Origin of the sequence: Rhizobium sp. ERR 942, from assembly GCF_007828395.1 — a bacterium.
GTDB lineage: Bacteria > Pseudomonadota > Alphaproteobacteria > Rhizobiales > Rhizobiaceae > Rhizobium > Rhizobium dioscoreae.
In genome coordinates, this window is record NZ_VIUA01000013.1 from 1 (window position 1) to 55,288 (window position 55,288).

Here is a 55,288-nt window from a genome sequence, read left to right on the forward strand (position 1 = left end):
CTTACGCTGGTGACGCGGGGTGGAGCAGCCCGGTAGCTCGTCAGGCTCATAACCTGAAGGCCGCAGGTTCAAATCCTGCCCCCGCAACCAATATTTACAAAGACTATCAATACTTTGTCGGCCTCCCATGTGATCGACGGGGGCCCTTATGGCGAGCCACGAAATCCTCGGAGGAAAGGTCAACGTCTACCGGCGCGGGGGGCTGACGTGGCATTGCTCGGCCTCCGTAAAGGGCCGCCAGTATCGCACCAGCACCAAGGAAACGGGGCTTTAGCAGGCGAAGGCATTTGCCGAAGACTGGTATCTCGGCCTGCGCGGCAAGTCAGCGGCGGGCATCCTGAAATCGGAGACCACCTTCGCCGAGGCTGCCAAGAAGTTTGAGCAGGAATATGGTGTGATCACCGAAGGCCAGCGAAGCCCCAAATGGATCGAGGGCCACGGTATCCGCCTGCGGCTGCACCTCGTCCCGTTCTTCGGCAAGATGGGGCTTTCCGAGATCAATGCCGGGACCGTTCAAGACTACCGCGTGCACCGGATCTCGGGATCGGTGACTGGCAAGCCTCCGGCTCGCAGCACGCTTCACGACGAAGTCGGCACGTTGCGCCAGGTCCTGAAAACGGCGATCCGCCACAAGTGGCTCACCCATCTTCCTGATCTGTCGCCGCCTTACAAGACACAGGGCAAAATTACGCACCGGCCTTGGTTCAGCCCGGTCGAATACAAGCAGCTTTACGAGGCTACGCGCCAGAATGCCAGGAGCCGAAGAACCCGCACTTCCGTTGGGAAGCCGAGCAGTTGCATGAGTTCGTCCTGTTCATGGGTAACACGGACTTGCGCCCGGATGAGGCCAAGCAGCTCCAGCATCGCGACGTGACCATTGTCGAAGATCCCGATAGCCGTGAACGCATTCTTGAAATCGAGGTGCGCGGCAAGCGCGGGATCGGTTGGTGCAAATCTATGCCGGGTGCGGTGAAGCCCTATGAGCGCTTGCGCGACCGGCTAAAGCCGGTTCGCGGGAAGGATAAAGAGGGCGGCGAGATCGTCGTTAAGGCTCCGCAACCGACCGATCTGCTGTTCCCCGGCAATTATCTCAAGATGTTCAATAATCTTCTTGAAGCGCAGAACCTTAAGTTGGACCGGGACGGCAAGCCGCGAACAGCTTACAGCCTACGTCATACCTATATCTGCCTGCGTCTCATGGAAGGTGCTGATGTTTATGCGATTGCCAAAAATTGCCGCACCAGCGTCGAAATGATTGAAAAATTCTACGCGGCCCACATCAAGACCTCGCTTGATACCGCGTTCATCAATTCCCGAAGCCCAAGCGTGGCAGTCGCGGACGGAAGGTGCCTAGGACGGCGGGACCGCCGTCCTACCACGAATGCCGGGTCCGCAAGGTTTGGTAAAGACACCCGAACGGGTGTCGTCACAAATCGCTTGCCGATTTGTCAGCCCGCTTGGCGGGCCTTAAAGAGAGAAAAGTCCCTATCCGGTCACCGGGTCAGAAATCCCATGATCGGAATCTATTATCAATTGAAAGCCTTCTCACATTAGCAGAACCTTGACGAACCGCATTGGTTCACCAATAATTATAGTGAACCAAGGAAAGTTAGGTGCCATGACAGCGTTCACCGTTCGCGTCTCAGATGAGACCGCCAGCAAGCTTGACCAGATCGCGGAAAAGCTCGACCGCTCCCGCTCGTATATGGCCGCTCAGGCGATTGAGGACTATGTCGCTCGCGAGGAGTGGCAGCTCGCAGAGATTGAGGCCGGGTTGGCCGAAGCCAACCGGGGCGAATTTGCCAGTGATGATGATGTGGCGAAGGTTGTCGGCAAGTACGTCAAGTCAGCCCGTCAATCATGAGTCGGAAACGCATCCGCTGGACGCTGCGAGCGTTGCGGCGGCTTGATCAGATTGGCGAGTATATCCAGAAAGACGATCCGGGCGCTGCTGCGCGTGTTGTCGCGCGCATTGTGTCGGCTGTTGATATGCTGGCGGAGTTTCCGGCGACGGGGCGTGCCGGTCGTATCAAGGGCACGCGTGAAGTGGTGCTAGCGGATATTCCCTATATCATTCCCTACCGGGTCGGCCAGGACATCGAGATTCTGACCGTCATGCACGCTCATCAACGGTGGCCTCTGGAGCTGTAGCCGCCTTTCGGATTGCGGAAACTTCTGTTTGAAATGAAGCGCGCCCGCTCAAACGCTCACAACCGTGCCAGCTTCAGATTATGTTCGAGCGCAAGCCGTAGCGCTGCTTCTCCTGCTGGTGTCGATTGAGTCTCGTTCCCGTTTGAGATATGGCCATATTCGCCCATGAGGTCCAGTACGAGGATGCTTGTGTAAAGGCGGAAAAGCGCATCGTCGGCCTGTCCGGCATGTCGAAGCCAGGCAGACACGTACTTTGATCCCACCACAGAGTAAACGGCTCGCTACCGAAGCGATTCAGGACACCCTTGATGACCGGAATTCCAAGATTGGTCGCTCGTCCCAAACCTGTACTTCGATAAAGCGCCCAGTTGGGCCCGGCATCCCGTGTTCCTTCACGATGGTTTTATCCTCTTCAAAAGTGAATACGCGCCCATGGCATGGACGTCGGTCGGCGGTAAGATCTTCCCGGATTACATAAGGAAGGCTTGCCATACTATCCGGATAGGTGAAGGTGAGCACCTCAGCCGGAAAAGCGACAAGTGGCATGACAAGCGCGTTTGGCCGTGTGAGATCGAGGCCGTCGTCGAAATTGCCAAGGAAGCAGTAGACCGGCCGTTCGCGTCGAGTATTACCTAAGAGACGGCGGCGTTCCCGGATAAGCCATTCTTCGGTTTCGCAGCGCCGTGCAAGATATGTCGGCTTGATCTTTCGCACGCCGGCTTGCCGAATGCGGTCCAAAACCGCCTCCGCCTCATCCGGCGCCAAGTCGCAAATGTTCGAAAGGGACTACCCGGATCATAGGTGTGGGTAATTACACTTGGAAATAGAGCCTCTTTCATCACTACACTTTACCCAATCGTTGGAAAAAGTCGAAATCAGAAAGACAGGTGCAAGAATCCTCCTGCACCCCTGCCTGACCGGCGATGTCTGGGGGAAGCAACGGCAAGGGGCCACGCGGCAAGCGCGCAAACGCAGTGCGCAGCCTCGGGAACCGCCCCTTGCCTTTGGGGGGGGAGCGAAGCGCCAAATCAGTCAATAATGTCGATGATCTCATAGCTCTTCACGAAGGCGCCGACACCATCGTTCAGCAGTGCAAAGATGCTGTCCCGTGAGATGGGCAGCGTTTCGATCTTCTCCAGTTGCATCGGCCACCAGTCATCCGCGTAATCGCTCATAACGTCGCGGCGCAGCTCGTGAAGCGCCTCGCGCGCTTCCTCTTCATCGTGAAAGAAGATATCCGGAATGCCAGTGTGCTTCCATCGATCTTCGTCACTATTGGCACGCGAATAGGTGTAGAAGGTGAATGACTTGTCTTGAGACATGCGTCGTCTCCTCGTGTTTTCCGAGGCCTTACGTGGCCATCGCGGCGGATATCATCGGCATTCCGGCCCTCTCGCTACTCGCAAAGTATGAGTTCGCGGTCAATTGTAGGATTCTACAATGTTCCTCGATGAAAACGGATCGTGCCGAGGTTCGCTTCCGTTCTTACACGACGCCATAAGGGCTCTGGTTTGGATTGTCTTTGTGCCCAAATACTGACGCTGCCAGTCACTCCGCATGCAATGCGATATCAAAGATTGGTCACGCGGAGCTTTCCTGTGGTAGCTTGATCCTGTGCCGGTATGGCGAAATTGGTAGACGCGGTGGACTTAAAATCCGCTGCGTTATGAGTGTGGGTTCGAGTCCCGCTACCGGCACCAGCTAGAGACCGGGAACGCCATATTTCCAGATGCTGTAAGCTTCACGGCTATCCCGCTGGACTTGTTTTTCCGTTTTTGCCTCGCATTCCCTACAAAGGTTGCGATTGGCGATCCGGGCGTGATGCAATTCCCTGTCGTGGTCTTGTCGGTTGTCGGCCTGTTCCGCCTTGCGCATGTGCCGCTTGATAGCATCGACGTGCCCTTGCAAGCTCATATTCGCTCTCCGGTCGCGTCAATTGATGGCCAACGGTATCTTTTGAAACCCTTGAAGTTGCCGGATTGGTCATACTCCACCTGAAAATGCCCTCGCATTTTGTCGGGGCTGATGGATGTGGAGCAAAGTCATGTTTTGGACTAGCTATCCCGGCCGCTTCCTTGAGCAAGCCTGTAATGGCGGTGATGTTCTCGTTCGTCTTGCTGTCAACGTCGGTGCTAAGGCTGGTTAGGTTCCAGCCATCGGTGAGGGTAGGGGTGGCTTTGATCGCGCCCATGCCCGCTGAGATCGTGATCGCGTATTCCTCGGTCTTGTCGGGCAAATAGAATGCCTTCACGTCGCAGATTACGGTCTTGTCGGTCTTGGTTTCAACAAGGGCCAGATACGGTGCGGGCCGTCAGTAGCGGATACCAGATTGGTCGCGCGACGTAACGCGCTTGACCTGTAATCCGCCACAAGAAGTTACCAGTAAGGGAATATGCATCAGGAATATCAATGCACGCATAACGAATCCCTTGAAATGGTGGGAAGGTGAATAACGCGGCGGCACTAAGTATTTAAAGCTATGAAATGCTGTAGGAATGTAACATTCCGCATCCAGCGATTGAATTCAAGTCGAGAAAAAGAATCTATTCTCAGATTTTACACGCCGCGTTCCAAGAGCAGCAGAAGAACAGACGGTGAAGAGAATGACTGATATTAAAGCGGCTGTTCGGCACCTATTTCCATCCTGATCGACCGTCGAAAAGCTTTCTCGGCCAACTGGCGCAGCCTTTCCGCAAGGAAGGCATCCGCCAAATCCTTGGGCGCACGACAAAAAAGCGGCTGATGCGGCAAAGCGCAATGCTGCCGTAACCCATGAGCCGTACCCCTGTCCGCGATCTCCCTTTAGCTGCAAAGGACGTTCCTATGATTGCCATTCGCATGAAGCGGCTCCCTCACGGGATTGCTGCGCTTGCAGTCCTGCTGATCCTGTCGGCCTGTGCCTCGCAGATCATGAAGAGCTATGTCGGCGCGCCGATCAGCAGCGTGATGCTGGATTACGGTCCGCCGGATAATGTCTATGATCTGGGGCCGGGTGCGCGTGCCTATCAGTGGCGCAAGGAGAAGACGCAGGTGGTGCCAGGCCAATCCAGCGGCGAAATCCGGGATACGCGCCGCGGCAAGCGTTATGAAGTCACCGAAACGCCGGGCTATGTCGAGCATACGGAATGTTTCTACACCTTCTATACCCGAGGCCCCGGTTCCGATTGGTATGTGACGAGTTTTCGCCAACCTTCGCTCGAATGCGAATAAACCCCTCTGGCTGCCTTGTGGAAGTCGGATGATTCCGCTGCTCGCAAGGGGTCAACTCAATCCCGGCCTGGTTTGTCAATTTTGCCCCATCGCCAACGCCATGGGGCATCGCTTTTCCACCAGGCAACGGAAATCAGCAATGCAGTCGGGAAGATGACTGCCGCGGCATAGCCGATTGGATGACTATCCGCATGAGGTCCACCGACGAAGATAATGGCCATCAGCACCAGCGCATAGATAACAAGCGCGATCCAACCCTGCCAACGGCAAGGCAGGCCGGCTCCGTAGCCGTATGCTTTGACATGGAACCAGGGGGCTCGGTTTCTCATACTGCCGATCCTTCGGCGGAGCGGTCATCGTTCCGCTGTGCTTCTTCACCAGCATTGTTGGTCAACTTTCGAGCAACGGCAAGGCCGCCGATCATGCGAGACGCAGTGACTATGGCTGGTTCGATTGCGTGCGAACGAAGCGGCTGATTTTCATGAATAAGAGCGGCGAAGGGACCGATTCGGGGTTTGATCAACCATCCTCCGCCGCTCTCCGTCGGGCACGTCCTGGCTTGAAAAGGCGTGCCGACCTCTGCAAATCGGCGATCAGAAGCGATAGTTCAGGCCGGCCTTGATGACATGGTCACGCAGATCGGTCTTCGACTTACCGCTCGATGTCGTCGTGGAGACGTCGTTGGTCATGACGTAGTTGTATTCGATCTTGGCCGACAGCCCGCCGCCGAAGCCCTGTTCGATGCCACCGCCGACGAGATAGCCCTGCTTCCAGCCGCCGGAGGTGGAAACGCCCCTGCCGCCTTCGAACTTCGTCATCGTCAGACCCGCCGTGCCATAGACGAGCGTGCGATCGAAGGTTAGGCCGGCCTTCGCCTTGGCAGCACCCCGGAAGCGCTCTTCCACCCTGCCGTTTGGTACGCGTATCTCGTTGTTTCCGAGGTATGAGCCCTCCAGCTCGGCGCCGACGATGCCTGGTCCTACCTGGAAATTGTAGCCGGCTTGCACGCCACCGGTCAGGCCCTTGCCGCTGGCGAAAGGGTTGAATTTCGGCGAGGCGATACCGCCATGGGCGCCGAAATAGGCGCCGCTCCACTGGAAAGCCGGCGGCCGGTCATAGCCGGCATCCGGGGCCTGATAGGTAGTGAGATCGGCTGCGGAAGCGTTGGACGCGGCCGTCATGGCCAGAGCCGCGAACAGAATAGATTTTGCGCTGAGCGACATTGCTAACTCCATACGAAACCCGTGCACCATCCCTGGGCGCTCGCAAGGTCTCTGTTTGCGTTGGAGAACCGGACATCGGTTCCTGTTGTTCTCCGGTGCTGTCCGTCTTGGGAGCGGATCAACGTCAGGAGATGCTGGTCATTTTGCCGGTGAGAATTGCGGGTACATTGCAGGATTCAAAAATATTGAAAAATTATTGAATATTTTTATAGGGTTGAGCAGGGTTTCTTAATTATTCCTTAAGATGGAATGCTGTCCGGCCCTGAGGGCTACCGTCGCGAAATGTCGGGCGAAATGGGGCAGATCGGCATGATATGCGCCATGCCGCCTCCTTCCATGCTGCTGATGATAGGAATCCCCATCGCACCATCTCCGAGATCGCGGGCGCCATCCTCGGCGACCATTATCTGTATTCGAAAGGTCTACTCGCAACGCTGGCCGGTGGCGCGATCGAAGAGATGCAGCGCGCTGGCATCGAAGGCGAGCTTGAGCGTCTGCCCTTCGGCAATCGCGGTGCGCGGCGGCAGGCAGGCCATCAGCCGCTGCGAACCGGTTTGCGCCGTCACGATGAGCTCGGGGCCTGTGAGTTCCGCGACCTCGCAGATGGCCTCAAGCTTGCCGCTTTCCTCGAGGCGCAGCGTTTCCGGCCGGATACCGATCACCAGCTGCTGTCCTTGGCTGATCCCAGCTTTCGTCGCCGGCATCGGCAGCGTGATCGATGTTCCGTCGATGCGCAGCAAACCGTGATCGGCAGTCGCGTTCAAAAGGTTCATCGGCGGCGCGCCGACGAAGGTCGCGACATAGAGTGTTGCCGGATGATTGTAGATTTCGTCCGGCGTGCCGAGCTGTTCGATCCGTCCGTCCCGCATCACGGCGATGCGGGTTGCGAGTGTCATCGCTTCGATCTGGTCGTGCGTCACGTAGACGACGGTGGTCTTCAGCATCTGGTGCAGGCGCTTCAGCTCGGTGCGCATCTCCATGCGCAGCTTGGCGTCGAGGTTGGAGAGCGGCTCGTCGAAGAGGAAGACTTCCGGCTTGCGCACCAGGGCACGGCCGATCGCCACACGCTGGCGCTGGCCGCCGGAAAGCTGGCTTGGCTTGCGCTCCAGCAGCGCCTCGATCTGCAAGAGCTTCGCCGCCTCGCGCACTGCCTTGTCGCGTTCCGCCGCAGGCACCTTGCGCATCTCCAGCCCGAAGCCGATGTTGCGATGGACCGAGAGGTTCGGATAGAGCGCATAGGACTGGAACACCATGGCGATGTCGCGGTCCTTCGGATGCACACCGAGCACGGAACGTTCGCCAATGCGGATATCGCCGCTGGTCGCCTCGGCGAGCCCGGCGATGATGTTCAGCAGCGTGGACTTGCCGCAGCCAGACGAGCCGAGCAGCACCAGGAATTCGCCGCTTTCAAGCGAAATATCGATGCCTTTCAGCGTCTCCACTTCGCCGTAGCTCTTGCGGATGTTCTGGATTTCGAGCGCGCTCATTGAACGGCCTCCTCGGATGCTTGAGCCGGGCCGTAGCTGCGCGGCAATGTGGAAATGGCGCGGGACGCGACCGCGGTCCCGGCCGAAAGGCAGGCCGCAAGCGGCTCGCCGCGGGCAAGGGCGGCCAGGAAGCCGGCATTGAAGACATCGCCGGCGCCGATCGTGTCGACGACGGTGACCTTTGGTGCTGCGGCCGAAGCCAGCACGCCGTCGGCATCGACGGCGATCGCGCCGTCCGGACCGCGCTTGACGACGAAGATCGCGCCTTCTGGCATCAGTGCATGGAGCGCGCGCGCAGCCTCCGCGGGATCATCTATGCCGGCTAAGGTCGTCGTTTCAACTTCGTTCATCAGCGCGATTCCGCAGCGGGAGAGCCAACGCCGCGTGGCATTGCAATTCTCCTTGGTCCAGCCGTCGAGCGGCCAACCGGTATCGAGCGCGACTGTGATTCCATGCTTGTCGGCCCAGTTGAACAGCGCGTCATAGTCGCGTGTAAGATCTTCGGTCAGAAAGGCGCCGCAGAGCAGTGCATAGCCGCCGGCAAGCTTCTCGCCATTGAGAACCGTAAACACGTCATCGAGATTGAACCTTGGCAGGTGGCCGCGCGTGGTGAAGAAGGTGCGCTCGCCATCGGGATGGGTAATGCCGACCGAGAGCGTCGTGCTCTCCGGTCGTACGGGCCACTTGCTGCTGCGCGCGCCGAAGGCTTCGCTGAGCCAGCGGCCGAACTGATCGTTGCCGACATTAGCCGCGATCTCGTAATCAACGCCGAGACCCTCCCAGGCAAGGGCGCTATTGCCAGCCTGGCCGCCGACGCGCAGCTCGTCGTGATCGACAATGATCTCGGTGCCGGCTTTCGGCCACGGCGCTGCCGGCCCGAGGATCAGGTCGATATTGACGTTGCCGATGACTGCAAGCGGCTTCATTCATTCGCTCCGGGTGATCTTGGTGGAGCGCACCGGCGTGCCGGCATTCTCCACCCGCTCGTCGGCAAAGGCGATCATCAGCGACTGGGCGACAGGCAGCATCTGGAAGATCGCCGCAAGACCGGTTTCCGGCTTGAAGCGCAGGGTGACGCAACCGGGAACCGGTTCTTCCCCGGAGCCATCGAAGACGATCACGGGCGCACCGGTTGCCACCGCGGAAACAGCCATGGCCGTTACGAGACCAGCCGTCGCATCATTGCCACGGAAGAGAACGACGCCGATCGAAGGCCCGAGCATTTCCATCGGGCCATGGCGCAGCTGGCCGCCTTCGAGCGAGAAGCACGGGCGGCGCGAAAGTTCGGTAAGTCCGAGCGCCAGAGCCTCGGCAATACCCTGTAGACGCCGACCGGAGGTTACAACCGTCGCCACATTGGCGAGAGCCGCAAGCGCCGGCTTGATATCGAGCGTTTCGGGCGCGCGAAGCACGGAAAACGCAGGCGCCGGATCCTGACCGAGGGCGGCGAATACAGCCAGATGCAGCGCGAAGGTGACCGTGAGGCTGCGTGTAGCGGCAAAGGCAAGCTCCGTGCCACCGGCGCCGACAAGAGAAGGCGCGGTCTTGGCGAGGAAGGAGCTACTTTCCAGTGTCAGGCCGAAAGTCTCGGCGGTGCCGCCCGTCTCGTTGAACCAGCGCAGCACTTCGGCGCTTTCGCCGGATTGCGATGTCATGAAGATCGTACGGCCCTCCAGCGATAGCGGCTGGCCGAGCTGTTCAGAAAGCGGCAGGGCGATCGCATCGATGCCGGCGGCGCGATAGAGCGGCTCGACGGCGCGATTGACCGCGTGGGAACCGCCCATGCCGAGCAGCAGCAGCCTGCCGGTGCGTTTCAGCGAGGCGGCGGCCTTGGCGGCCATGTCGGCGGCAGCCTCGAAGGAGGCAAGCGCATCGGCATGCTGGCGGGCCATTTCTCGGTCGATGGCGGCAAGGCCTTCGGGGCGGGTTTTCTCTTGGGTCATGGTCATCCCTTGACGCCGCCATTGGTGAGGCCCGAGATCAGGGCGCGTTGCATGACAAGGCCGATCAGCACCGGGGGCAGGGCGGCGAGCACGCCGGCAGTCGCGATCAGTCCGTAATCCGAGACACGACCGCCGGCGAGATCCGCGATGGCGACGGTGAGGGTCTTGGCGCGCTGGTCTGACGTGAAGAGCAGCGCATAGAAGAATTCATCCCAGGCAAGCAGGAAGGCAAAAAGCGCCGAAGTCGCCATCACGGGCATGGCAAGCGGCAACGTGATGATTCGCAGCGTCTGGAACAGCCCAGCGCCGTCGATCATTGCCGCAGCCTCGATCTCCTTCGGAATGGAATCGAAGCCGGATTTCATCAGCCAGGTCGTGAATGGCGCGAGGATCGTCAGATAGACGAGCGCCAAGCCGAAAACGTTGTTGAGCATGCCGAGATGGGCAAGCCCCATATAGAGCGGCACGGCAAGCGCCACCGGCGGCAGCATATAGGTGGCGATGACCATAGAAAGCGACCATCCGACAGATGGCGTGCGCGATACGGCCCAGCCGGCAGGAATGGCGAGCGCAATGGCTGCGATGGTCGCCATGCCGGCCACCTCGATGCTGTTGCGCAGCGATGAGGTGAAGGCGGCGCCCTCACTGTTTTCCAGCGTCGACAGCAGCAGCTTATAGCGCGAGAAGTCCGCCGTCTGCGGCCACCAGCGCAGCGGCTTGGCGGCGAGATCGGCAGCCGGCGAAATGCTCATGATGAAGAGCCAGGCGATTGGCGCCAGGATCACGACGGCGAGCAGGATGGCGCAGACATAGATGAAGCAGGTGAAGAGCGGGCTCTGGCGTTCCATCAGGCGGCACTCCCTGCGGTTTTGCGGACAAGGGCGGCATAGGCGGCGGCAAGCAGCGTGACCAGCAGCGTGACGATGAGGGCAAGCGATGCGCCCGACCCCGCTCGCTGGAAGGAAAAGGCTTCCTGATAGACGAGGATCGATAGAGTGCGCGTGCTGTTTGCCGGCCCACCGCGTGTCATCACCCAGATGATATCGAAGACCTTGAAAGCCTCAATGGTGCGCAGCACCAGCGCCACCATCAGCGGTCCCACAAGATAGGGAAGGATGACGAAGCGGAAGCGCTTGAAGGGGCCGGCGCCATCGACCAGCGACGCGGCGGTGATATCGCGCGGTACCGCCTGCAGGGCGGCAAGTGCAATGAGCGCCACCAGTGGGAAATTCTTCCAGCAGTCGGCGACGATGAGTGCTGTCAGCGCCGTGCCCGGTTCGCCGAGCCAGGAGCGGTAGGCGTCGATGAGGCCAAGCTGGGTGAGGGCTGCGTTGAGCGCGCCATATTCGGGATTGTAGATCAGCCGCCACAACGTCGCGTTCACGACGGTCGGCAACGCCCAGGGCAGGATCATTAGTGCACGCAGCACGCCGCGACCCCTAAAATTCTGATTCAACAGCAGGGCAGCCAGCACGCCGAGCACCATTTCGGCGGCAACGGAGACGATCGCGAACCACGCCGTGGTAATCAGGGTGCGCTGAAAATTGGAGTTCGCCAACATCTTCGCGTAATTGTCGATACCGACGAAATTGCCGCCGGTTCCCACAAGCTTCGCATCGGTGAAAGAAAGGCCGACCGTGTCGACGAGGGGCCAGCCGATGACGGCGATCATCACCACAAGCAGTGGCAGCATCAAAAGCCAGGCGCGAGTTGTCATGGAGGTGCCGGACATGGCAGGCCCCTTCTTTCATTCTTCATGGAGGAAATTAGAGGCGGGCGGCGATTGGCGCCGCCCGATGAGATTATCAGAGACCGCTATTGTCGGCAGCAGACTTCAGTGCGTCTTCCGGAGAAGACTGGCCGAGCAGCGATTCCTGGATCGCCTGCTGAAGTGCGGTTGACAGTTCCTGATATTTCGGCGTCGTCGGACGCGGATACATGGCAGCGAGGCCGACCTTTGCGGCCGCGATCAGTTCTTCCTGACCCTTGGTGACGGCCGGATCACTGTAGGACGATGCCCAGATCGGCAGGCTAAGCTTCGCATACTGGTTCTGCGTTGCCTGCGAGGTCATGAAGGAGATGTATTTCCAGGCCTCGTCCGGATGCTTGCTGGCAGTAGTGATGCCGAGACCCATCGAGCCGTTCACCGCCGAAGCCTCGCTCTTGCCGGCAACGCCCGGTGCCGGCACGACGCCGACCTTGCCTGCGACCTTGCTGTCCTTCGGGTCGTTCGCCATGTTGTACATGTAGGTCCAGTTCAGCGCGAAGGCGGCGTCGCCGTTTTCGAAGACCTTGCGAACGTCTTCTTCAAGGAATTCCTTGGAGTTCGGGTTGGTCAGGCCGGACTTGTAGCTGGTGACCATGTATTTCAGTGCGTCGAGGCCGCCACCGGTCTGGAAGTCCGGCTTGCCATCCTTGATGAAATCGCCCTTATAGGCGCTGACGAGCGTGGCGTAGTCGCAGATTGCGGCTTCGGCCTGTGACCAGCTCCAGGCAATCGGCGTTGCCAACAAGCCCTTGTCCTTGATGATCTTGGCCTGCTCGTTCAGTTCGTCCCAGGTCTTCGGTGGCGTCTTGATGCCGGCCTTTTCCAGGATTTCCTTGTTATAGAACAGGTACTTGGTATCGAGGATCCACGGCATGCCGTAGTACTTGCCGTCATACTGCACCGTCGTCCATGCACCCGGCAGCACGTTCTTCTTCGTCTCGTCCGAAATGCGCGATGAAACGTCGACCAGAACCTTGTTGGTCGCGTATTCGGCCGGCCAGATCACGTCGAAGAGCACGACGTCGTAGCCGCCGCCAGATCCCTGCGCCAGCACCGTCTTGTCGTGCAGGCCTTCATAAGGGACGAATTCGAGGTTGACCTTGATGTCCGGATTGGCCTTGGAGAAGGCATCCGTCATCGCGCGCACATCGGCTTCGCTATAGGCAGCCTGCGCCATGAAGAGGGCATTGATCGTCGTTTCGGCAAGGGCGTGCGAGGCGAAGGATACGCCGATCAGCGCTGCGCCCAGCAATGTCTTGTTCAATGATTTCAACATTCCATCCTCCAGTTTTTGACAGTCACGCGATTTTTCCAAAGGCGGCTGACGTCGCCATCGGTTGTCGAGCAGGCAATTGGCCGGGCTGGCTGCCGAACATTGATCGGAGCGTCGCTTAAGTTCCCTGGTGAAACTCTGTGGTTTCTTTTAAGTCAATTGTCTTGACTAATTTGTTCTTCAATATTCTATTGCTGTCAAGAGGGCAAAAGCGGATGCACGATATTCGCCCGATCAGGGCTACCAGCGGAACGAACCACGAGGGGACCAGCGCCCATAACCGGCGGGTGATCATCGACGCCTTGCGGCTCAATGGTGCGCTCTCCCGCGCAGATCTCGCGCGCGCCACCCGCCTGACGAAACAGACCGTCTCCAACATCATGGAGGAGCTGGAAAACGACGGTCTCGTCACATCAAGGGAAACGGTGCGCCGCGGCCGCGGTCAGCCCTCGACGCCCTACGGTCTTGTACCGGAAGGCGCCTGCGCCATCGGCCTGCAGATCGACCGTCACATCACCCGCGCCATCGCCGTCGATCTCGTCGGCAATGTGCTGATACGCAAGGAAGCGAACCTGCCGGGAGGTGGACCGGCGACAGGTACGCCCATCGTCTTGCAGCTCGTGGAGGACGTGCGCAGCGAATTGAAGCAGCGAGCGGCTCAGGCGGAGAAGCGCCTCGTCGGCCTCGGTGTCGCGATGCCAGGCCCGTTTGGTATCGAGCAGGAGGATGCCGACAATCCCTGGATGATGGGCGCCTGGCAGCGCTTTCCGCTGCTGGAAACGTTGTCGGTCGGAACCGGCCTTAACGTTACCCTGCAGAATGACGCCGCGGCCTGCGCGACCGCCGAGCGCATGGTCGGCGCTGCACATGGCCTCGACCATGCCGTCTGCCTCTATGTAGGCTATGGTATCGGTGCCGGGCTCATCCTCGGTGGTGAGCTCTATAGCGGTGCGCATGGCAATGCCGGCGAAATCGGCATGGCGCTGCTGACATCAGGCGGGAAACAGACCCAGCTGGAGCATCGCGCATCATTGGCTTCACTCTACGATCACCTCGGCCTCGATCCGATGGCGCCGGATATCTATTCGCTGATAGACAAACGGGCCGCTGCCGACGATCCAGATATTCTCGCCTGGATCGAAAGGGCGGCGATCGACCTGCGCTGGAGCGTGCAGCTCATCGAAACCATCTTCGATCCGCAGACGGTGATTTTGTGCGGTGGCGCGCCCCCGGCGCTCGCAACTAGGCTGATGGCCGCGATGCAGCCGCTCCTGCCCTCCAATGCCGATCGTCCCGATCGATTGCTGCCGCGCCTCCAGCTCGGCATGACCGATCCTTGGGCCGTGGCGCGCGGTGCGGCGGCAGAGCCGATCGGCCATGCCTTCGATCCGCGCTTCCAGGCGATCCTGAAATCCTAATATTTAGAGATGTCTCGGGCTGGCGCCGAGGCGCGCAAGCACCTTGTTGGGAATGCCATAGCGCTGGATGACGTCACGGCCGTTGCGCAGGCCGCAGATCTCGCGATGGATGAACATGGCCCAGACGGCTTGCGCCGCGATATCCACCAGCCGCTCGTGTTCGACGCCCTCCTTGCCCTTGGCCTCGCCCTCCTGCAAGGCTGCAAGCGCCGCTTCCACCTTCATGCCGTGATGCCCGAGCGTACTGGCGCGTTCCGACATCATCTCATATTCGAGAATGCCGAGGCCGGTCTCGTTTGTCTGCGATGGATTGAAATTGCGCGGCGGGCGAACTGTCATATCGGGTTCCGCAAGCTGGCGATCTGTCTCTTCGCCGATTCTACACAATTCCAGCCCATTCCCCAAGCATGCGCATGGAGGTTGCGTCATCTTGCGGCTGAGCACATGAATCCGGAAATGCCGGGATTTTCCTGCCCGCCGTCCGTTTTCGGGTGGTTGGCGACGGTCATTTGAGGTCCTATGGGGGCATAAGCGCTCCATCAGAGGCAATCTCGCCCGATGCCATGAGCGCAATTCAAAGAAAGGATATCGGCATGACCAAAGCCTCGAAAAATGCGGAAAAGCAGTATGTCTATCGGATCATGGACTCGCCCGTCGGCGCGTTGAAGCTCGTCGGCAGCGATGATGGACTTGCCGCGATCCTTTGGGACAATGATCGCCCAGGCCGTGTGCCCTTGCTCATCGTGACTGAGGATGACAGCCATCCGGTGCTCGTGGAAACCGAGCGGCAGCTCCGTGAATATTTCGCCGGCGAACGACAGGTTTTCGATCTGCCACTCGATTTTGCCGGAACTGAGTTTCAGCAGAAGGTATGGCAGGCGCTGCTCGCCATCCCCTTCGGCGAGACGCGCAGCTATCGCCAGATCGCGACCGAGATCGGCTCGGCCAAGGCGATCCGCGCCGTCGGTGCCGCCAATGGCCGCAACCCGATCTCGATCATCGCGCCCTGCCACCGCGTGGTGGGATCGGCTGGTGATTTGCGCGGGTTCGCCGGCGGTCTCGAACGCAAGGCCTATCTGCTGCGGCTCGAAGGGGCTGATGAGAAGACATTCGATTTTGCCGCTTGATCTCGCGGCGATTGTATGGCGCATTACCTGCCGTAAATCCCTTCTCCCTCGGGGAGAAGATGGCCCGAAGGGTCGGATCAGGGGGCTAATCGCCTCGACTCATTAGCCTTTATGCTCCGGGCGAATCCCCCTCATCCGCCTACCGGCACCTTTCCCCTCGGGGAGAAGGAGGTGCGCGGCAGTGGGCTCTTCCCATATGAAAACAGCCCATCCGGCATTTCGGATGGGCTGCTTTCATTTCGTATATCCAAGCTCAGCGGCCGACCGTGAACGTCATCAGCCGGCCGCCCCGTTTCAGCCCTCGAGCCACTTCACCTGCTCTGGCGTCAGCTTGATGTCGAGCGCCGAGAGGCTGTCTTCCAGCTCGGCGATCGTGCGCGGTCCGATCAGCGGTATCACAGGGAAGGGCTGTGCGACGACATAGGCAAGCGCGATATGGATCGGGTTGCGGCCGAGCTTCTGCGCCAGTTCGATCGCCCGATCGCGGCGGCCGAAATTGCGGTCGGAATACCAGACGCGGACCAATTCCTCGTCGTCGCGCTTGTCGCGGCCGGCGCGGTCGGTAAAGAAGCCGCGGCCCTGGCTCGACCAGGCGAAGTTCGGGATCTGCTTGGCATTGAGCCAGGCCTTCCACTCATCGTCCGAGGCGGCGATGCAGCCGGCCCAGATCGGGTCGAGCATTTCCGCCAGCGAGAAGTTGTTGGAAAGGGCAGCCGGTGCCGTCTTGCCGTTCTTCTCGGCATAGGCGATCGCCTCGTCGAAGCGGGCGCGCGTCCAGTTCGAGCCGCCGAAGATGCCGCGAATACGGCCGGCTTTCACCTCGGCATCCATGGCATCGACGAACTCGCCGACCGGAACGTCGGTATTGTCGCGGTGCATGAAGTAGATATCGACATAGTCGGTCTTTAGGCGGTTGAGGGACTGGTCGAGCTGCTTGGCGATCACATCCGGATAGCAGAGTGGTGAATGCGCACCCTTGCCGATCAGCACGATCTCCTCGCGCGGCACGCTGCGGCTGGTGTGCCAGTCGCCGAAGATGCTCTCCGTCTTGCCGCCACCATAGACATAGGCAGTGTCGAAGGCATTGCCGCCGGCTTCATAGAAGGCGTCGAGCGTCAGCGAGGCGGCTGCGAAATTTGGGAAGAATTCGAAGCCGAGCGTAACAAGCGATGCCGGCTTGGATATGCCGGGAATGCTGCGCTTCGGAATGCTGTTGCCCTTGGTGACGGTCCCGCCGGCGATGTTCTTCGTGCGCTTCGCTGCCTTCTCGATACTATATTCAAGGCCGATCGATGCGCGCCATTGGTCGAGCACCTTGAGGTTTCCGATCGAATCGGCCCAGCTGATGCCGGGATAGGCGAATTCTTTGTTTCCGGCGCCGATGGCATCGCCGGCCGCATCGACTTCGAAGGAATAGAGCCAGCGATCTTCCTTGACTTCGATCGTCTGGGTCTCGCCGCCCTTGATGACTTCGATCTTGCCGACACCGCCCTTGTGACCGGAGGCAAACCAGAAGTCCTTGACCTCGATACGGCCTTCGGAGCCGATGATGCGCAGCGTGTTGTCCTGATTGGCCATGATGGAGCAGGACACTTCGGCAATGATGTCGTTCGGGAACTTCAGGACGGCGGAGGCCCATTCGTCAACGCCGGTCTGACCGAGATGGCCGACGCCCGATACCTTTTCCGGATCGAGGAACGGCTTGCCGTCGACCGCGCCGGCAATCAGGCGGGCCATAGAGACCGGATAGCCGCCGACATCGAGAATGCCGCCGCCGGCAGTCTCATTGGCAAACAGCCGGTGTTCCGGATTGACCTTACCCATGTTGAAACCGAAGGAGGTGCGGATGATGCGCAACTCGCCAATCACGCCGCTCTTGACGAGCTCGATCAGTTTCGCCGTCTGCGGATGGACGCGATACATGAAGGCTTCGCCGGCGAAGACACCGGCCTTCTTGGCCTCGTAATAGATAGCTTCGGCATCGAAGGCAGAAAGCGCGATCGGCTTTTCGACGAGCACATGCTTGCCGGCACGGATCGCCTTGATCGCCCATTCGGCGTGGCCGGTATGCGGCGTGGCGATGTAGACGGCGTCGATTTCCTTGTCGGCGAGCAGGGCTTCATAACCATTGACGATGCGCGCGCCCGGGAAACCGTCGCCGAGACCCGGCTTGTCCGGGTTGCGGCTGGCGATGGCCACCAGCTTGCCGCTGCGGGAATGGGCGATACCATCGGCAAAAGTCTGTGCGATCCTGCCGGGGCCGATGATGCCCCAGCGGATTGGTGTCTCAGTAGTCATGGAACGATCCTTTCTAAATCTGCATGCTGTCTTGGGAGGATTGGCAGCGCCTATCGCAATCGGTTGCCGGCGCTGTCGAACAGGAATGTCTTTGTCGCCGAGAGCGCCACGGTGAGCTTGTCGCGGTTGCCCGTGTTGCGGGATTCCTCGCGCTCGATGACGATCTGCTCGCCGCCTTCGATATTGGCGTAGATGTAGCTGGTATTGCCAAGATGCTCTGCGACATCGACATCGACGGTCATGTCCACATCGCCGCGTCCGGCCTCGAGAAAATGTTCCGGGCGGACGCCGAGCGTCACCGGCTGGCCGACTTCCACCTTTGCCGAGGAGGCGGGCAACGTCAGGCGGATGTTGCGCTGGCCCTTGAGCACGACGGCGATGCGGCCCTGCTGATTGTCAGCCACTTCGGCCTGCAGGAAGTTCATTTTCGGCGAGCCGACGAAGCCTGCGACGAACTGGTTGGCCGGGTCGTCGTAAAGGTCCAGCGGCGCGCCTACCTGCTCGATATTGCCGCCGCGTAGCACGACGATCTTGTCGGCAAGCGTCATGGCTTCCGTCTGGTCGTGGGTGACGTAGATCATCGTCGTGCCGAGCTTCTTATGGAGGCGCGATATTTCGACGCGCATCTGCACGCGCAGCTCGGCATCGAGGTTGGACAGCGGCTCGTCGAACAGGAAGATCTGCGGCTCGCGCACGATGGCGCGGCCGATGGCGACGCGCTGGCGCTGGCCGCCGGAAAGCTGCTTCGGCCGGCGTTGCATGAGTTCCGTAATCTGCAGGATCTCGGCGGCCTGCTTGACGCGGCGGTCGGTATCGGCCTTCGGATTGCCGTTCATGCGCAGCCCGAAATTGAGGTTCTGCTCGACGGTCAGATGCGGGTAGAGGGCATAGGACTGGAAAACCATGGCGATACCGCGATCGGCCGGTTCCACGTCATTGACGATACGGCCACCGATCTTGAGCTCGCCGCCGGAAATATCCTCCAGCCCAGCGATCATGCGCAACAGCGTGGACTTGCCGCATCCGGACGGCCCGACGAAGACGACGAATTCGCCGTCCTTCACCTCGAGATTGGCGCCGTGGATGATTTCCAGCGAACCATAGCGTTTGACGATATTGGTGAGAGAAAGTTCAGCCATACGGATCTCCCGGAATTATTTGATTGCGCCGGCGGCAATGCCGGCGATGAAGTGGCGTTGCAGGAGAACGAAGATGATGAGAATCGGTGCCGTCAGCATTACGGCACCGGCCATGATGCCGCCCCAGGAGACCCTTGTGAGGCCGATCAGCGTTCCGAGCGCGACAGGCGCTGTCATCATCCCCGGCCGGGAGTTGATGAGCAGCGGCCAGAGATAGTTGTTCCAGGAAGCCAGGAACAGGATGATGGCGAGTGCTGCCATCGTCGGCCTTGCGAGCGGCAGGGCGATGCGCAGGAAGATCTGCCATTCCTTGACGCCCTCAACGCGGGCGGCATCAAAGAGTTCGCCCGGCATCATCGAGAAAGCCTGACGCATGAAGAGAACGCCGAGTGAGTTGAAGAGCGGCGGCACGATCAGCGCAACCCATGTGTTCGCCAGCCCGAAATCGCGCGCCACCATGATGAATTGCGGAATGATGACGACGGAGTAGGGCAGCGTGATGGTGCCGAGGATGATGCCGATGACGCCCGAACGGCCGGCGAACTGATAGCGCGCTAGCGCCCATCCGGCCATCGATGTCAGCAGCACCGACAGGAAGGTGTAGATGACCGCAACGACGATGGAGATCGTCATCGCGCCGACGAAGTTGGTGTCGGCCTGCAGGTTCCGGAAGTTGTCCATGAAACCCGTCGACGGTGTCAGGATGATACCGGGACTGAAAATGCCGTAATCGGGCATGGTGGAGAAGACGAACATCATCCAGAGCGGAAACAGCCAGATGATGGCGAGCGGCGCCAGCAGGCCATGCAAGGCGATCGAGCGGATCAGAGTGGATCTGGATTTTGATTTCATTTCGGTTCGCGCCCCACCCAGAGATTGAGAAGAGAGATGACGACCGCAAGCGCCGCCATCGTATAGGCGATCGCCGAGGCATAGCCGAAGTTGGTCGACTGGAAAGCCTGGCGATAGAGCAGCAGACCGAGCGTTTCCGTCCCGCCGCCGGGGCCGCCTCTGTTGGTGATCAGATATGGTTCGGTGAAGAGCTGCATGGTGCCGATGACGGACAGGACCACGCAGAATAGGATGATCGGCTTCAGGAGTGGCAGTGTGATATGGATGAACTGCTTGAAGCGGCTGACGCGGTCGAGGGTTGCGGCCTCATAAACATCCTCCGGGATCGATTGCAGCCCGGACAGAATGATGATGGCGTTGTAACCCGCCCAGCGCCAGGTGACGGCGATAACGATGAGCACCATGGCGGCGTGGGAATCGGCGAACCACGACACCGGCGCGATGCCCACACTGCCGAGCAGCTTGTTGATGATGCCGAAATCGACGTTGAACATCAGGCGGAAGACCGCGGCATAGGCGACCTCGCCAACGACGACGGGCGCGAAGAAAGCGAAGCGGAAAATGCCACGGGCCTTCAACAGCGGTGAGTTCAGCAGCACCGCCATGACCGTGGCGAGTGTGATCATGACCGGCACCTGGACGATCAGGATAATCAACGTGTTTTCAAGCGCGTTGTAGAATGCCGGATCACCGAACAGCCGCCCCCAATTGAGCGACAGATTGAAGGTCCACGGATTAACACGGGTATTCTGGAACGAGATCAGAAACGAATCGATGATCGGCCAGACCCAGAAAGCGGCGAATACCAGAAGATAGGGTGCAAGGAACGCATAGGCGCTCCGGTTTCGCAACCGCATGAAAGCCTTCTCCTTTATGCGCAGAAAAATGATGCGTAACATCACATCCCCGCCGCCCTCTAGAGCGTGACGCCGAAAAGTGTAGGCGATTTTCGGACGACGCCGCGCTCTGCTTCTTTGATTCTAGAGCGGCGGGGATGCCGGGCGCGGCTTGGGAGGCACGCCCGGTGGTGTCAATCATTTCGCGAGCGGCAGGCCCGTCGCCGAGGCGATCTGCTGGGCCGCGTCGTCGAGCGCAGCCTTGCCGTTTGGATATCCGCCGGCAAGATATTTCGTCTGAACGGCTTTGATGATCTCATCGGCGTCGCTGAAATACTGGGTACCTGGGCTCGGGTGGATTTTCGGCAGGGTGGCGAGGATATCGGCCCAGACCTTTTGCCCACCCCAATAGGGCTGCGGTTCGTTGACGAAGGGATCCTTGACCGCCGTCAACAGCGACGGCACGAGACCGAAGGACTTCAGCATCGTCACCTGGCCCTCATTGGTGCCAAGCGTGTATTCAAGGAATTTCCAGGCGGCTTCCTTGTGCTTGGAGCCACTGGCGATTGCGAGCGAGGAACCGCCAAGATTGGCTGCATGCGGGCCGTCAGCCGTCATGCTCGGCATCGGATAGACGCCCCATTTGCCGGCGAGATCCGGCGAGGTGGAGCGGACGGTGCCTTCATACCAGCCGCCATAGAGCTGCGATGCCACCTTACTTGCAGTGTTCGCCTGAATTTTCTCGTTCCAGTTCGCCGCGGTCATCAGGCCCGCGTCCTTGATCTCCTTCACCTTGTCCAGTGCCTTGACGCAGCCGGGCTGGTTGACGGTGATGCTCTGGCTGTCGCTCGAAAAATAGCCGCAACCCTGTTCGTTGGCGAGCATGCGGAACCATTCGCTGTCGCCGTTTAGATCGGCCTGCGTCATGACCACACCAGGATTAGCGGCGGAGATCTTCTTACCGGCGGCGATGAAATCGTCCCAGGTCTTGATCGTTGCCGGATCGACGCCGGCCTTTTCATACATGTCGCGGCGATAGAACATGGTGACCGGACCGGAGTCCCACGGCATGGCGTAGGCGGCATCGCCGACTTCAAGCTCGGCGCGCTTGAAATCCGGGAACTGCTTCTTCAGCTCGTCGTTGTAGCCAAGCTTCGTGAGATCGGTCAGGCAGTCCGGAAAGCGGTTCCAGAAGATCGAAGCCTTGTGGTTTTCGATCGACATGACGTCAGGCAGGCCGTCGCCGCCGGCGGCGCAAGCGGCCAGCATCTTGTCGAAGACCTGCGGGTTGCCGATGTCTTGAACCTCGACCTTGATGTCAGGATATTTCTTGTTGAACCCCTCGACTGTGGACTTCAGCGCCGATGCGGCGATGTTCCAGCTCCAGACCGTAATGGTGGTTTGCTCAGCAAAAGCAGAACCGGAAGCGAGCAGGGCAGCAAGGGCCGTCGCTCCAGCAAGTTTTAAACGCATTGAAAATCCTCCCTTTTCAATTGCCGTCCTCAAGAGAACACGCTTAAACTAGCTGTCGGTACGCTTCTGTCTCCTAAAAAAGGAACATCGACTTGGCGAAAAGTAAGGTGGGTCAACGGGCGGTTTATCAGCCGGGGGCGAGCAGTGTCGAAGGGCTCCCAAACGTCCTGCAGATGTTTCATAACCACCCGTTGCCGATGGCAAAGCCGCATTGGCACGCGCAGGTGGAAGTCAATTACATCGTCCGCGGCACCGTGCATTACCGCATCGGCGATCACGAGCTTACTTTGAGAGCCGGCGAGATCTGCCTTTTCTGGGGTGGCCAACCGCATCAGCTGGACGAGCTGTCGGAAGATTCGATCTATGCGGGCGCGCATCTGCCGCTTGTGCATTTCTTCCGCCTGCGGCTGCCGCTCGATATTTCCGGTCGCCTCATTCGCGGGCAGGCGCTGATAAGCTCGGCGACCGATGCCGCAGACGACGAAAATTTCGCCCGATGGCATCGTTATGTCATGTCCGAGGACGGCGCCAAGGCCGAACATGCCGTCGCGGAACTTCTCCTGCGCCTGGAGCGCATCGCTTTCGAGCCCTATCGCATGGTGCCGGAGAAGCAGGAAAATCTGACCAACGATCAGGCCCATCCGCAATCCTCGCGCAGCCTGGCGCGCATGTGCGATTTCATCGCCGATAATTTTCTGCACGACATCGATACCGTCGATATCGCCAAGGCGGCGCATCTCCATCCGAAATACGCGATGAACCTCTTCAAGAAATCCACCGGCATGACGTTGGCGAAATATGTGAACCTGCTGCGCCTGTCGCGCGCCCAGGCGATGCTGATGCGGGACGGCGCCAATGTGCTGCAGGTGGCGATGGATAGTGGCTTCGGCTCGATCAGCGCCTTCAACAAATCCTTCCGCCATATTGCCGGCATGACGCCTTCCGATTTCCGCCGCGACATGCGCGTGCTGTCGGCAATGAATGTCGAAGCCATCAAGCCTTCGATGCATCGACCGCCACAGCAACATTATCGTTCGTGAGACTTGCAGTCATGGGCGATCTCGCGCATTGCTCCTCACCGATTGAGGGAGGAGTATCTCATGCGGCAGTTTTCAGCTTGTATCGAATGGTTGTTTGCACGCGACGGCGATGCCTTTGCCGATCGTGTCCGGCTGGCACATGCCGCGGGGCTCGATGCGGTCGAATTCTGGCACTGGACTAACAAGGACCTGGACGCGATCACGGCTGCCGTAGCCGAGACCGGCATTGCCGTGTCCGGCCTCGTCGCGGAGCCGATGATCGCGCTGACGAATCCGGCAAACAAAGAGGCGTGGCTGACGGGGTTGCGAGAGTCCGTTGCTGTCGCCCAACGTCTCGGCGCGCCGGTGCTGATCGCGCAGGCCGGCGATGATCTGGCGGAGTTTTCTCGTGCCGACCAGAGGGCGGCCATCGTCGCCACCCTCCGTGCCGGTGCCGATATTCTCGAAGGATCGGGCGTGCGGCTTGGCCTCGAGCCGCTGAACACAAAGATAGACCATGCCGGCTACTATCTGTCCTCGACCGCGGAAGGCCTCGATATCGTCGATGAGGTCGACCGCCCGGAAGTGGGCATCGTCTACGATCTCTATCATTCGGCCGTCATGGGCGAGGATACGCGTGAGGTCGTCGGCGATCAAATCGACCGCATCATCCATCTCCATGTTGCCGATCATCCCGGCCGTAACGACCCCGGCACTGGCCATATCGATCTGACGAAGCGGCTGGATTGGCTATATGCCCAAGGCTATCGTGGCAGGGTGGGTCTGGAATACAAACCGGCGACGCAAGATCCGGCGGCCGTTCGCGCTGTCGTGAAATCGCTCGGCGGTTAGAGCGATTCCAGGAAAAGTGCGTAGCGGTTTTCCCTCAGGAACTGCGTAAAACAAGGAGATAGAGCATTTTCGCGATTCGAAGAAAAGCGAAACGGCTCTAGACCGGCTCCAGCATGCCGAAGACGGCAACGAGCCCGATGACGACAATGCCGATGCCGATCTCGGCGATGCTTCCAAGCCGGAGGGCCAGCAGCGCGCGAGCCGGCTTGCGGCCGATCCAGGGAACGAAGACGTAGCGGTTGATGATGGCCAGCATCGCCATGACGGCGACCAGCGCGATCTTGATGGCAAGCAACTTCTGATAGGACGAAGACCAGTCCGTCGGCAGGCGTTTCAGGATCAGCAGCGTATTGACGATACCGGAGAGGATGACGAGCGCGACTGCTATGTGCCCGGCATTGGAGAACCGGCGCAACGCCACTTGCGCTTCCGCCCGGCATTCCGGCCGCCCGAGAAGCTTGAGGATAGGGATCAGCGGCACCAGCGCCCCCAGCCAGCCACCACCTGCAAGCACATGCAGGATATCATTGGCCCGGTGCGCCTGCCGCGCCCAGCCTTCCAGCATCGAGGCATGCCCGGTCAGTGACAGCGAGGCGAGCCCGAGGCCGGCGCCCAGGGTCAGCCCATGGCGGCGCCGGCTCTGCGGCAACAGCAAGGTGCAAACCATCACGATGGCCGCCAGCACTTGTGCCTGCCATGCAATCCCGACCGTGGTTTCGAAAACCACGTCATGCATCATGTCGGCATTGAGCGCATCGCTCCAGCCGTTGCCGATATTCGCCGTCGTCACCGGCAATGCGGCCAGTGCCGTTAAAACCGCAATCGCAACGATCAGCAAAAGCGGTTTTGCAGCTATACGCCAGACGGTGTCGGCAAGCGCTCTCGGCACGAACAGAGATAGATAGGCACAGGCGCCCCATAGAAACATCAGGGACGCGTCATGCAGGAAGCGGCAGAGTTGGAGCGCTGTCGTCGTTTCCATCAGGGTTTCACGATAAGTTTACAGGCGCCATGAATGGTACGTTCCAATTTGAGGCATGTTGTTTGCGTCGGCAATCCGGCAGCCAATATGCTGAAGCTGCCCGGCACTCATGTTTTTTCGGGTTGAACGGCGGGAATTTCTCGCGCCGACGTGGTCAGCGCGATAAGATTGCGGATACGCACTGTCAACTTTCTCCATGCATAAAGGCGCCGTTCGGGACGCTTTGCCGCAAGGCGGGTTGGTGTCGCAGGCCGAGGTCTGCCGTGGAACCATCATCAGCGATGATTTCCGCCTTTCTGGCAAAGAATCGTCGCTTTTGAGTCCTTTTTGCAGACACAGTTGAGGCGTTCCGGGGTGTACGCTCGAAAGGCAGTTTCATGGCGGCATCCAGGATACGCGAAAAAATGGCCAATGGCTTTGGCCACCGTCGGCGCCGGGAGTGGCTCGAAAATCTCGACATGCCCACCTACGTCATCGGTGATGTCCACGGCCGTTACGATCTCCTCAGTGCACTGGAGCGCAAGATTTTTGCAGACGCGGCGGGGCTTCCCGGCCGAAAGCTCATCATCATGCTGGGGGATTTCATCGATCGTGGTCCCGCGTCGGCGCAGGTGGTCGGCCGCCTCATGGCGCCGCCGCCGAACGGTTTCGACCGCATATGCCTCACCGGCAATCATGAGATGGCGATGCTAGCCTATGTCGATGGTGAGATATCGCTCGAGGATTGGGTGGCGCTTGGCGGTGATGCGACACTCGCCTCCTATGGCGTGGATATCCCTCGTCTACAGCAGTTATATCCCAAGCGGAAGAAGCTCGATACGTTCATCCGAACCTGGCTGCCGGACGATCATGTCAATTTCCTGCGCCGCCTGCCGATCCTGCTGGACACGCCGAAGGCCTTGTTCGTCCATGCCGGCATCGATCCGGATCGGTCGATTGCCGATCAGCAAGACGACGACCTCGTCTTCATCCGCTCCCGCTTCTACGACAGCGCACAGCCACTGCCGAAGTTGATTATCCACGGCCACACGCCAGTCCAGCGGGCCGAAGTCAATGGTCTCAGGCTCAATCTCGATACTGGAGCCTTCTACAGCGACCGGCTGAGCGCGGCCCGGCTGTGGCAGGGCCGCATTCACATCACCTCAACCTGATAGCCGGCTATAGATTGCCGATGCAGAGGTATTTCATTTCCAGATAGTCGTCGGCGCCGTGGCGCGAGCCTTCGCGGCCAAGGCCGGATTGCTTGATGCCGCCGAAGGGTGCCGTTTCCGACGACATCAGGCCGGTATTGATGCCGACCATGCCGTATTCCAGCGCTTCCGCCACGCGCCACACCTTCTTCAGGTCGCCGGCGAAGAAATAGGCCGCAAGGCCGAATTCGGTATCGTTCGCTTGTGCGATGACATCCTCGGCGGTGTCGAAGCGGAAGAGCGGTGCAACTGGACCGAATGTTTCCTCGCGGGCAACCTTCATGCTCCGGTCGACACCGGTCAGGATGGTCGGAGCGAAGAATGTGCCGGTGCCTTCTATGCGCTTGCCGCCGAGCACGACGCGAGCACCCTTTGAGACGGCATCCCGCACATGGTCTTCGGCCTTGGCGACACCCTGTTCGTCGATCAGCGGCCCAACGGTCACGCCCGGCTTGAAGCCGTCGCCCACGTTAAGTTCGCCGACCTTCGCGGCAAGCTTGGCGGCAAAGGCGTCGTAAACGCTGGATTGCACATAGATGCGGTTGGCGCAGACACAGGTCTGACCGGCATTGCGGTATTTCGAAGCCATGGCCCCCTCGACGGCGGCGTCGAGATCGGCGTCATCGAAGACGATGAAGGGCGCATTGCCGCCAAGCTCGAGGCTGACCTTCTTAATCTGGTCGGCGCACTGGCGCATCAGGATGCGGCCGACCTCCGTCGAGCCAGTGAAGCTGATCTTGCGCACCTTCGCATTGCCGCAGAGTTCGCGGCCGATGGCCGGGCTGTCAAGGCCGACGATGATGTTGAGGACGCCAGCGGGAATGCCCGCTTCTTCGGCAAGCACGGCCAGCGCGATCGCCGTCAGCGGCGTCTGCTCGGCGGGCTTCGAGACGACGGTGCAGCCGACGGCAAGGGCCGGCGCGATCTTGCGGGCGATCATGGCGGCCGGGAAGTTCCATGGCGTGATCGTGCCGACGACGCCGACCGGCTGCTTGATGACGACCATGCGCTTGTCGTTCGAAGGCGCGGGGATGGTTTCGCCATAGATGCGCTTGGCCTCCTCCGCGTACCATTCGACATAGGAGGCGGCGTAGAGGATTTCGCCTCTGGCTTCCGGCAGCGGCTTGCCCATCTCGGCCGTCAGGATGGCGGCCAGCTCATCGGCGTTGGCGATCATGAGATCGAACCATTTGCGTAAGGTTGCTGCTCGTTCCTTGGCAGGACGGGCGGCCCAGGTGACTTGGGCGATATAGGCGGCATCGATGGCGGCCGCCGTCTCGGCAGCGCCCATATCCGGCAGCGAGGCAAGCACTTCGCCGGTCGCGGGATTGATGACATCGAAGGTCTTCGTCGCCCCGCCGCCCGTCCAGGCGCCGTTGATATAGCCGGCGGCGCGCAGGAGGCGCGAAGAGAAGGGAACATGCTTGGTCATTGCTGTTGTAAAGGACATGCTATGCACTCCGATAGATTTTGCCTGGCAGGCTGCACGGACGGATAAGGGAAATACGCGGGTCGGCTTCGTTAATGCGAGGCGCTCGCCTCGATCAGCGATGCTTCGAGAATGTCGAGGGCTTCGCTGAAGATGCCGTCCTGAATGGTGATCGGCGACAGGAAGCGGATGACATTGCCAAAGACGCCGCAGGTCAAAACGATCAGCCCCTTGTCGAGCGCGATCAGCCGCACCTTGTTGGCGAAATCAGCGCTCGGCAGTTTGGTCGCCGCATTATTGAATTCCACCGCATTCATGAAGCCGGGGCCGCGGATATCAGCAATTTCAGGCACCTTGTCGCGCAGCGATTCCAGCCGCTGTTTCAGGCGCGAGCCGAGCTGGTTGGCGCGGTCGCACAGACCCTCGTCTGCGATAACGTCGAGCACGGCATGGGCTGCGGCGATGCCGAGCGGATTGCCGCCATAGGTGCCGCCAAGGCCGCCTGGAGCGGGTGCATCCATGATCTCGGCGCGGCCGGTGACGGCGGCAAGCGGGAAGCCGCCGGCGAGGCTCTTTGCCATGGTAACGAGATCGGCCGCCACCTCATGGTGACCCATCGCAAACATCTTGCCGGTGCGCGCAAAGCCGGTCTGTACCTCGTCGGCGATCAGGAGAATGCCGTGCTGGTCGCAGATCTCGCGAAGCGCCTTCATGAAGGCTGACGGCGCCGGATAGAAGCCGCCTTCGCCCTGGACGGGCTCGAGGATGATCGCGGCCACGCGCTGCGGATCGACATCGGCTGCAAAGAGCTTTTTCAGCGTCGCCAGCGACTGCTCGACACTGATGCCGTGCAGCGGCACGGGGAAGGGCGCATGGAAGACATCGCCCGGCATCGGGCCGAAGCCGATCTTGTAGGGCGTGACCTTGCCGGTCAGCGCCATGCCCATGAAGGTACGGCCATGGAAGCCGCCGCCGAAAGCGATGATGGCGGAGCGGCCGGTGGCGGCGCGGGCGATCTTCACGGCGTTTTCGACCGCTTCCGCGCCTGTCGTCACGAAGATCGTCTTCTTGGCGAAATTGCCGGGGACGATCGCGTTCAGCCGCTCGGCCAGATGAACATAGCTCTCATAGGGTACGACCTGGTGGCAGGTATGCGTGAAGCGATCGAGCTGTTCCTTGACGGCAGCAATGACGCGGGGATGACGATGGCCCGTATTCACCACGGCGATGCCGGAGGCAAAATCGATATAGCGATTGCCTTCCTTGTCCCAGATCTCGGCGTTTTCAGCGCGGTCGGCGTAGATCTGCGTCGTCATGCCGACGCCGCGAGAAATGGCGGCGTTCTTCCGCTCGGTCAGGATCATTGCAGGGGCTCCCAGGAAGGCGTTTTCGAATTATCTTGCAGAAGTTCTGCAAGTTATTTAGAAAACTCCTACATTTTTCCTGCAAGATTTCAAGCGGGATTTTGTGCGGGTGACAAGAATGTGCGAAAGGCTCCCATGGAGCGCCGCGCAGCTTTTAAGGCGCGCTAAGCCGCGCCATCCATGCTAAACGGATCGAAAGACGAAAATCAGGGATATTGGCAAATGAGCAGCATCGAGCCGGAGCGCTACCCCGTGCGCTACAAGGTGGCGGAAGCGGCGCGTCTTGCCGGCGTATCGGCCTCCACCTTGCGCCTATGGGAAAGCCAGGGGCTTGTCGTCCCCTCCCGCTCCGAGACCGGGCACCGCCAGTACAGCGCCGACGACGTGGCGCGGCTGAAGCGCATCTCCTGGTTCCGCGCCGAGCGTGGCCTCAATCCGGCGGCGATTCGCGAAGCGCTCGAGATGGAGGAGGGCGGTGCCGCCGGATCGGAGAATGGCGAGCAACTGGCCTCTTCGGATATCGGCCGCAGACTTCGCTCGCTGCGCCACGCCGCCGGCAAGACGCTGGAGCAAGTCGCCGCCGACATGGGCATGACGTCGTCGACGCTCTCGACCCTGGAGCGCACCTCGCAGGGTGTCAGTTTCAAGACGCTGCATGACCTCGCGGATTATTATGGCACAACGGTATCGCGCCTGTCTGGTGAGGAGCGCGAGGATGTTCCCGCACTCATCCGGTCAGGCGAATGGCGTTCCTGGCCAGCGACGACGCCGGGCGTCACTGTCCAGCTTCTTGCCGAAGGACCGACGATGATGGATTGCCATCGCTTCGTGCTCGCGCCAGGTGCGACAAGCGAAGGCGCCTATCGGCACGAGGGAGAAGAGTTCATCCATGTTCTCGCCGGTCGCCTGGAACTGGTGCTCGACAGCGATCAATTCTTCGATCTACTGCCGGGAGATTCGCTTTATTTTGAAAGCCGCCGTTATCATTCCTGGCGCAACCGCCATGATGGTGAGACCATATTGCTCTGGATCAATACGCCGCCGACTTTTTGACAGGCGCCGGTATGGTTCTCACCCCGTCTGTTCTATAGAACGGACGAAAAGCGAATTCAGAAGGACAGAGCCGGGAGAATCTCATGGCTGCCACCATCCGTTATCACGAAGGCGATATTTCCACTGAGGATGCCGCACGCTACACCGGCGCTATTGCCATCGATACCGAAACTCTCGGCCTCGTTCCACGCCGTGACCGGCTTTGCCTCGTGCAGCTTTCGCCCGGCGACGGCACGGCCGATATCATCCGCATCGCCGCCGGTCAGAAGCAGGCGCCCAATCTCGTCGCCATGCTCGCCGACCCGACGCATCAGAAGATCTTTCATTACGGCCGCTTCGACATCGCCGTCCTGTTTCATACGTTTGGCGTCACCACGACCCCGGTCTTCTGCACCAAGATCGCCTCGCGCCTCTGCCGCACCTATACCGACCGTCACGGCCTGAAGGACAATCTCAAGGAGATGTTGGACGTCGATATCTCAAAGGCGCAGCAGTCGTCGGATTGGGCCGCGGAAACGCTGTCCCCGGCGCAGCTCGAATATGCTGCCTCCGACGTACTCTATCTCCACGCGTTGCGCGAGAAGCTGACCCAGCGCCTGCTGCGCGACGGCCGCATGGACTATGCCGATGATTGCTTCGCATTCCTGCCGACGCGTGCCAAGCTCGACCTTCTCGGCTGGGAAGAGGCGGATATCTTCGCGCATAGCTGATTGCTTCGCTTGCGACAGGAATTCCTGAGCCGGTGCTGCGCAAGCGGCATCGGCTCCTTTATTTAGGGATATGTTAAGGACTTGACTGCTATTTTGCGGATGATTTCCAGGTCTGCGCGTTCGCGCCTCGCCAATTCGGCCACTCGGCGCTAGGAAGTCCACAGGCCGCATGAGCGGACCTCGATTGAACCTGCTTCCCGCTTCCATCGTCGCCTTGCCAGACAAAGGAGCATGTCATGTTGCTTCCCGTTGGTGCCGTGTCCGCTGTGGGTGTATCCATTGAGAAGCCGATCGCCGCAACGGCCGAGACCTCCGGGCTTCAGACGACGGCAACGCCGCTCGCCGTTCTGTCGAGTACCGTTAATGCCAGCGTCGAGGGCAAGCTGAACATGCTGCTGGTCGCGGCTCGCGAACGCATGCTCGACAGTCTGCTTTCCGCGATCGATGCCGCCAGCAAGGTGGTGAATGTTTCCCGTGAGCCGGGCGAAAGCAATGCCGCCTATGCCCAGCGTGTTGCCGCCGCAATCCGCAGCCTGACGCCGCCACAGCTCGCCACCGCGCAGCAGCGTATGGATGGGCAGATGAGGACGCCGGTGCCATTGCCGGTTCTGGCAGCGGCGTTGCAGGACCCGGAAAGTCCGCAGGCGGTGCAGCTGGCTCTCAGCCTTGAGCAGACGTCGGTAGCCGAGCCGGATGCCGTGCTGAAGGCAGTCGTCAATTCCTATGGGCAGAATGCCGGCCAAGTGGAAACGCCAGCCTCCCAGACACCCGTATCAGCCCCGCTGCAGAAGGCGGCCGAGCTAGCCGCCGTGGCAACGGCGCTCGCCGCTGCTGCAGACGAACCGGCTTCCGCTATCCCGACACCTGCGCCTGCTGTGGCTACACCGGCGACGGCCCAGCCCGCCGCGCAGCCAGAACCTGCGGAGCAGCAGACGCCGCAAGTGGGCATCCCCGCACAATCTCAACCCGCGCCGGCTTCCGCACAAGCGGCCCAAGCACAGCCGACCCAAGCGCAGACGGTCGCGCAAAACGGCCCCGCCGCCCCGCAAGCCACGCCTGCCGGCAGCGCTGCCGCTACGGCGGCCGCCACTGTCCAGCCTTCCGTACTCGCTTCTCTTGTCGATGATCTGACGGCAATCGCAGCCGAAGTCGACCTCCCGACCGAAATTGCATTGATCCGGTCGCCGCTGACGCCGCCGCCGGTGCCGCGCGATATCCAGCAGATAGAAGCCGACATCAAACAGGGCCTGCAGGTCGTCATCAGTCCGCCCGCGATGGCGGCCGATCCCGACCTTTTGCAGATCATCAACAATCCCTCCTCTTCCGTGGAGAAGATCATCGCCCAGGCGTTGACCGGCAATAGCGCGACGCAGGCATCGTCAACACAGCCGCCGATCGTTAACGAAGGCTCCAATCGCCCGGTCGCAGTGGCGGCCCTGCCGGCGTCATTGGCGGAAGGGCCCGAAACATCCGGTGCTCTTCCCATCGCTTCCGGCAAGCCGCCGTCGCAGACGTCGCCTGCAACGCCGGTGGCGGTATATGAGGCTGCGGAGCAGGCGACGATGTCGGCGCCCCTGCCACTCGGCGTTCCCTTCGTCGTGGCTAACTATTTGCCGGTCGACACTTCCGCCAAGAATAGCGAGTCGAAGCTGCTCAATCGCGTCGATCCCGTCGGCGATGAGGAGGGCGGACAAGCTCAGGACGAGGAGAACCCGCAAGATCAGGATGAAGAGCAGGCCCATGCAGAGGAATCGTCGGCACAGGCAGAGGGCGAGGCATCCGACGAAGCGGAAGCTGGCCCGGCCTCTGCGGAGGACGATAACGTCAGACCGGAACTCGTTGCCTTGCCGCAGCCTCTGCGCGACCCGCTTCAAGACCACGCCTTCGATTTCTATCGGCGCATGGTGACCTGGGAATAAAGCGCCAAAATGGAATAGCAGGCGCAGACGTCGCAGAGCGGACAAAGAAAAACCCGCCGGATCGCTCCGGCGGGTTTTTTGTTTTCAGGCTTCGACCGAGGATTATTCGGCGTTGCGGTTCTTCAGAGCCGCACCCAGGATGTCGCCGAGCGAAGCGCCCGAGTCGGAAGAACCGAACTGAGCAACGGCTTCCTTCTCTTCTGCGATTTCCAGAGCCTTGATCGACAGCATGATCTTGCGGTCCTTCTTGGAGAAGTTGGTGACGCGAGCGTCGACAACTTGACCAACCGAGAAACGCTCCGGACGCTGTTCGTCACGGTCACGCGACAGATCGGCGCGGCGGATGAACGAGGTGATGTCTTCGTGGTTGACGAGCTTCACTTCGATGCCGCCGTCGTTGACTGCGATGACTTCGCAGGAAACGACTGCATTCTTGCGCAGGTCGCCGGAAGCAGCAGCTTCACCAACCGAGTCCTTGCCGAGCTGCTTGATGCCGAGCGAGATGCGTTCCTTCTCGACGTCGACGTCGAGAACGACAGCCTTGACGACGTCACCCTTGTTGTACTCTTCGATGACCTGCTCGCCCGGACGATTCCAGTCGAGGTCGGAGAGGTGAACCATGCCGTCCACATCGCCGTCGAGGCCGATGAACAGGCCGAATTCGGTCTTGTTCTTGACTTCGCCTTCGACTTCGGTGCCAGCCGGATGGTTGCGGGCGAATGCTGCCCACGGATTTTCCAGCGTCTGCTTCAGGCCGAGCGAGATACGACGCTTGGTCGGATCGACTTCGAGAACGACGACTTCGACTTCCTGGCTCGTGGACAGGATCTTGCCGGGGTGAACGTTCTTCTTGGTCCAGGACATTTCCGAGATGTGGATCAGGCCTTCGATGCCCGGCTCCAGCTCGACGAACGCACCGTAGTCGGTGATGTTCGTGACCGTACCGGAGATCTTCTTGCCTTCCGGATACTTGGCCTGGATGCCATCCCACGGATCGCTCTCGAGCTGCTTCATGCCGAGCGAGATACGGTGGGTTTCCTGGTTGATGCGGATGATCTGTACCTTGACCTGCTGGCCGATGGACAGGATTTCCGACGGATGGTTCACACGGCGCCATGCCATGTCGGTGACGTGCAGCAGGCCGTCGATGCCGCCGAGGTCAACGAACGCACCGTAATCGGTGATGTTCTTGACGACGCCGTCAACAACCTGGCCTTCTTCGAGGTTCTGAACGATTTCAGAACGCTGCTCGGCACGGGACTCTTCCAGAACCGTACGACGCGAAACGACGATGTTGCCGCGGCGCTTGTCCATCTTGAGGATTTCGAAGGGCTGCGGGTTGTGCATCAGCGGGGTGACGTCGCGGATCGGACGGATGTCGACCTGCGAACGCGGCAGGAAGGCGATAGCGCCGTCGAGATCGACGGTGAAGCCGCCCTTGACCTGGTTGAAGATGACGCCTTCAACGCGCTCGCCAGCTTCGAACTTGGCTTCGAGCTTGATCCAGCTTTCTTCGCGGCGAGCCTTTTCGCGCGAGAGAACGGCTTCGCCAAGCGCGTTTTCGATACGCTCGACATAGACTTCGACTTCATCGCCAACCTTGAGCGTGCCGTCCTTGGCGCGTGCACCGAATTCCTTCAGCGCGATGCGGCCTTCGACCTTGAGGCCGACGTCTACAACGGCGACATCCTTTTCGATGGCGGTGATGATGCCCTTGGTGACATAGCCTTCAGCCAGATCGTTCTTGGCAAAGGATTCTTCAAGAAGGGCCGCGAAATCTTCGCGAGAGGGGGAAGTTACAGACATAAAATCTCCTGGCGTGTCCCGATCATGCAATCTGGACACTGATGCGCCGGTGGTTCGCGTTGAACAGGCCTGACCCCAGTCCGCCTCCCTTAAGGAAGCTATCCGGCGCTTGGACGGAATGTCAGGCTATCTTGAAATCGGCAGTTTCCGGCGCGAGGCGCGCGAAGACAGCTCAAATTTTCAGGCATTTCGGCTCAGAGCAGCGTCGATGATCGATTTTGCCGTCTGAAACGCCGCTTCTATACTCATTTCTGAGGTATCTAGCAAGTACGCCTCTTCAGCTGGTTTCAAAGGGCTGTCGGTGCGGCCCATGTCGCGCTTGTCGCGCCGCTTCACATCCTCGAAAATGGCATCGTAATCGGCACTGCCGCCGGCCTCGATGATCTCTTCGTAGCGCCGCTTCGCCCGGACTTCGACCGAAGCCGTCACATAGAGTTTTACCGGCGCATCCGGGCAGACCACGGTGCCGATATCACGGCCGTCGAGCACGGCGCCCGGCTTCTTCTGCGCAAAACGGCGCTGCGCTTCGACCAGAGCGCGGCGCACGGCCGGCATGACGGCGATCTTCGATGCGGCCTCGCCGATCTCGTGCCGGGATAGAATGGCTCGATCGAGCCCGGCGAGATCGACCTTGCGCGCCATGCCTTCGGCAATTGCTTCGTCGTCGAGCGGCAGTCCGGCATCGAGCAGGGCCTTGGCGGTGGCGCGATAGGTGAGGCCGGTATCGAGATGATGATAGCCATAGGCCTCGGCGATCCGACGTGCCAGAGTTCCCTTACCGGCAGCCGCTGGTCCGTCGATGGCGATGATCATGTCTTCTTCCGTCCCTACCCGATATCTCGTTTTTTGCTGTAGCGACGCACGAGATCGGCCATCTCGGCGGCATCTGTTCGATCGATTGCGCCAAGACCTTCGGCCACGCCCTGTCGGTCAGCCAGCGGCCGGTTCTGGCTCACCTTCCATTTGCCGTCAATCGTCTCGATGTCGATTTCGATACCGACAATGCCCTTCAGCTGGGCGGCAATGAACTCTGGCGGCGCATCTTCCACCGCCCAGGGCTGCGCACGATCGCTCTCGTTCTCGCCGGTCAACACGCCGATCTGCGCGCGCAGCCAGGCGGGGTCGTCGATCGTTCGCGCGCTCCCGCGCACCTGCACGATCGCATAGTTCCAGGTCGGCACCACTTTGCCGGTCTCCCGCTTTGTCGCATACCAAGAAGGCGTGATATAGGTATCGGCACCCTGGAAGACGACGAGCACGGGCGCGCCGGCCGCAATCTCCTTCCACTGGCTGTTCGCCCTGGCAACATGCGCCTGCAGCGTTCCCTTCGGCGAGAGCTCGGCATTCAGGTGAAATGGCACGGCATTGGCGATCAGCCCGCCGTCACCAGCCGTGATGAGCAGCCCCAGCGGATGCGCGCGGATCAGCTGGTGCTGCGTGTCGAGATCGTCTTCGCGGTGATGGGGCGGCTGATACATGGCGTCGGTCCGTTTGCTGTGCCATTCCCAGGGAACCCTGCCGGGAAACCCTGTGTGACAAGGCTTCGAATGGCCAATGGCACGGTCTACCGGGCTTAAGTTTCGATCGTCGCGCCCAATCTTGTTATCATAGCAAAAAAATCCGGAAAGCTGGTGGCGATCATGGCGGAATCATCGATCGTGACAGGATGTTCGCTCGCAAGTCCCATGACGAGAAAACTCATGGCGATGCGGTGATCGAGATGGGTACTCACTTTGGCACCGCCGGCGTTGCCGAGACCCTTGCCGTCAGGCCTGCCTTGAACCGTCAGCATATCTATGCCTTCGATGCAGTCGACACCGTTGAGCTTCAAGCCCTCGGCGACGGCCGAAAGCCGGTCGGATTCTTTCACCCGAAGCTCGTCCAGCCCCTGCATGATGGTCGTGCCTTCTGCAAAAGTAGCCGCGACGGCCAGCACGGGATATTCGTCGATCATCGACGGCGCGCGCTCGGCCGGCACGGTGACGCCCTTGAGCGCAGAGGAGCGCACGCGGAGATCGGCGACATCCTCGCCGCCCGTCATGCGTCGGTCGAGCATCTCGATATCCGCGCCCATCTCCTGCAGCGTCAGGATGAGGCCGGTGCGCGTCGGGTTCATCAACACGTTGCGGATGGTTATGTCGGAGCCGGGCACGATCAATGCCGCCACCAGCGGGAAGGCCGCGGAGGAGGGATCGCCGGGGACATCGATCGTCTGGCCGGTGAGCTTGCCCTGACCCTCAAGGCGAATGGTGCGGACGCCCGCCGCATCGCTCTCGACCGAAAGCGCTGCGCCAAAACCGGCCAGCATTTTTTCCGTGTGGTCGCGGGTCATGACCGGTTCGATGACTGTTGTCATGCCGGGCGCATTGAGGCCCGCCAGCAGCACCGCCGATTTGACCTGCGCCGAAGCCATCGGTACGCGATAGGTCAGCGGGCTCGCTACACCTGGCCCATGCAGGGAGACGGGCAGCCGGTCGCCCGTAGCGGCGCTGATCTGCGTTCCCATGCGGCGCAGCGGATCGAGAATGCGGCCCATCGGCCGTTTCGACAGCGAAGCATCGCCGACGAAGGTTGTTTTGAAATCGTAGGAGCCGACCAAGCCCATGGTGAGGCGGCAACCGGTGCCGGCATTGCCGAAATCGAGCGGTGTCTCCGGGGCCAGTAGCCCGCCATTGCCGGTTCCGCGGACAATCCATTCGTCGTCGATCTTGCGGATTGTGGCGCCTAAAGCCTGCATGGCCTTGCCGGTATTCAACACATCCTCGCCTTCGAGCAGGCCGGTGATACGGGTTTCGCCTGCGGCAAGGCCGCCGAACATGAGGGAGCGATGGGAAATGGATTTGTCGCCGGGAATGCGTATCGTGCCGGAAAGGCCGGCCGAGCGTCGTGCCACGGCTGGTTGGGGAAGGGTATCGTGCGGCATGGGCAATTCCTTTGCGATGCCGGTATTCCATCCGCATTCTGTGCTGGCTGCGTTGCTCTTGCGCCAGATGTTCTGCGGTTCACGCCAGCTGGTTAGCACAGGCCCGTTCCCCAGTCATCCCGCCATGCGCAAAAAGCACGTGCGAGGCGGCTTGAAGTTTAGCTTTGACAGAAACGGCCGCAACGATTAAGGGGACCGGCTGATATTTCCCTTAAAACGCCGGCTTCCCCGGCATTGCCGAATTTTCATTCGGCCATTCATGAGGCTTTGACAGTGGCGAAAGCGGAACTTGGAACAAAACGTACCGACCCCGATACCGGCAAGAAGTTCTATGACCTAAACCGGGACCCGGTGGTCTCGCCCTATACCGGCAAGTCCTGGCCCTTGTCCTTCTTCGAGGAAACCTCCGCTTCCAAGGAAGTTCCGGAAGAAGACGAAGTGGCCGAAGTCGATACCGAAAACACGGAAGTCGAGCTGGTCTCGCTCGAGGATGCCGACGATGCTGCCGGCGGCGATGACATTCCGGATATTGGCGATGACGACGTCGAAATCGGCGACGATGATGACGACACCTTCCTCGAAGCCGACGAAGATGAAGATGATGACGACATGAGCGACATCATCGGCGTCACCGGCGACGAAGACGACGTCTGATCTGAAAGACAGTCGGCCCGGTGCAAGAAAAAATTTCCCGGGCCGAATTTTTCGGCTTGCTATCTGTGAAAACCACAAGTAATAAGCCGCCACCCCGACGGGCGAAGCGCTCGGAAGGGACCCAGGGCCGGTCAAACGGCACCATCTTGATGGGGCTATAGCTCAGCTGGGAGAGCGCTTGCATGGCATGCAAGAGGTCAGCGGTTCGATCCCGCTTAGCTCCACCACGCTTCGCCCTTACGGGCTTCGCGTGGCGCAGCCGTGGGAAAACCGTTAGGCCGAAGCAGTGCCCGGCAAAGCCTGTAGGGCGACGACGGGCTGAAATCCCCACCAGATATTTCCAGATACAGCGATAAGCTCGATTGCATATAGAATTTGCGTTCGAATCACCGGACGCCAATTGAGCGAGGGGCGGATGTGGTACGTTTACATCCCTCAAAGCGTGGATTTTCCCGACCAGCAATATACCGGATCGACTTCGGATCTTAAGCAGCGGCTTGCCGACCACAATGCTGGTAAGTCGACCCACACCGCAAAGTTCATGCCGTGGGTTCTCCTCTGGTATTCTGCCTTTCCTGACAAATACCGTGCTCTTGAATTTGAGGCCTATCTGAAGTCTCGTTCTGGCAGAGCATTTGCAAGGAAAAGGTTGCTCTAAGAGACAAGCAGAGGATTTCGGCAATGCGGCGGATCGGCGGGCTCTCGCGATTTGGCCGCTTTCTGCTGGGCGACCGGAATCTTGCCGAGAGGGTGCAGATCGTGCCCTGGAACGGCATGATATCATGCGCTATCGTCGGAGCTTTCCTCGCCCGCACCTTTGGCGCCGGACGCTTTGGGCTGGTTTCAATAGTCGCGCTCATCACTCTTTTCATCCCTCGCCCGCTGCGGCGCCGCTTCAGGCAGCGGTTGACGGTGGCGGCCCCGACGGCGCGGCGAGCGAAATAGCCACATTGCAGCGCACAAAATCTGCTAGGGAGGAAAACGAATCGTTTTGCCGACAAGCGTAAGGATGTGCCGTGTTCGTTTTTTCGAAACTTGTCTGGATTTTCGGTCAGCCGCTGTCGCTGGCCTTCCTGTTTGTCCTGCTGGCATTTATCGCCGCACTGCTGCGCTGGCGCGCTACCGTCATCACCTCGGCGCTCTTGTCGGCGCTGATCCTGTTCGTCTCGCTGTATACGACGGCCGGCGCTTATGTTGTTCAGACGCTGGAAGAGCGTTTTCCGCACCCCGCAGCCGATCCCGCCGATCTCAAATGCATGATCGTTCTCGGCGGCGCCACGCAAAACGAAGTGACGACGGCGCGCGGCGGCTATGAGCTTGACTCGGCCGGCGATCGGCTGATCGAAGCGCTGCGTCTCGCGCAGAAATACCCGCAGTCACGCATCGTGATCTCGGGCGGCGATGGCTCGATCGGCGGCACCTATGAGGGCGATGCCGTGATTTCCGAACGCTTCTTCACTGCACTCGGCATTCCGACAAGCCGCATGGTCGAGGACAAGACTTCACGCACAACCTTTGAGAATGCGGTCAATACGAAGGAGCTGCTGGCGCAGAACGGTCTTTCGAATTGCCTGCTCATCACCTCGGGCTTCCATATGCCGCGCTCGATGGGCATCTTCCGCAAACAGGGCATCGATGTCGTGCCTTGGCCGGTCGATTATCGCAGCACCGGCAAGGAAAGCCTCGGCCTCGATTTCACCCAGCCATCACGCAATGCCCAACTGCTGGCGACGGGCCTGCGCGAATGGGTCGGTCTGGTCGGCTATTACGCGGTCGGCCGAACCTCGGCACTCTATCCCGGACCATAATATTATGTGGCCGGACCGTCGCCACATGTCCGGGCCGAATGACGTGCACGCACCGCAAATTCTATTTCTGAGATATGGTGACGAATTTGACGCCGCGCACCCTGACGGTGATTTCGCAAGCGGCTTCGCCATCCTTGCGGTCGCAGAAGCGCGGATGCATTTTCATGACCAGCACCATGTTGCCGAAACGCTGGATGAAATCGTAGCCGTAGATCTTCGCTGTGGCGACGAGCAGATAGCCGCCCTCGGCCACTTGGACGTAGAAATTGTAGGGGCAGCCTTCGTCCGTGCAGTAGGGGCCTTTTTCGCCCTTGCAGGTGATCTCGCCCTCATTAATGACGATATCCATCAGCTTGTCGTTGTTGATGTCCTGCTGGGTAGCGAAATGATCGCCGAAGCTCACCTGGCCGTCGCAGCTTTTGGTGAAGTGATCCTTCTCGAAGGCCACGGGGTCCTGCAGGATCGATTGCTGCGCCTCGGCCACGGCAGGCATGATCACGAGAGCGAAGAGGTTGAGGATTACGATCAGCAGGGATTTCACGGGGGATTCCTTTTCGAAGCGCCGTTACGGCCACGATAGCAGCCGCAGCCGCTGCGACATCTTTGCACGCGCCTGCTTGCGCGGCCCTTGCCGTCGTGATTCATTTCGGAAAAATTGCCGGCCTCCCGTTGGAGTTTTCGATGTCGCTTCTCTCGTTTCTTGATTATGCCGGCGTCGCCCTTTTTGCCGCAACCGGCGCGCTCGCGGCTTCGCGCAAGCAGCTCGATCTGATCGGCTTCCTGTTCCTGGCGGCCGTCACTGGTATCGGCGGCGGCACGTTGCGCGATATCGTTCTGGGCCGGGTGCCGGTCTTCTGGGTGCTGAACCCGACCTATATCATCATCTGCGCCATGGTCGGCGTTCTGGTCTTCTTCACCGCTCATCTCTTCGAATCGCGCTATCGGCTGCTCATCTGGCTCGATGCCGTGGGGCTATCGGCCTACTGCGTGATGGGAGCGGCCAAGGGTATGGCAGCCACGGGCTCGCCCACCGTTGCGATCGTCACCGGCGCGCTGACGGCAACCTTCGGCGGCATCCTGCGCGATCTGCTTGCGAACGAACCTTCGGTCCTGCTGCGCCCGGAAATCTATGTGACGGCCTCAATCGTCGGCGCCGGCGTCTTCACCGCCGCCAATGCGACGACGCTGCCGCTTTATGTCTCTGCGGGATTGGGCGTGATCGCGGCCTTCGCGGTGCGCGGCGGCGCGCTCTGGTTCGGCTGGACCTTTCCGACCTATCACCATAAGCCAGGCCGGCATCCGGACGATGTGATGTAGACGCGAGGCATCAGGAATTAGGCAGTGGGCAATAGCGGGACGCTATGAAACAATTCTATTTCCTATTGCCTCTGCTTACGGCGCAGGCGGATCACCACGTCGACATGGGCGATTTCCATGCCCTGCGGCGGTTCGGGCAGATTGTCGATCGTCAGGTTGCTGATCGGGATATCCAGCACTTCGTTGTGGCCTTCCACGAAAAAGTGATGGTGGTCGGAGACGTTGGTGTCGAAGTAAGTCTTGGTGCTTTCGACGGCGAGCACGCGGATCAGGCCCGCCTCGGTAAATTGATGCAGCGTGTTGTAGACGGTCGCGAGCGAAACCGGAACGCCGGCGGCAACGGCTTCCTCGTGCAGTTCTTCCACCGTCAGATGCCGGTCGCCCTTGGCGAAGAGGAGGTCTCCCAGTGCGATCCGCTGTCGGGTCGGTCTCAGGCCGACATTGCGCAGCCTGGTTTCGATCGCGATTTCGGCTTCTTCCGCCATTCAGGGACTCCGGATTCCTGATCTCTATAATCTTTACTAAGCCATATAACTTTTGCCTTGATTGCTTTCAATAGTTTCCATGGGGTGGGAAGGCGCTCAAAAGCCGGAAAAATCGGGCTTTTGCCGCATTTGGCACTGGTAGCAGCTCTGGCGTTCCTGTATGCGACCACCACATAGGAGCTACTGTGTTCGATCGAACGGCTGAATGAGAGTGTGATGGTTACGCTTCATTTTCTGTCGATCTTGCACTAAAGCTTCACATCCATCGGCATTCATGCGGGGGAAACGGAATTTTTATGACGACGAGACAATCCAGCTTCAATTACGAGGAAATCCTGTCCTGTGGCCGCGGCGAACTGTTCGGCCCGGGCAACGCACAGCTTCCCCTGCCACCGATGCTGATGGTCCATCGCATTACAGATATTTCCGAAACGGGCGGAGCCTTCGACAAAGGCTATATTCGCGCCGAATACGACGTGCGTCCCGATGATTGGTACTTCCCCTGCCATTTTGCCGGCAATCCCATCATGCCGGGCTGCCTCGGCCTCGACGGCATGTGGCAGCTGACCGGCTTCTTCCTCGGCTGGCTCGGCGAGCCCGGCCGCGGCATGGCGCTTTCCACTGGCGAAGTGAAGTTCAAGGGCATGGTTCGTCCGGACACGAAGCTTCTCGAATACGGCATCGACTTCAAGCGCGTCATGCGCGGCCGCCTCGTCCTCGGCACCGCCGACGGCTGGCTGAAGGCCGATGGCGAGACCATTTATCAGGCGACGGACCTGCGCGTGGGCCTGTCCAAGGACAAGGTTGCCTGAACTGCGGCACCGCCGCCTCCACAAAGACAGATGTTTTAGAAAAGGTCATCGACATGAGACGGGTAGTTGTTACGGGTCTGGGTATTGTCTCTTCGATTGGAAACAATGCTCAAGAAGTGACCGCCTCGCTGCGCGACGCCAAATCCGGTATTTCCTTCTCCCCCGATTTCGCCGAGCACGGTTTCAAGTGCCAGGTCTGGGGCGCGCCTAAGATCGATACGACCGACCTGGTGGATCGCCGCGCCATGCGCTTCCTGTCGCAGGGCGGTGCCTGGAACCACGTCGCCATGAAGCAGGCGATCGCCGATAGCGGCCTTGAGGAAAGCGATATCACCAACGAGCGCACCGGCATCATCATGGGCTCCGGCGGCCCGTCGACGCGCACGCTGATCGAAGCTGCCGACATCACCCGCAAGAACAACAGCCCGAAGCGCATCGGCCCCTTCGCCGTGCCAAAGTCGATGTCGTCGACGGCCTCGGCCACGCTTGCGACTTGGTTCAAGATCCACGGCGTCAATTACTCCATCTCGTCTGCCTGCTCGACCTCGGCGCACTGCATCGGCAATGCTGCCGAAATGATCCAGTGGGGCAAGCAGGACGTCATGTTCGCCGGCGGCCACGAGGATCTCGACTGGACCATGTCGAACCTCTTCGACGCCATGGGCGCCATGTCGTCGGACTTCAATGAGAACCATCCGGAAACCGCCTCGCGCGCCTATGACGCCAAGCGTGACGGCTTCGTCATCGCCGGCGGCGCCGGCGTGCTGGTTCTGGAAGAGCTTGAGCATGCCAAGGCACGCGGCGCCAAGATCTATGCCGAAATCATCGGCTACGGCGCTACCTCGGACGGTTACGACATGGTCGCGCCGTCAGGCGAAGGTGCCGTGCGCTGCATGCGCCAGGCGCTCGCCACCGTGAAGGGCGATATCGACTACATCAACACCCACGGCACATCGACGCCGGTGGGCGACAGCAAGGAAATCGGCGCGATCCGCGAAGTCTTCGGCGACAAGATCCCGCCGATCCAGTCGACCAAGTCGCTGACGGGCCATTCGCTCGGCGCAGCGGGCGTTCAGGAATCGATCTACTCGATCCTGATGATGCAGGAGCGCTTCATCGGCGAAAGCGCCCATATCACCGAACTCGATCCGGAATTCGAAGGCGTGCCGATCGTGCGCAAGCGTATCGACAATGCCAAGTTCGATATCGCTCTTTCGAACTCCTTCGGCTTCGGCGGCACCAACGCCACGCTCGTATTCCAGCGCTATAACGGATAAGGCAATGACGGGAATTATGCAGGGTAAGCGCGGCCTCATCATGGGCGTCGCAAACAACCATTCGATTGCCTGGGGTATTTCAAAGGCACTGGCCGCCGAAGGCGCTGAACTGGCTTTCACCTTTCAGGGCGAAGCGCTCGGCAAGCGCGTCAAGCCGCTCGCAGCCGAAGTCGGCTCGGATTTCCTACTGCCTTGCGATGTCGAGGATCTCGCTTCGGTCGATGCCGTCTTCGACGCCATCAAGGAGCGCTGGGGCAAGCTGGATTTCATCGTCCACGCCATCGGCTTTTCCGACAAGAACGAGCTGAAGGGGCTCTATGCCAACACCACGCGGGAGAATTTCACCCGCACGATGGTGATTTCTTGCTTCTCCTTCACTGAGGTTGCCAAGCGTGCCGCCGAACTGATGACGGAAGGCGGCAGCATGCTGACGCTGACCTATAATGGTTCGACGCGCGTGATCCCGAACTACAACGTCATGGGCGTCGCCAAGGCGGCACTCGAGGCTTCCGTCCGCTATCTCGCTGCGGACTACGGCCCGCGCGGCATTCGCGTCAACGCCGTTTCCGCCGGTCCGATCCGCACGCTCGCCGGCGCCGGCATTTCCGACGCCCGCGCCATCCTCTCTTGGAACCAGCGCAACGCGCCGCTGCGCAAGTCCGTCACCATCGATCAGGTCGGCTCGTCGTCGCTCTACCTCCTGTCGGATCTGGCAGCAGGCGTGACTGGCGAAGTCCATTTTGTGGATGCCGGCTATAACATCACCTCGATGCCAACGCTGGAAACGCTGTCAAGCGCAGACACGGAGTAAGCCTTCGATCTCAGTCGTGTCCTCCCGGTTTTGGCCGGGAGGATCAATTTCCGGATATCCTTTCAGAGGATTCCCGATGACGTCCATCGACGACGCAGAACCTTTGGCATCGACCGGTCGTCTTATCCTTCGCCGCTTTGTGCCGGAGGATTTTGCCGCCTACAGCGCCTACCGCTCCCTGCCGGAGATATATCGTTTCCTCTACCGCGATCCACCTTCGCTTGAGGTCTTGCGAGAGCGTTTCGATATCCGCCTGAGCTCCCCTTTCTCCGAGGACGGAGATACGCTGTTATGCGCTGTCATACGGCGGGAGGATGGCGCTTTGGTGGGTGACGTTAGCCTGACATTCGCAAGCAAGGTCGCACTTCAGGCCGAGCTCGGCTATACCTCCAACCCAGCCTATGCCAGGAAGGGTTATGCCACCGAGGCGGCGGAAGCCATGATTACCCTCGGTTTCGAAAAATTCGGCTTCCACCGGATCTTTGCACGGCTGGATGCGAAAAATGCCGGCTCGGTCGGTGTCGTCGAACGGCTCGGCCTGCGCCGCGAGGCGCTTCTGATCGAGAATGATCGCTTCAACGGCATATGGGGCGACGAATGCATCTACGCCGTGCTGAACCGCGAATGGGCCGCAAGAGCGTCGAAACGAAGCCCCTGAGCCCCGCTCAAAAAATGGCGGCCATCTGACCGCCATCATTCCTTATTTCTTCGCCCAGAGCACCTTGTAGCGGGCGTTGCGGCAGGTCTCGCCGAACTCCTTGAAATTCTCCGCCAGCACCGGCTCATAGGGCAGGCCGCGATTGGCGACCAGCATTAGCCGTCCGCCGCCGCGCAGCGCCGAAGCGGCAGTCTTGATCATCGCCTGGCCGAGCGAAGGTTCGGCGGCATGGCCCTCATGGAAGGGCGGGTTCATGATGATCAGGTCGTACTTGTCCTTGACCGGCTCGCTCGCCAGATCGTGCCAGAAGAAGCGCTGCGCGACCTTGGGGCAGTGCGACAGCAGATTGGCCCGTGCGGCCTCCAGAGAGCCGTAATGGGCCTCGTAGAGGTCGATGCGTTCGATTCTCGGCGACTTCATTGCCAGCTCGACGGAAAGGTAACCCCAGCCGGCGCCGAAATCGGCAGCATCGCCGGTAAAATCGGTCGGCAGGCGCGAGGCAAGCAGCTCCGAACCGGCGTCGATACGGTCGTGGGAGAACATGCCGGGCGCTGTGGTGAAGCTGTCGTCAACGAGCGTCGCCGGCTTCGCGAGCTGCGCCGTCAGCAGCTTGATATCGGCAGGGCGGGTAAACCAGAAGGCAACGCCGTGATATTTGGGCATATGCTCGATGTCGAGACCGAAGGCCTCGACGCGCTTGCGCAACGGCTGGATGCCGTCTTCCTTGCCGCCGGCAACGACGATGAGGCCGCCTTCTCTCACGCGCGTCAGGGCTTCGGCGAAGTGATCCTCGTTCTCGCCCTTGTGCTTGCCGCAAAGCACGAGCGCGCCGTCATAGCCTTCGCCTTCGATCTCCGGCGTCACGTTGATGCGCTGCGCCTGCAGCTGGCGATAAAAGGGACGGAAGCCCTGGACGGCGGAAAGCTCGGCAGCAAATCCCTCCGGCAGCGCAAAGCCCGCCTCGGCGCCGAGGAACAGGATCCGCTGACCCTCGCCGGGCGCGTCGACGGTGCCGGAGGCAAAGGGATGGAACAGGGTCTTCAGGGCATCGCGGCTCATGGGCGTGGTCTCGTTATGGGAATGGGTTTCGTCTGTCGGATATGCGCCATCGTCGTATTCTGGGCTTGCCCCTCACCCTAACCCTCTCTCCGCATGCGGGAGAGGGCTAGGGTGAGGGGCCGGGCACCCACTTTCTACAAAACGGTCGGCACCGATAATATAAAAAGGGCGCGGAAAAGATCCCGCGCCCCGGAAAGTTTATGAAGGCGCGGGCTTATTCGGCCGCGTCATCCTTCTTCTTTTCGGCAACGATTTCCTGGCCGGTTGCCTGGTCGACAACCTTCATGGACAGGCGAACCTTGCCGCGCTCGTCGAAGCCGAGCAGCTTGACCCAGACCTTGTCGCCTTCCTTGACGACGTCCTGCGTCTTGGCCACGCGCTCGGAAGCGAGCTGCGAGATGTGGACGAGGCCGTCGCGGGCGCCGAAGAAGTTGACGAAGGCGCCGAAGTCGGCGGTCTTGACCACAGTACCTTCGTAGACCTGGCCGACTTCCGGCTCGGCGACGATCGAGTGGATCCACTTGCGGGCCGCTTCGATTTCCTTGCCGGAGGAGGAGGCGATCTTGACGGTGCCGTCGTCCTCGATGTTGATCTTGGCGCCGGTCTTTTCGACGATTTCGCGGATGACCTTGCCGCCGGAGCCGATGACTTCGCGGATCTTGTCGACCGGAATGTTCATGACTTCGATGCGCGGTGCGAATTCGCCGAGCTGGCCGCGGCTTTCGGAGATGGCCTTTGCCATTTCGCCGAGGATGTGCAGACGGCCGCCCTTCGCCTGGTTCAGGGCGACCTTCATGATCTCTTCGGTGATGCCGTCGATCTTGATGTCCATCTGCAGCGAGGTGATGCCTGCTTCCGTGCCGGCAACCTTGAAGTCCATGTCGCCGAGGTGGTCTTCGTCACCCAGGATGTCGGAGAGAACGGCAAAGCGCTCTTCTTCCTTGATCAGGCCCATGGCGATGCCGGCAACCGGCTTTGCCAGCGGCACGCCGGCATCCATCAGCGCCAGCGAGGTGCCGCAGACGGTCGCCATCGAGGAGGAGCCGTTGGACTCGGTGATCTCGGAGACGACACGCAGCGTGTAGGGGAACTGTTCCGCCGACGGCAGCATCGGGTGGATGGCGCGCCATGCGAGCTTGCCATGGCCGATCTCGCGGCGGCCCGGAGAACCCATGCGACCGGTTTCGCCGACCGAGTAGGGCGGGAAGTTGTAGTGCAGCATGAAGTTTTCTTTGTACATGCCGGTCAGGCTGTCGACATACTGCTCGTCCTCGCCGGTGCCGAGCGTGGCAACGACGATCGCCTGCGTCTCACCGCGGGTGAAGAGCGCAGAACCGTGCGTGCGCGGCAGCAGGCCGACTTCGGCGAGGATCGGGCGAACCGTCTGCAGATCGCGGCCGTCGATGCGGCTCGACGTGTCGAGGATGTTCCAGCGAACGATCTTCGCCTGCAGGTGCTTGAAGATGGCGCCGACTTCTTCGGCCGTGTACTTGGCTTCGCCTTCTTCCGGCAGGAAGTGTGCCTTCACCTTCGCCTTGACGGCGTCGACGGCAGCGTAGCGATCGGCCTTCTGGGTGATCTTGTAAGCGTTGCGCAGTTCCGCTTCGGCAAGGCCGAGCATTTCCTTTTCGAGCTCGGAATAGTCTTCCGGCTGGAAGTCGCGAGGCTCCTTGGCGGCGACTTCGGCGAGCTTGATGATCGCGTCGATGACGGGCTGGAAGCCGCGGTGACCGAACATGACGGCGCCGAGCATGATGTCTTCAGGCAGTTCCTTGGCTTCGGACTCAACCATGAGAACGGCTTCCTGCGTGCCGGCGACGACGAGGTCGAGGCTCGATTCATCCATCTCGTCGAGATGCGGGTTCAGCACGTATTCCCCGTTGATGTAGCCGACGCGGGCGCCGCCGATCGGGCCCATGAACGGGATGCCGGAGAGCGTTAGGGCTGCGGAGGTCGCGACCATGGACAGGATGTCCGGATCGTTTTCGAGGTCATGCTGGATGACGGTGACCACAACCTGCGTGTCGTTCTTGTAGCCTTCCGGGAAGAGCGGGCGGATCGGGCGGTCGATCAGGCGGGAAACGAGCGTTTCGTTTTCGCTCGGACGTCCCTCGCGCTTGAAGTAACCGCCGGGGATCTTGCCGGCTGCGTAGGTCTTTTCCTGATAGTTGACGGTAAGCGGGAAGAAGTCCTGGCCCGGCTTCGGCGCCTTGGCGGAAACGACGGTCGCAAGCACCACGGTCTCGCCGTAGGTGGCGACAACGGCGCCGTCGGCCTGGCGGGCAATCTTGCCGGTTTCGAGCTTCAGCGGGCGGCCTGCCCACTCGATTTCGACGGTATGGATATCGAACATATCTTGTCCTTGCACTATGCGGGAAAAGGCGCCGAGGCCGACGAATTCGGCAGGGCACATCTTCAACCGCACGAAATGTGACGCATCACGGGCAAGACAACGAGAGGCTTTCGAAAGTCGGCCGAAGCTTGAAGCTTCGGCTGAAAGCATCCGGCAATCCTGCCCCATGACAGGTCAACGGTTGTTGTTGGCAGCACCGGCCCATCCGGCCTGCCGGCGGTTTCGCATCGCACCGGCGTAAGGCGCGAGGGAAACTGGTCTCAAGGGTTCATACCCTTCATAAGCATCCGGCGGGCGTTCAGGTGAACGCCCGCCGGAAATTCCGTTAGCGGCGGATACCGAGGCTGGTGATCAGCTTGGTATAACGGCCTTCGTCCTTCTTCTTGAGGTAGTCAAGAAGCGAGCGCCGGCTGGAAACCATCGTCAGAAGGCCACGACGGGAGTGGTTGTCCTTCTTGTGGTCCTTGAAGTGTTCCGTGAGGTTGTTGATGCGCTCGGTCAGGATCGCAACCTGGACTTCCGGAGAACCGGTGTCGCCTTCGGCGGTAGCGTATTCCTTGATCAGCGCAGCCTTGCGCTCAGCAGTGATCGACATCGGATGGTCCTTTCTATGAGAGGAGATTGAAGTCGCCAAACGCCGGGATGTCGTCCAGCATTGGCCGTGAATGCAATCAGGCATGCCTGATGCTGGCGCTGCCTATAAACCAAATGAGCGCCAATGGAAAGAGGGTTCTCCCCGGGGCGCCTTTCAGCGCCCCGCCATGGCATCCCGGATCATGGCATTGTAGCCTTCCGGATCCTGCAGCATGGCGAAATGGCTGGCATCCTTCAGGATGACGAGCTTCGCGCCGGGGATCTCCTTCGCCATCATCTCGGTATGGTCCAGCTTCACCGCTTCGTCATGGTCGCCGATGGCAAGTGTCACCGGCACCATGATCTTGCCGAGGTCGGCTGCGGTCCATGCCGGTTGCGTCTCCCACATCTTCGAGATCTGTTTGACGAAGGCGTCATATTCGTTCGGGGTCGGCGACAGCTTCCTGTAATAGTCGCCGGCGACGTTGATGTAATCGTTGAAAGTCTTGTTGCTCATGACATCGGGTTTCACGCCGTCGGTCGTGACATTGGCGGCTTGAGCGACCACGCGCGTCAGCTTTTCGGGATGTTTCATCGCCATGTCGATGCCGATGATGCCGCCATCGGACCATCCAACCAGCGTCACCTTGCCGACCTTCAAATAATCGAGCAGCGCGGCGTAATCCGAGGTCATCAGATCGTAGCCAAAGGGCTGCTGGCTGCGCGTCGAGCGGCCATGCCCGCGGCTGTCGGCGACGATGACGAGATGATCTCTCGCGAAATCGGCGACCTGAGCGCCCCAAACATCGGCATTCCCAAGACCGCCATGAATGAAGAGGATCGGGTCACCTTCGCCATATTCGGCATAATACATCTTGATGTCGTTGACATCGGCCATGCCGCTCGCCCTCGGCTGCGGCATTGGCGGAAATGGCGGCAGCCCGGCCCACCGTTCGGCGGATTGGGCGTTCGTCACCGTCAGGAACAGAGAAAGGAATGCAACTATTCCGAATGCAACGCTGCGCATGTTTGCCCCCTTTGAACGGGCCATGCTGGCCCGTCGGGGAGCATATCGCATCGCCATTGCCCGCAATAGCGCTATTTCCGGCTGAACTTAGCTATCCAAACACGCGCTTGGGACGAAATTCGCCCTGGCCGATCTCGCCGATCGCAATCAGCTTGCCGCGTGCCGTGGCATAGGCCTCGGTTTCGGCAACCGGCGCATCGCGGCCGCGCACGAGGATCGGGTTACCCATTTTCAGGCGGTGTGCCTGATCGTCGCTGATGACGAGATGTGGCAGCGAAGACAGCGCCTCGGCCGTATCGATCAGCAGTGCGTCCAGGGCTGCAAGTCGCTCGTCCGCATCCTCGATCTCTTCCAGCGCCACGAGATCGGCAAGCGGCACCATCGTCTCTTCGGCGAAGGGAGCGACGAAGCTGCGGCGCAGGCCGGAAATATGGCCGTAACAGCCGAGATCACGGCCGAAATCGCGGGCGAGCGCACGCACATAGGTGCCCTTGCCGCATTCGACCTCGAAATGCGCTGTATTGGCGTCCGGGCAAGCGAGCAGCGTCAGGCGGAAAATCTCCACTTCGCGCGAGGGTATCTCGACCGTTTCACCTTCGCGGGCAAGATCGTAGGCGCGCTCACCTGATATCTTGATGGCGGAGAACTGCGGCGGAATCTGCTGGATGACGCCGGTATATTTCGGCAGCAGCGCGCGGATGTCCTCTTCGCCCGGACGCGTGTCCGAGGTGGCGGTTACTTCACCTTCGAGGTCGTCTGACGCGCGTTCCTCGCCCCAGGTCACGGTGAACTCATATATCTTGCGGCCGTCCATGACGTAGGGAACCGTCTTGGTGGCGTCGCCAAGCGCGATCGGCAGCATGCCGGAGGCGAGCGGATCGAGCGTGCCGGCATGGCCGGCCTTCTGGGCCTTGAACAGCCACTTGATCTTGGAAACGGCTTCGGTCGAGCCGAAATCCACCGGCTTGTCGAGGATGAGCCAGCCCGAAATCGGGCGGCCCTTGGGCTTGCGTGGCTTGGACATTCTCTGTCTCTGTTATTGATCTTGGTCGTTATCGTCGTCGAGATCACGGCTGACCTCGGGCGAGCGCAGAAGCGCGTCGATCTTCTTGTAATTGTCGAAGCTCGTATCGTCGCGGAAGCGGACTTCCGGCATGTACTTCATCTGGCGAAGCTGCGGGCCGAGACGGCCGCGGATATATTTCGCATGGCGGTTTAGCGCTTCGATGACGGCGCCGTGGTCGGAAACGCCAAGCGGCGTCACGAAGGCGGTCGCGATCTTCAGATCGGGCGACATGCGCACTTCGGAAATGGAGATCACGGTGCGCTCGATCAGGTCGTCGCGCACTTCGCCGCGCTGCAGAACCTGCGTGATCGCTGAGCGCACCTGCTCGCCGACGCGAAGCATGCGCTGCGAAGGCGCGGAAGAAGTTGGTCTGGTCATGGTTGTTCCGTTAGCAGCGTCCTTTGGACGCGATAAAGCGGGTCAAATGACTCGATCCGGCGCAAAGGTCAAGGCTGGACAGGATTTGCTGCCCGCCAGAAGCCGAGAATCCTTGCGAAAGCGGCATCCTGAGCGTTCTGATTGACAAAGGCGGATGCCGGGATGTAGGTGACAAAGGTTTCGGTATCGAATTCAATCCGTCCGCTGCGGCGGCTGATATTCAAGATCTCGCTCCAGCCAAGCCAAATCGATGTCTGCGCCGAATTCCAGGCGGCACCTTCGGGGGTGATCGTGACAGTGACGATGACATCAGGGCGCAGGCGCGATTGCATCACCCTTAGGCGTCGGCGTGTGGCCCACCTGAAATAGAGCAAGATCAGTGCGTAGCAGATCAGTGTCGGTACGAGCCAAATGATCGCCATCTCACCCAGGCCGATCGATCGCGACAGCCCGAATACGGGAATGAAAACATATTCCCGAAGAAGATGGAAAAAGACGGGAAGCGTTGCGCCGACCACGATCGCTGACACGAAGAACCAGGCCGTCTCGCTCTGTGCATTCCTTGGACGGCGAAGGGCAAAGCGCTGTCCCGCCTGGCGCATCACGGCGACATGTTCCGCCGGCTGGCGAACGAAGGAGACGATGACGGATTGATCGTCTGCAAGCTCTGTCGTGATCTCCATGGCGTACCCATTTAGCGGCATTTAAAAAAACCGCCGGTTTCGGCCGGCGGTTTTGATATCTAGCAAATCGAAGGATTGCTTACAGCGTGCGCGTGATGTGCTCGACGCGGAAGCATTCGATCGTATCGCCGACGCGGATGTCTTCGTAGTTTTCGAAGGCCATACCGCATTCCTGGCCCATGTTGACTTCCGAGACTTCGTCCTTGAAGCGCTTGAGCGTCTTGAGCTTGCCTTCGTGGATGACGACGTTGTCGCGAACCAGGCGAACGCCGACACCACGCTCGACCTTGCCTTCGGTAACGCGGCAACCCGCGACCTTGCCGACCTTCGTGATGTTGAACACCTCGAGGATCTCGGCATTGCCGAGGAAGGTTTCGCGGCGCTCCGGAGAGAGCAGGCCCGACATCGCTGCCTTCACGTCATCCACCAGATCGTAGATGATGTTGTAGTAGCGGATCTCGATGCCTTCGCGCTCCGCCAGCGTGCGGGCCTGAGCATTGGCACGGACGTTGAAGCCGATGATCGCCGCGTCGGATGCACCGGCGAGCGAGATATCGGATTCGGTCACGCCGCCGACGCCCGAATGGACGATGCGCGCGCGCACTTCGTCGGTGCCGAGCTTTTCCAGCGCGCCGGCAATGGCCTCGATCGAGCCCTGCACGTCGCCCTTGATAACCAGCGGGAATTCCTTGATGCCCGAGGTCTGCAGCTGCGACATCATCTGCTCCAGCGAGCCGCGCTGACCGGACTGGCGAGCGGCTGCCTTGTCGCGGGTGAGGCGCTGGCGGTATTCCGAGATTTCGCGGGCGCGGCTTTCGCTTTCGACGACGGCGAACTTGTCACCGGCCTGCGGTGCACCGGAAAGGCCGAGCAGTTCGACCGGCATGGCCGGCCCTGCTTCCTTCACATGCTCGCCCTTGTCGTTGACGAGCGCGCGAACACGGCCCCACTGATCGCCGGCGACGACGATCTGGCCCGGACGCAGCGTACCCTTCTGCACGAGCACGGTGGCGACGGAGCCGCGGCCACGGTCGAGCTGGGCTTCGATGACCGTGCCTTCGGCCGTGCGGTTCGGATTGGCCTTTAGGTCAAGGATTTCCGCCTGCAGCAGGATGGCTTCGAGCAGCTTGTCGAGGTTGGTGCGGTTCTTCGCTGAGACTTCCACGTCGAGCACTTCACCGCCCATGGATTCGACGAAGACTTCATGCTGCAGCAGTTCCGTGCGGACCTTCTGCGGATTGGCTTCGTGCTTATCGATCTTGTTAATCGCCACGATGATCGGAACACCGGCCGCCTTGGCGTGGTTGATCGATTCGATCGTCTGCGGCATCACGCTGTCGTCGGCCGCTACCACAAGGATCGCGATATCGGTCGCCTGGGCGCCGCGCGCGCGCATCGCCGTGAAGGCGGCGTGGCCGGGCGTGTCGATGAAGGTGATCTTCTGACCGTTCTGCTCGACCTGATAGGCGCCGATATGCTGGGTGATGCCACCGGCTTCGCCGGCGACCACGTTCGCATGGCGGATGGCGTCGAGCAGCGAGGTCTTGCCGTGGTCGACGTGGCCCATGATGGTGACGACGGGCGGACGCGAAACCAGTTCGCCTTCCTCGTCGGCAACATTGAAGATGCCCTGTTCAACGTCGGATTCCGAAACGCGCTTGACCGTGTGGCCGAATTCGCCGGCGATGAGTTCTGCCAGATCGGCGTCGATGACGTCGCCCGGCTTCATCATCTGACCTTCCTTCATCAGGTACTTGATGACGTCGACGGCGCGCTCAGACATGCGCTGCGACAGTTCCTGAATGGTAATGGTCTCGGGCAGCACGACTTCACGCGAGATCTTTTCGCGTGTTTCCTGCATCTGGCTGCGGCGGAACTTTTCCTGGCGGCGGCGCATGGCCGAAAGCGAGCGGCCGCGTGCGTTGCCGTCTTCGTCGACATCGGCGGTGGTGACCGTCAGCTTGCCGCGGCGGCGTTCTTCGTCGGTCTTCGGACGCGTGGTGACCGGCTTCGCCGGCTCAGGCCGGGTGATCTTGCCACGGACCGGAGCACCGCGGGACGGGCCACGGCCTTCCTCATCCTCGTTGCCCGGGCGACGGCGATTGGCCGGCGCTTCCGCGGCGGCTGCGCCGGGGCGGGCGGACTGCGGAGCGGAAGCATCCGGACGGCGTACAACGGCCGGCGCCGGAGCAGGCTGCGTAGCCGGCTTCGGAGCGTCAACCTTCGCCTCGACTGGAGCGGCCGGGGTCTGTTCGGCGACCTTGGCTGCTTCTGCGGCGCGAGCGGCCTCTTCTGCAGCGCGACGGGCAGCTTCGGCCTGTTCGGCGACGCGGCGTGCTTCTTCTTCCTGGCGGCGGCGAGCTTCTTCCTCGGCGCGACGAACGGCGTCCGCGGCATCGCGGGCCTGTGCGTCAGCCAGCGCGCGGCGACGAGCATCCATCTCGTCGGCCGACAGATGGTTTAGAACCACCGGACGCGACGAGCGCTCTTGCTGCGGGCGCTGCTGATAGCCCTGGTTGGATTGTGCCGGCCGCTGCTGCTGACCGCCAGGCTGATGAATGCGCGGAGCCGGCTGCGGCGGGCGCGGCGGCTGCGGCGTCGGTTCGGCGACGCGCGTCACCGAGGGCGCCGATGTCGTTACCGGCGTGATTGGCTTTTCGTCTTCAGGACGTAGCGGGCGGCGCTTACGGGTCTCAACCACGACCGCCTTGGTGCGACCGCGGCCCATGTCCTGGCGCACGGTGCCCTGGTTTACGCCTGAAGGCTTCAAGGTGAGGGTCTTCTTACCCGAAACACTCAGCGTCTTGTCGTCTTGATTGTCGGTCATTCCGTTCCTGTTCCTTCGGACAGGGCACGGAAACGTCCGTCAGACCCTGTCGTTC

General features: G+C 60.5%; 57 protein-coding genes and 3 tRNA genes. 24 read left to right on the top strand and 36 right to left on the bottom strand.

Translation table 11 applies throughout. From position 1 onward, the window contains the following. Nucleotides 1–13: 13 nt before the first annotated feature. A tRNA-Met gene (locus FBZ97_RS32270) sits at nt 14–90 on the top strand. A 58-nt stretch (nt 91–148) separates the two neighbouring features. Then, a complete protein-coding gene (locus tag FBZ97_RS35100) occupies nt 149–274 on the top strand; it encodes a hypothetical protein (RefSeq protein WP_267904028.1) in 126 nt (41 codons plus the stop codon). A 48-nt stretch (nt 275–322) separates the two neighbouring features. Here the strand turns inward: FBZ97_RS35100 and FBZ97_RS34925 are convergent, their stop codons facing one another. Then, nucleotides 323–646, bottom strand: coding sequence for a hypothetical protein (locus FBZ97_RS34925; RefSeq protein WP_233790163.1), 324 nt, complete (start codon nt 644–646; stop codon nt 323–325). Between the two features lie 149 nt (nt 647–795). On the opposite strand from FBZ97_RS34925, the gene FBZ97_RS34640 reads away from it, so the two are divergent. From FBZ97_RS34640 to FBZ97_RS32285, 3 genes are all read left to right on the top strand, one after another. Further along, entirely contained in the window at nt 796–1,554 is a 759-nt protein-coding gene (locus FBZ97_RS34640; protein WP_197044237.1) for a site-specific integrase, read from the top strand. 64 nt (nt 1,555–1,618) lie between these two features. Further along, nucleotides 1,619–1,864, top strand: coding sequence for a CopG family ribbon-helix-helix protein (locus FBZ97_RS32280; RefSeq protein ID WP_113354178.1), 246 nt, complete (start codon nt 1,619–1,621; stop codon nt 1,862–1,864). Then, nucleotides 1,861–2,151, top strand: coding sequence for a type II toxin-antitoxin system RelE/ParE family toxin (locus tag FBZ97_RS32285; protein ID WP_113354177.1), 291 nt, complete (start codon nt 1,861–1,863; stop codon nt 2,149–2,151). Before FBZ97_RS32280 ends, FBZ97_RS32285 begins: the two co-directional genes overlap by 4 nt. A 56-nt stretch (nt 2,152–2,207) precedes the next feature. Here the strand turns inward: FBZ97_RS32285 and FBZ97_RS32290 are convergent, their stop codons facing one another. The 3 genes from FBZ97_RS32290 to FBZ97_RS32300 form a co-directional block, all read right to left on the bottom strand. Next, complete coding sequence (locus FBZ97_RS32290) at nt 2,208–2,399, bottom strand: hypothetical protein (RefSeq protein ID WP_113354176.1); 192 nt, start codon at nt 2,397–2,399, stop codon at nt 2,208–2,210. A gap of 46 nt (nt 2,400–2,445) precedes the next feature. Next, a complete protein-coding gene (locus tag FBZ97_RS32295; RefSeq protein WP_145324240.1) occupies nt 2,446–2,889 on the bottom strand; it encodes a hypothetical protein in 444 nt (147 codons plus the stop codon). A gap of 290 nt (nt 2,890–3,179) precedes the next feature. Further along, entirely contained in the window at nt 3,180–3,473 is a 294-nt protein-coding gene (locus FBZ97_RS32300; RefSeq protein WP_113354174.1) for a hypothetical protein, read from the bottom strand. 294 nt (nt 3,474–3,767) lie between these two features. Here FBZ97_RS32300 and FBZ97_RS32305 point away from each other — a divergent pair. After that, nucleotides 3,768–3,851, top strand: a tRNA-Leu gene (locus tag FBZ97_RS32305). Nucleotides 3,852–3,940: 89 nt separating this feature from the next. Here the strand turns inward: FBZ97_RS32305 and FBZ97_RS34570 are convergent. Then, nucleotides 3,941–4,387: a hypothetical protein gene (locus tag FBZ97_RS34570; RefSeq protein WP_145324237.1), complete on the bottom strand. Its 447-nt coding sequence runs from the start codon at nt 4,385–4,387 to the stop codon at nt 3,941–3,943. Nucleotides 4,388–4,974: 587 nt separating this feature from the next. On the opposite strand from FBZ97_RS34570, the gene FBZ97_RS32315 reads away from it, so the two are divergent. After that, nucleotides 4,975–5,361 carry a hypothetical protein gene (locus tag FBZ97_RS32315; protein WP_145324235.1) on the top strand — a complete coding sequence of 129 codons (387 nt, stop codon included), beginning with the start codon at nt 4,975–4,977 and terminating at the stop codon, nt 5,359–5,361. Nucleotides 5,362–5,417: 56 nt separating this feature from the next. Here FBZ97_RS32315 and FBZ97_RS32320 read toward each other — a convergent pair whose 3' ends face one another. The 8 genes from FBZ97_RS32320 to FBZ97_RS32355 form a co-directional block, all read right to left on the bottom strand. Further along, a complete protein-coding gene (locus FBZ97_RS32320; protein ID WP_113354171.1) occupies nt 5,418–5,690 on the bottom strand; it encodes a hypothetical protein in 273 nt (90 codons plus the stop codon). Between the two features lie 264 nt (nt 5,691–5,954). Beyond that, on the bottom strand, nt 5,955–6,584 hold the full coding sequence (locus FBZ97_RS32325) for an outer membrane beta-barrel protein (RefSeq protein ID WP_113354169.1): 630 nt from the start codon (nt 6,582–6,584) through the stop codon (nt 5,955–5,957). 422 nt (nt 6,585–7,006) lie between these two features. Continuing rightward, a complete protein-coding gene (locus tag FBZ97_RS32330) occupies nt 7,007–8,071 on the bottom strand; it encodes an ABC transporter ATP-binding protein (RefSeq protein ID WP_113354168.1) in 1,065 nt (354 codons plus the stop codon). Further along, entirely contained in the window at nt 8,068–8,997 is a 930-nt protein-coding gene (locus FBZ97_RS32335) for a PfkB family carbohydrate kinase (protein ID WP_113354167.1), read from the bottom strand. The genes FBZ97_RS32330 and FBZ97_RS32335 overlap by 4 nt, the downstream gene beginning before the upstream one ends. Continuing rightward, nucleotides 8,998–10,020, bottom strand: a complete 1,023-nt coding sequence (locus tag FBZ97_RS32340) for an SIS domain-containing protein (protein ID WP_113354166.1) — start codon at nt 10,018–10,020, stop codon at nt 8,998–9,000. Beyond that, complete coding sequence (locus tag FBZ97_RS32345) at nt 10,017–10,862, bottom strand: carbohydrate ABC transporter permease (protein WP_113332426.1); 846 nt, start codon at nt 10,860–10,862, stop codon at nt 10,017–10,019. The genes FBZ97_RS32340 and FBZ97_RS32345 overlap by 4 nt, the downstream gene beginning before the upstream one ends. After that, entirely contained in the window at nt 10,862–11,746 is an 885-nt protein-coding gene (locus FBZ97_RS32350; RefSeq protein ID WP_069615347.1) for a sugar ABC transporter permease, read from the bottom strand. The genes FBZ97_RS32345 and FBZ97_RS32350 overlap by 1 nt, the downstream gene beginning before the upstream one ends. Nucleotides 11,747–11,819: 73 nt before the next feature. After that, nucleotides 11,820–13,058, bottom strand: coding sequence for an extracellular solute-binding protein (locus FBZ97_RS32355; RefSeq protein ID WP_113354165.1), 1,239 nt, complete (start codon nt 13,056–13,058; stop codon nt 11,820–11,822). Nucleotides 13,059–13,270: 212 nt separating this feature from the next. Between FBZ97_RS32355 and FBZ97_RS32360 the strand changes: the two genes are divergently transcribed. Beyond that, complete coding sequence (locus FBZ97_RS32360) at nt 13,271–14,473, top strand: ROK family transcriptional regulator (protein WP_113354164.1); 1,203 nt, start codon at nt 13,271–13,273, stop codon at nt 14,471–14,473. Between the two features lie 3 nt (nt 14,474–14,476). On the opposite strand, the gene FBZ97_RS32365 is transcribed toward FBZ97_RS32360, so the two are convergent. Beyond that, nucleotides 14,477–14,812: a DUF6665 family protein gene (locus FBZ97_RS32365; protein WP_113332422.1), complete on the bottom strand. Its 336-nt coding sequence runs from the start codon at nt 14,810–14,812 to the stop codon at nt 14,477–14,479. A gap of 254 nt (nt 14,813–15,066) precedes the next feature. On the opposite strand from FBZ97_RS32365, the gene FBZ97_RS32370 reads away from it, so the two are divergent. Further along, on the top strand, nt 15,067–15,600 hold the full coding sequence (locus FBZ97_RS32370) for a methylated-DNA--[protein]-cysteine S-methyltransferase (RefSeq protein ID WP_113332434.1): 534 nt from the start codon (nt 15,067–15,069) through the stop codon (nt 15,598–15,600). 294 nt (nt 15,601–15,894) lie between these two features. Here the strand turns inward: FBZ97_RS32370 and FBZ97_RS32375 are convergent, their stop codons facing one another. From FBZ97_RS32375 to FBZ97_RS32395, 5 genes are all read right to left on the bottom strand, one after another. Continuing rightward, nucleotides 15,895–17,898, bottom strand: coding sequence for an aldo/keto reductase (locus tag FBZ97_RS32375; protein ID WP_113332421.1), 2,004 nt, complete (start codon nt 17,896–17,898; stop codon nt 15,895–15,897). Nucleotides 17,899–17,948: 50 nt separating this feature from the next. Beyond that, a complete protein-coding gene (gene ugpC / locus FBZ97_RS32380; RefSeq protein ID WP_113354163.1) occupies nt 17,949–19,037 on the bottom strand; it encodes a sn-glycerol-3-phosphate ABC transporter ATP-binding protein UgpC in 1,089 nt (362 codons plus the stop codon). Between the two features lie 15 nt (nt 19,038–19,052). Next, nucleotides 19,053–19,889: a carbohydrate ABC transporter permease gene (locus FBZ97_RS32385; protein ID WP_069615353.1), complete on the bottom strand. Its 837-nt coding sequence runs from the start codon at nt 19,887–19,889 to the stop codon at nt 19,053–19,055. Continuing rightward, complete coding sequence (locus FBZ97_RS32390) at nt 19,886–20,746, bottom strand: sugar ABC transporter permease (protein WP_069615394.1); 861 nt, start codon at nt 20,744–20,746, stop codon at nt 19,886–19,888. Before FBZ97_RS32390 ends, FBZ97_RS32385 begins: the two co-directional genes overlap by 4 nt. Nucleotides 20,747–20,923: 177 nt before the next feature. Further along, nucleotides 20,924–22,198: a sugar ABC transporter substrate-binding protein gene (locus FBZ97_RS32395; protein WP_069615354.1), complete on the bottom strand. Its 1,275-nt coding sequence runs from the start codon at nt 22,196–22,198 to the stop codon at nt 20,924–20,926. Nucleotides 22,199–22,284: 86 nt separating this feature from the next. Between FBZ97_RS32395 and FBZ97_RS32400 the strand changes: the two genes are divergently transcribed. Further along, nucleotides 22,285–23,238, top strand: a complete 954-nt coding sequence (locus FBZ97_RS32400) for a helix-turn-helix domain-containing protein (protein WP_233788792.1) — start codon at nt 22,285–22,287, stop codon at nt 23,236–23,238. Between the two features lie 60 nt (nt 23,239–23,298). Next, nucleotides 23,299–24,069 (top strand): TIM barrel protein, encoded by a 771-nt coding sequence (locus tag FBZ97_RS32405; RefSeq protein ID WP_145324233.1) that lies wholly within the window; start codon nt 23,299–23,301, stop codon nt 24,067–24,069. A 97-nt stretch (nt 24,070–24,166) separates the two neighbouring features. Here FBZ97_RS32405 and copD read toward each other — a convergent pair whose 3' ends face one another. After that, nucleotides 24,167–25,051: a copper homeostasis membrane protein CopD gene (gene copD / locus FBZ97_RS32410; protein WP_113396099.1), complete on the bottom strand. Its 885-nt coding sequence runs from the start codon at nt 25,049–25,051 to the stop codon at nt 24,167–24,169. Between the two features lie 404 nt (nt 25,052–25,455). On the opposite strand from copD, the gene FBZ97_RS32415 reads away from it, so the two are divergent. After that, nucleotides 25,456–26,202: a metallophosphoesterase gene (locus tag FBZ97_RS32415; RefSeq protein ID WP_173004675.1), complete on the top strand. Its 747-nt coding sequence runs from the start codon at nt 25,456–25,458 to the stop codon at nt 26,200–26,202. A gap of 7 nt (nt 26,203–26,209) precedes the next feature. Here FBZ97_RS32415 and FBZ97_RS32420 read toward each other — a convergent pair whose 3' ends face one another. Continuing rightward, nucleotides 26,210–27,691: an NAD-dependent succinate-semialdehyde dehydrogenase gene (locus tag FBZ97_RS32420; RefSeq protein WP_145324231.1), complete on the bottom strand. Its 1,482-nt coding sequence runs from the start codon at nt 27,689–27,691 to the stop codon at nt 26,210–26,212. A gap of 71 nt (nt 27,692–27,762) precedes the next feature. Continuing rightward, nucleotides 27,763–29,034 carry a 4-aminobutyrate--2-oxoglutarate transaminase gene (locus FBZ97_RS32425; RefSeq protein WP_145324229.1) on the bottom strand — a complete coding sequence of 424 codons (1,272 nt, stop codon included), beginning with the start codon at nt 29,032–29,034 and terminating at the stop codon, nt 27,763–27,765. 222 nt (nt 29,035–29,256) lie between these two features. Here FBZ97_RS32425 and FBZ97_RS32430 point away from each other — a divergent pair, with 222 nt between their 5' ends. From FBZ97_RS32430 to FBZ97_RS32440, 3 genes are all read left to right on the top strand, one after another. Further along, entirely contained in the window at nt 29,257–30,087 is an 831-nt protein-coding gene (locus FBZ97_RS32430) for a MerR family transcriptional regulator (protein WP_113354155.1), read from the top strand. Nucleotides 30,088–30,170: 83 nt separating this feature from the next. Continuing rightward, nucleotides 30,171–30,797, top strand: coding sequence for a ribonuclease D (locus tag FBZ97_RS32435; protein ID WP_095433486.1), 627 nt, complete (start codon nt 30,171–30,173; stop codon nt 30,795–30,797). 236 nt (nt 30,798–31,033) lie between these two features. After that, entirely contained in the window at nt 31,034–32,716 is a 1,683-nt protein-coding gene (locus FBZ97_RS32440) for a hypothetical protein (RefSeq protein ID WP_145324227.1), read from the top strand. Between the two features lie 102 nt (nt 32,717–32,818). Here the strand turns inward: FBZ97_RS32440 and rpsA are convergent, their stop codons facing one another. From rpsA to aroA, 4 genes are all read right to left on the bottom strand, one after another. Then, nucleotides 32,819–34,522: a 30S ribosomal protein S1 gene (gene rpsA / locus FBZ97_RS32445; protein WP_112722941.1), complete on the bottom strand. Its 1,704-nt coding sequence runs from the start codon at nt 34,520–34,522 to the stop codon at nt 32,819–32,821. A gap of 180 nt (nt 34,523–34,702) precedes the next feature. Next, a complete protein-coding gene (gene cmk / locus FBZ97_RS32450; RefSeq protein WP_113354153.1) occupies nt 34,703–35,335 on the bottom strand; it encodes a (d)CMP kinase in 633 nt (210 codons plus the stop codon). 14 nt (nt 35,336–35,349) lie between these two features. Next, nucleotides 35,350–36,000, bottom strand: a complete 651-nt coding sequence (locus tag FBZ97_RS32455; RefSeq protein ID WP_145324225.1) for an FMN-binding negative transcriptional regulator — start codon at nt 35,998–36,000, stop codon at nt 35,350–35,352. Nucleotides 36,001–36,095: 95 nt separating this feature from the next. Continuing rightward, complete coding sequence (gene aroA / locus FBZ97_RS32460; RefSeq protein ID WP_145324223.1) at nt 36,096–37,445, bottom strand: 3-phosphoshikimate 1-carboxyvinyltransferase; 1,350 nt, start codon at nt 37,443–37,445, stop codon at nt 36,096–36,098. Between the two features lie 273 nt (nt 37,446–37,718). Here aroA and FBZ97_RS32465 point away from each other — a divergent pair, with 273 nt between their 5' ends. From FBZ97_RS32465 to FBZ97_RS32485, 4 genes are all read left to right on the top strand, one after another. Then, nucleotides 37,719–38,099 (top strand): TIGR02300 family protein, encoded by a 381-nt coding sequence (locus FBZ97_RS32465; RefSeq protein WP_095436113.1) that lies wholly within the window; start codon nt 37,719–37,721, stop codon nt 38,097–38,099. Between the two features lie 151 nt (nt 38,100–38,250). After that, a tRNA-Ala gene (locus FBZ97_RS32470) sits at nt 38,251–38,326 on the top strand. Between the two features lie 188 nt (nt 38,327–38,514). Next, entirely contained in the window at nt 38,515–38,757 is a 243-nt protein-coding gene (locus FBZ97_RS32475; protein WP_113354151.1) for a GIY-YIG nuclease family protein, read from the top strand. Between the two features lie 358 nt (nt 38,758–39,115). Next, nucleotides 39,116–39,907 carry a YdcF family protein gene (locus tag FBZ97_RS32485; RefSeq protein ID WP_113354150.1) on the top strand — a complete coding sequence of 264 codons (792 nt, stop codon included), beginning with the start codon at nt 39,116–39,118 and terminating at the stop codon, nt 39,905–39,907. 61 nt (nt 39,908–39,968) lie between these two features. Here FBZ97_RS32485 and FBZ97_RS32490 read toward each other — a convergent pair whose 3' ends face one another. Then, complete coding sequence (locus tag FBZ97_RS32490) at nt 39,969–40,448, bottom strand: hypothetical protein (protein ID WP_113332405.1); 480 nt, start codon at nt 40,446–40,448, stop codon at nt 39,969–39,971. Nucleotides 40,449–40,588: 140 nt separating this feature from the next. Between FBZ97_RS32490 and FBZ97_RS32495 the strand changes: the two genes are divergently transcribed. Beyond that, on the top strand, nt 40,589–41,224 hold the full coding sequence (locus FBZ97_RS32495) for a trimeric intracellular cation channel family protein (RefSeq protein ID WP_113354148.1): 636 nt from the start codon (nt 40,589–40,591) through the stop codon (nt 41,222–41,224). A 62-nt stretch (nt 41,225–41,286) separates the two neighbouring features. Here the strand turns inward: FBZ97_RS32495 and irrA are convergent, their stop codons facing one another. Then, a complete protein-coding gene (irrA, locus tag FBZ97_RS32500; protein ID WP_113332404.1) occupies nt 41,287–41,709 on the bottom strand; it encodes an iron response transcriptional regulator IrrA in 423 nt (140 codons plus the stop codon). Between the two features lie 296 nt (nt 41,710–42,005). Between irrA and fabA the strand changes: the two genes are divergently transcribed. The 4 genes from fabA (at nt 42,006) to FBZ97_RS32520 (ending at nt 45,267) form a co-directional block, all read left to right on the top strand. After that, nucleotides 42,006–42,521, top strand: coding sequence for a 3-hydroxyacyl-[acyl-carrier-protein] dehydratase FabA (gene fabA / locus FBZ97_RS32505; protein ID WP_015338264.1), 516 nt, complete (start codon nt 42,006–42,008; stop codon nt 42,519–42,521). Nucleotides 42,522–42,574: 53 nt separating this feature from the next. Then, nucleotides 42,575–43,798, top strand: a complete 1,224-nt coding sequence (gene fabB / locus FBZ97_RS32510; RefSeq protein ID WP_112434869.1) for a beta-ketoacyl-ACP synthase I — start codon at nt 42,575–42,577, stop codon at nt 43,796–43,798. Nucleotides 43,799–43,802: 4 nt separating this feature from the next. Beyond that, nucleotides 43,803–44,609 (top strand): enoyl-ACP reductase FabI, encoded by an 807-nt coding sequence (fabI, locus tag FBZ97_RS32515; protein ID WP_112722932.1) that lies wholly within the window; start codon nt 43,803–43,805, stop codon nt 44,607–44,609. A 76-nt stretch (nt 44,610–44,685) separates the two neighbouring features. Beyond that, nucleotides 44,686–45,267: a GNAT family N-acetyltransferase gene (locus FBZ97_RS32520; RefSeq protein WP_113397395.1), complete on the top strand. Its 582-nt coding sequence runs from the start codon at nt 44,686–44,688 to the stop codon at nt 45,265–45,267. A gap of 42 nt (nt 45,268–45,309) precedes the next feature. Here the strand turns inward: FBZ97_RS32520 and FBZ97_RS32525 are convergent, their stop codons facing one another. The 8 genes from FBZ97_RS32525 to infB form a co-directional block, all read right to left on the bottom strand. Continuing rightward, on the bottom strand, nt 45,310–46,326 hold the full coding sequence (locus tag FBZ97_RS32525; RefSeq protein ID WP_145324221.1) for a class I SAM-dependent methyltransferase: 1,017 nt from the start codon (nt 46,324–46,326) through the stop codon (nt 45,310–45,312). 214 nt (nt 46,327–46,540) lie between these two features. Further along, nucleotides 46,541–48,679 carry a polyribonucleotide nucleotidyltransferase gene (pnp, locus tag FBZ97_RS32530; RefSeq protein ID WP_113420969.1) on the bottom strand — a complete coding sequence of 713 codons (2,139 nt, stop codon included), beginning with the start codon at nt 48,677–48,679 and terminating at the stop codon, nt 46,541–46,543. Nucleotides 48,680–49,004: 325 nt separating this feature from the next. Continuing rightward, on the bottom strand, nt 49,005–49,274 hold the full coding sequence (gene rpsO / locus FBZ97_RS32535; RefSeq protein ID WP_069613589.1) for a 30S ribosomal protein S15: 270 nt from the start codon (nt 49,272–49,274) through the stop codon (nt 49,005–49,007). Between the two features lie 153 nt (nt 49,275–49,427). Further along, nucleotides 49,428–50,279 carry an alpha/beta hydrolase gene (locus FBZ97_RS32540; protein ID WP_145324203.1) on the bottom strand — a complete coding sequence of 284 codons (852 nt, stop codon included), beginning with the start codon at nt 50,277–50,279 and terminating at the stop codon, nt 49,428–49,430. A gap of 91 nt (nt 50,280–50,370) precedes the next feature. Beyond that, the gene (gene truB, locus FBZ97_RS32545) at nt 50,371–51,303 is read right to left on the bottom strand and encodes a tRNA pseudouridine(55) synthase TruB (RefSeq protein WP_113330939.1); all 933 of its coding nucleotides are present in this window, start codon (nt 51,301–51,303) and stop codon (nt 50,371–50,373) included. Between the two features lie 12 nt (nt 51,304–51,315). Beyond that, a complete protein-coding gene (gene rbfA / locus FBZ97_RS32550) occupies nt 51,316–51,723 on the bottom strand; it encodes a 30S ribosome-binding factor RbfA (protein WP_069613592.1) in 408 nt (135 codons plus the stop codon). A gap of 68 nt (nt 51,724–51,791) precedes the next feature. Next, the gene (locus FBZ97_RS34575; RefSeq protein WP_186449586.1) at nt 51,792–52,406 is read right to left on the bottom strand and encodes a hypothetical protein; all 615 of its coding nucleotides are present in this window, start codon (nt 52,404–52,406) and stop codon (nt 51,792–51,794) included. 79 nt (nt 52,407–52,485) lie between these two features. Next, nucleotides 52,486–55,233 (bottom strand): translation initiation factor IF-2, encoded by a 2,748-nt coding sequence (gene infB, locus FBZ97_RS32560; RefSeq protein WP_145324201.1) that lies wholly within the window; start codon nt 55,231–55,233, stop codon nt 52,486–52,488. Nucleotides 55,234–55,288 lie beyond the last annotated feature (55 nt).

Bases quoted from the DNA above. Each gene is read 5' to 3' on its own strand.
- FBZ97_RS32455 (WP_145324225.1), bottom strand. From the start codon at position 36,000: ATGTATCAGCCGCCCCATCACCGCGAAGACGATCTCGACACGCAGCAC.
- FBZ97_RS32385 (WP_069615353.1), bottom strand. From the start codon at position 19,889: ATGAAATCAAAATCCAGATCCACTCTGATCCGCTCGATCGCCTTGCAT.
- FBZ97_RS32390 (WP_069615394.1), bottom strand. From the start codon at position 20,746: ATGCGGTTGCGAAACCGGAGCGCCTATGCGTTCCTTGCACCCTATCTT.
- FBZ97_RS35100 (WP_267904028.1), top strand. From the start codon at position 149: ATGGCGAGCCACGAAATCCTCGGAGGAAAGGTCAACGTCTACCGGCGC.
- FBZ97_RS32335 (WP_113354167.1), bottom strand. From the start codon at position 8,997: ATGAAGCCGCTTGCAGTCATCGGCAACGTCAATATCGACCTGATCCTC.
- FBZ97_RS32415 (WP_173004675.1), top strand. From the start codon at position 25,456: ATGGCCAATGGCTTTGGCCACCGTCGGCGCCGGGAGTGGCTCGAAAAT.
- FBZ97_RS34925 (WP_233790163.1), bottom strand. From the start codon at position 646: ATGGGTGAGCCACTTGTGGCGGATCGCCGTTTTCAGGACCTGGCGCAA.
- cmk (WP_113354153.1), bottom strand. From the start codon at position 35,335: ATGATCATCGCCATCGACGGACCAGCGGCTGCCGGTAAGGGAACTCTG.
- FBZ97_RS32425 (WP_145324229.1), bottom strand. From the start codon at position 29,034: ATGATCCTGACCGAGCGGAAGAACGCCGCCATTTCTCGCGGCGTCGGC.
- FBZ97_RS32365 (WP_113332422.1), bottom strand. From the start codon at position 14,812: ATGACAGTTCGCCCGCCGCGCAATTTCAATCCATCGCAGACAAACGAG.
- FBZ97_RS32420 (WP_145324231.1), bottom strand. From the start codon at position 27,691: ATGTCCTTTACAACAGCAATGACCAAGCATGTTCCCTTCTCTTCGCGC.
- FBZ97_RS34575 (WP_186449586.1), bottom strand. From the start codon at position 52,406: ATGGAGATCACGACAGAGCTTGCAGACGATCAATCCGTCATCGTCTCC.
- FBZ97_RS32360 (WP_113354164.1), top strand. From the start codon at position 13,271: ATGCACGATATTCGCCCGATCAGGGCTACCAGCGGAACGAACCACGAG.
- infB (WP_145324201.1), bottom strand. From the start codon at position 55,233: ATGACCGACAATCAAGACGACAAGACGCTGAGTGTTTCGGGTAAGAAG.
- FBZ97_RS32435 (WP_095433486.1), top strand. From the start codon at position 30,171: ATGGCTGCCACCATCCGTTATCACGAAGGCGATATTTCCACTGAGGAT.
- FBZ97_RS32375 (WP_113332421.1), bottom strand. From the start codon at position 17,898: ATGACTACTGAGACACCAATCCGCTGGGGCATCATCGGCCCCGGCAGG.
- FBZ97_RS32325 (WP_113354169.1), bottom strand. From the start codon at position 6,584: ATGTCGCTCAGCGCAAAATCTATTCTGTTCGCGGCTCTGGCCATGACG.
- FBZ97_RS32345 (WP_113332426.1), bottom strand. From the start codon at position 10,862: ATGGAACGCCAGAGCCCGCTCTTCACCTGCTTCATCTATGTCTGCGCC.
- FBZ97_RS32300 (WP_113354174.1), bottom strand. From the start codon at position 3,473: ATGTCTCAAGACAAGTCATTCACCTTCTACACCTATTCGCGTGCCAAT.
- FBZ97_RS32405 (WP_145324233.1), top strand. From the start codon at position 23,299: ATGCGGCAGTTTTCAGCTTGTATCGAATGGTTGTTTGCACGCGACGGC.
- FBZ97_RS32285 (WP_113354177.1), top strand. From the start codon at position 1,861: ATGAGTCGGAAACGCATCCGCTGGACGCTGCGAGCGTTGCGGCGGCTT.
- irrA (WP_113332404.1), bottom strand. From the start codon at position 41,709: ATGGCGGAAGAAGCCGAAATCGCGATCGAAACCAGGCTGCGCAATGTC.
- fabI (WP_112722932.1), top strand. From the start codon at position 43,803: ATGACGGGAATTATGCAGGGTAAGCGCGGCCTCATCATGGGCGTCGCA.
- FBZ97_RS32340 (WP_113354166.1), bottom strand. From the start codon at position 10,020: ATGACCATGACCCAAGAGAAAACCCGCCCCGAAGGCCTTGCCGCCATC.
- FBZ97_RS32525 (WP_145324221.1), bottom strand. From the start codon at position 46,326: ATGAGCCGCGATGCCCTGAAGACCCTGTTCCATCCCTTTGCCTCCGGC.
- rpsA (WP_112722941.1), bottom strand. From the start codon at position 34,522: ATGTCTGTAACTTCCCCCTCTCGCGAAGATTTCGCGGCCCTTCTTGAA.
- FBZ97_RS32320 (WP_113354171.1), bottom strand. From the start codon at position 5,690: ATGAGAAACCGAGCCCCCTGGTTCCATGTCAAAGCATACGGCTACGGA.
- rbfA (WP_069613592.1), bottom strand. From the start codon at position 51,723: ATGACCAGACCAACTTCTTCCGCGCCTTCGCAGCGCATGCTTCGCGTC.
- truB (WP_113330939.1), bottom strand. From the start codon at position 51,303: ATGTCCAAGCCACGCAAGCCCAAGGGCCGCCCGATTTCGGGCTGGCTC.
- copD (WP_113396099.1), bottom strand. From the start codon at position 25,051: ATGGAAACGACGACAGCGCTCCAACTCTGCCGCTTCCTGCATGACGCG.
- rpsO (WP_069613589.1), bottom strand. From the start codon at position 49,274: ATGTCGATCACTGCTGAGCGCAAGGCTGCGCTGATCAAGGAATACGCT.
- aroA (WP_145324223.1), bottom strand. From the start codon at position 37,445: ATGCCGCACGATACCCTTCCCCAACCAGCCGTGGCACGACGCTCGGCC.
- FBZ97_RS32355 (WP_113354165.1), bottom strand. From the start codon at position 13,058: ATGTTGAAATCATTGAACAAGACATTGCTGGGCGCAGCGCTGATCGGC.
- FBZ97_RS32440 (WP_145324227.1), top strand. From the start codon at position 31,034: ATGTTGCTTCCCGTTGGTGCCGTGTCCGCTGTGGGTGTATCCATTGAG.
- FBZ97_RS32315 (WP_145324235.1), top strand. From the start codon at position 4,975: ATGATTGCCATTCGCATGAAGCGGCTCCCTCACGGGATTGCTGCGCTT.
- FBZ97_RS32520 (WP_113397395.1), top strand. From the start codon at position 44,686: ATGACGTCCATCGACGACGCAGAACCTTTGGCATCGACCGGTCGTCTT.
- FBZ97_RS32330 (WP_113354168.1), bottom strand. From the start codon at position 8,071: ATGAGCGCGCTCGAAATCCAGAACATCCGCAAGAGCTACGGCGAAGTG.
- FBZ97_RS32540 (WP_145324203.1), bottom strand. From the start codon at position 50,279: ATGCGCAGCGTTGCATTCGGAATAGTTGCATTCCTTTCTCTGTTCCTG.
- fabB (WP_112434869.1), top strand. From the start codon at position 42,575: ATGAGACGGGTAGTTGTTACGGGTCTGGGTATTGTCTCTTCGATTGGA.
- FBZ97_RS32430 (WP_113354155.1), top strand. From the start codon at position 29,257: ATGAGCAGCATCGAGCCGGAGCGCTACCCCGTGCGCTACAAGGTGGCG.
- FBZ97_RS32475 (WP_113354151.1), top strand. From the start codon at position 38,515: ATGTGGTACGTTTACATCCCTCAAAGCGTGGATTTTCCCGACCAGCAA.
- pnp (WP_113420969.1), bottom strand. From the start codon at position 48,679: ATGTTCGATATCCATACCGTCGAAATCGAGTGGGCAGGCCGCCCGCTG.
- FBZ97_RS32370 (WP_113332434.1), top strand. From the start codon at position 15,067: ATGACCAAAGCCTCGAAAAATGCGGAAAAGCAGTATGTCTATCGGATC.
- FBZ97_RS32495 (WP_113354148.1), top strand. From the start codon at position 40,589: ATGTCGCTTCTCTCGTTTCTTGATTATGCCGGCGTCGCCCTTTTTGCC.
- FBZ97_RS32280 (WP_113354178.1), top strand. From the start codon at position 1,619: ATGACAGCGTTCACCGTTCGCGTCTCAGATGAGACCGCCAGCAAGCTT.
- ugpC (WP_113354163.1), bottom strand. From the start codon at position 19,037: ATGGCTGAACTTTCTCTCACCAATATCGTCAAACGCTATGGTTCGCTG.
- fabA (WP_015338264.1), top strand. From the start codon at position 42,006: ATGACGACGAGACAATCCAGCTTCAATTACGAGGAAATCCTGTCCTGT.
- FBZ97_RS32350 (WP_069615347.1), bottom strand. From the start codon at position 11,746: ATGTCCGGCACCTCCATGACAACTCGCGCCTGGCTTTTGATGCTGCCA.
- FBZ97_RS32395 (WP_069615354.1), bottom strand. From the start codon at position 22,198: ATGCGTTTAAAACTTGCTGGAGCGACGGCCCTTGCTGCCCTGCTCGCT.